The sequence below is a fragment of the Trujillonella humicola genome, assembly GCF_046233715.1.
GTDB lineage: Bacteria > Actinomycetota > Actinomycetes > Mycobacteriales > Geodermatophilaceae > Trujillonella > Trujillonella humicola.
Window position 1 is genome coordinate 1 of record NZ_JBJNRJ010000010.1, and the last position, 56,400, is coordinate 56,400.

A 56,400-nucleotide genomic window follows, 5' to 3' on the forward strand; every position below is an offset into this window, starting at 1 on the left:
CGGCGAAGAACTCGCTCACCCCCTCCAGCTCACCCGGGCGGCGCTGCTCGTCGTCGCCGTGGGTGTGACGCGGGTCGGGGCGGGCGGCGGCCAGGCCCAGCACCGCCCGCACCCGCAGCCCGGCCAGCATCGCCTCGGCGGCGGTGATCTGCTGCAGCAGCGCCGCGTTCGCCGCCGCCGTCCGGCGCGGCGGCAGCATCTCCGGCAGCGTCTCCGGCACCCACCCCGGATCGGTCGGCAGCGGCTCCACGTCCCGCTCCGGGCCGGCGGCCAGCGGCACCACGGTCACCCCGACCGCGAACTCCCGCACCCCCGCCATGACCAGCACGCTAGACCCGGGGTACGACAGTTTTCGGGGCGCTGGCCAGCGAGAACAGCGTCCGGTGTGCGCGCCCACGCCGCAGGACCCGGCCGGGAACGCGGCCTCAGCGCACCCGCTCGGCTCCCGGGTGCCGCGGGTCCGACCCGGTGGCGGCCGCACCGGCCCGGCGGCGGGCGGCGAGGGCCTTGACCGCCCCGTCGGCCAGCAGCACCGCGGGCACCGCCAGCAGGGCCACCAGGAGCCCGGCCAGCGGCGGCGGCCGGTGCCCGAGCACGTCGGCGACCGGCGGGACGACGAGCATGCCGACCAGCACGAGCAGCTCGATGCCCACCGCCCACACCAGCAACCGGTTGCCCGCCCAGCCGAGCCGCCAGGCGGGGCGGCTGGTGCTCCGGCACGCGAAGGCGTTGGCGAACTGGCCGAGGACCACGGCGGTGAACGCCGCGCCGGACGCACCCGCCAGGACCCCGGCCGGGACGTCTGCCCCGTACGACCAGCCCGCCGCCAGCAGCACGGTCAGGAAGGCGCCCATGGCGACGGTGGCCTCCACCGGTCCGAGCACCGCCAGCGCCCGCCGCAGCAGCCCCCTGTCCACGAGCCGGCGGCGCGGTGGCGGGCCGTCCAGGACCCGTGGTGAGGGCGGTTCGGCGCCCAGCGCCAGCGCCGGCAGCAGGTCGGTGGCGATGTCCAGGCTGAGCACCTGCAGCACCGACAGCGCCAGCGGGATCCCGCCCCCGGTCACCGTGAACACCACGAACGGGGCCAGCTCGGCCACGTTGTCGGTCAGGTGGTAGGTCAGGAAGCGGCGGATGTTGGCGAACGTCGCCCGGCCCTGGCGGACGGCGGCGACGATCGTCGCGAAGTCGTCGTCGAGCAGCACGAGGTCGGCGGCCTGGCGGGCCACGTCGGTCCCGCCCACACCCATCGCGACGCCGATGTCGGCCGCCCGCAGCGCCGGGCCGTCGTTGACGCCGTCCCCGGTCATGGCGACGACGTGGCCGCGGGCCCGCAGGGCGCTCGCGATCCGCAGCTTGTCCTCGGGCGCCACCCGGCACACCACCGTGCCGTCGGCGTCGACCAGCTCGCCGAGGGTGGTGTCGTCGGCGGGCAGGTCCGTGCCGTGCAGCACCCGGCTGGTCCCCTCGCGCCACAGCCCGGTCTGCCGCGCGATGGCCTCGGCGGTGGGGCCGGAGTCACCGGTCACCATCGCCACCGCGATGCCCGCCCGCCGGCAGTCGGCCAGTGCCGCGTGCACGCTGGGCCGCGGCGGGTCCTCCAGGCCGATCAGCCCGAGCAGCTCGAGATCGCGCTCGGCGTCCTCCGCGGTGCAGTCCGCGGCCAGGGGGCCCACCCGCCGGGCCACCGCGAGCACCCGCAGACCCCGGCTCGCCATGCGCCCGGCCTCGGCCGACGCGGCGGGGTCGGCGGTGCACAGGGGGAGCACGCTGTCCGGGGCCCCCTTGACCGAGAGGACGCCGTCGTCCCACACCGACATCCGGCGCCGCCGCGGGTCGAAGGGGAACCGCCGCTCGCCCGCGGGCGCCCCGCGGACCGTGCCGCCGACCCCCAGCCGGCGGGCGAAGGCGTCGATGGCGGCCTCCATGGGATCGCCGACCGCTCCCCAGCCGCCGTCCTCCTCCCGGATGTGCCCGGTGGAGCACAGCGCCGCCGTGCGGGCGAGCAGGCGTCCCGCGGCGACCGCCGGGGGCGTCCCGTCCACTTCGGCGACCGGGGCGTATCCCTCGCCCCGGACGGTGACGGGGCCGGCGGGGGTCCACACGTCGAGCACGGCCATCCGGTTCTGCGTGAGCGTGCCGGTCTTGTCCGTGCAGATGACCGTCGTCGACCCGAGGGTCTCCACCGACTCCAGCCGGCGCACCAGCGCGGAGCGCCCGGCCAGCTGCTGCGCGCTGCGGGCCAGCGAGAGGGTGACCGTGGGCAGCAGCCCCTCGGGGACCAGCGCGACGGTGACGCCGACGGCGAACAGGAAGCCGTCGCTCAAGGGGAGGCCGAGCAGGACGCCGGCGCCGAAGCACACGGCTCCGATGCCCAGCGCGAGGACGGTGATCGTGCGGACCAGCCGGTCCAGCTCGCGCGCCAGCGGCGTCTTCGCCCGCTCGACGCCCCGGGTCAGGGTGGCGAGGGAGGCCAGGCGGGTGTCGCCGGCGACGGCGGTGACCACCGCCGTCCCCTCGCCCTCGACCACGAAGCAGCCGGCGGCCGCCGGGTCGCCGGGAGCCTTGCCGACCGGCTCGCTCTCGCCGGTGAGCAGGGCCTCGTCCACCCGCAGCCCGTGGACGTCGAGCGCCTGCAGGTCCGCGGCCACCCGGTCGCCGGCCTGCAGCACGACGACGTCGCCCACGACGAGGTCCACGGCGTCGACCTCCTGGCGGCGCCCGTCGCGGACCACGGTGACCCGGTGCGGGACCAGGTCTCGCAGGGCCTGGGCCGCGCGGTCGGCCCGGTACTCCTGCACGAAGGCGAAGACCCCGTTGAGGACGACGACCACGACGACGGCCACCGCGAGCTGCGGCAGGCCGCCCACGAGGGCCAGCCCCGCCGCGGCCCACAGCAGCAGGGCGAAGAAGTGCACGAACTGCGCGACCAGCAGCCGCACCGGCGACGGCGGCTGCTCCACGGGCAGCCGGTTGCCGCCCGGCGGGCGCCGCGCCGCCGCCTCGGCCGACGTGAGGTCGGCCGGCGGGGGGCCGGCCAGGGCGGTGGCGGACATGTCGGCTCCCGTGCTCGGTGGCGGCCCGGTGGCCGGCCGCCCCAGCGTCGGGCCGCCCGCGGTCCGGGCGCGGCGGCCGGAGGTCACGGGCGCGGGGTCCGGCGGCCCGGGCGGCCAGGGTCCTCCGCCCCTGCCCGCCCGGGACCGCGGCCGGGCACCGTCCGGAGGACCCGTCCCGGCGATCCGGAGGTCCCGATGAGCCCGTCCCGCACGATCCGCGTCCGCCGTCCCGTCACCGTGGGCCCCGTCGCCGGCGGCCCGGTCGCGCTGCGCGCCGTCGCTGCCGGCGCCCTGGCCCTCGGCGGCTTCGCGGTCGGCACCCTCGTGGTCGGCTCGCTCGCCGTCGGCCGGCTGGCCGTGGGCCGGGCCGACCTGAAGCGGGTCCGCATCGCCCGCCTGGAGGTGGACGAGCTGGTCGTCCGCTCCGTCACCGGGTGGCCGGCAGCCGGGCAGGCCGGCTGACCGGTTCCACCGCCGGGCGGTCCACCGCGGCGCCCACGGCGGCCGGCACCCAGAACAGCAGCACGCGGGTGAGCAGCACCGCCGCGCACGCGGGGGCCGGCGGCGCACCGAGAGCCGTGAGCAGCAGCACCAGCGCGGCCTCGGCCGCGCCGGGCAGGGCGGTGAGCGGCAGGACGGTCCACACCAGGCGCAGCGCGGCGTAGCCCGCCACGACCCCCAGGACCGCCGGCCGCCCCCCGGCCGCCTGGAGCGCACAGGCGAGCACGGCGGCCTCCAGCGCGACCACCAGGGCCGCCCAGCCCAGCAGCGCGGGCCACCGCGGCGGCAGCCGGTCCGGCCGGACCCAGCCGCGGGGTGCCGCCGGGCCGGCGCGCCGGGCCAGCACCTGGGCGGCGGCCACGAGGAGGGCGGCGCCGAGGCCGACCAGCACCGGCCGCAGCACCGCGTCCGGCACCTGCCAGTCCCCGAGCCGGTCCTGGGCGAGGCCGAGGGCGACCGCGCTGACGAGCACGACCGCGGCGCCGGCCAGGCGACCGGCGACGGTGAGCCCCGCGGCCCGCGCCGCCTGCTCCGGCAGGATCCCCGCCCGCTCCAGGTAGCGCGCCGCTGCACGGCGCCTCCCGGCGGCGCCGTGCAGCAGCGAGGCGCGGTCGGAGGCGGCCGTGAGGAGCACGGCCCGGCCCACGGCGAGGCGCCGGGGGAGCGAGGTGACGACGGCGGCAGCGGCCACCCCGCGGGCCAGCGCGGCCAGCAGCACGGCGCCGCCGAGCCACCGCCACCCACCGCGCTCGAGGGTGTCGAGCACCGCGGTCCCGGCCAGCACGAGGAACCCGGCGAGGACGACGACGACACCGGCAGCGGCCGCCGCCACCGCCGGGCGCCCGGCCGGCGGCCAGGCGGGCAGGTCGGGGTCCGGCAGCCCGAGCCGCGCCCGGACCGCCGCGCGCAGCTCGGCCAGCACCTGCGGCCGGCCGGCGAGCCGGTGGCGGGTCTCGGCGGCGAGGGTCAGCGGCGCCAGCGACGGCAGGGCCGCGCCGACGGGCCGCGCCCCGAGCACCCCGACCGCGGTGTCGACGACGGGGACCGGGTCCAGCACGCAGGCCAGCGAGCTCAGCAGCTGCGCGACGTCGTCGGCCAGCGAGTCGTCGGAGGCGCCGGTCTCGGCGTTGCCGAAGTCCACCAGCCACGGCCTGCGGTCGGTGTCGACCAGCACGCTGGAGGCCACCAGGTCGCGGTGGGCGACCCGGGCGGCGTGCAGCAGGTCGACCTGCTCCCAGACCGCGCGCAGCAGCTCGGGGGTCACCTCCGCCGGGTCCAGCTCGTCCAGCGGCCGCCCGGTGACGTGCTCCTGGACGACGACGGCGTCCCGGTCGCCGCCGCGCGCGACGACGACCTCCGGGACGCGCACCCCCCGGGCGTGCGCGGTCATCGCCGCCACGGCCTCGTGCTCGGCCTGCTGACCCAGCGGCGCCATCGCGTCGGCGTCCTTGACGTCCCCGGCGGCGAGCAGCCGCCACACCCGGTACAGCCGGTCCCGCTCGCTGCGGTCGGGCTCGAGGTACTTCACGTAGAGCCGGCGGCCGGTCGCGTCGACGGCGGCGAAGGGGTGCGAGCTGCGTGCCCGGACCGGCGCCGGCCGCACCCGGCTGCCGGGCAGCCCGACCTCGGACAGGAGCGCCTCCACCCGCGCCGGGCGCACCGTCCGCCGCGGGATGCCGAAGGCCCAGTGCACGAGCGACCCGATCGCCCACCCGAGCGCCAGCCCGCCGACGACGTCGAGGGGCAGGTGCGCGCCGGCGTAGATCCGCGCCAGCCCGACGCCCCACGCCAGCGCCCAGACCACGTGCCGGCCCCGGCGGGACAGGTAGGGGGCGGCGGCGGTGGCCAGCGCGGCGGCGACCGCCGAGTGGCCCGAGACGAAGCCGAGGCCGCCGATCGGCCCCTCGTGCAGGACGGTGCCCACCGGCAGGCCGCCGGGCCGCTCGCGGCCGACCACCGACTTCACCAGGTCCGCGCCGACGTAGGCGAGGAGGCCGGAGACGAGCAGGTCGCGGGCCAGCCTCAGCCGGCGGGTCAGCGCGGCGAGCCCCGCCAGCACCGGGACGGCGACGACGTTGCCCAGCTGCATCACCACCCACACCGCGGGGAAGACGAGCGCCGGCAGGTCGTTGACCAGCCGGAAGAGGTCCCGCTCGACGGCCGACAGCTCGCCCTGCCGCGCGAGCAGGAAGCCGATGCCGAGCACGACCGACCCGAGCCCCACGCGGACCAGGTCGGTGCCGCGGCGGACGACGGGCGCCGGGCCGACCGCGGCCGCGGCCGGCGTGCCCGTGACCGGCGCACCCGGCGTGGGCCGGGTGCCCGCCGAGGCGGTCACGCCGCACCCCGCTCACGCCCGGCCGCGAGGGCACTGCCGAGGACCAGCAGCCACAGCAGCACGGGGAAGGCGATCCAGCGCTCGACACCGCCCTCGCCGAGCGCGTCGAACAGCGCACGGTCGGGGAACAGGTAGTAGCCGACCAGCATGGCCAGCGAGACGGCGCCGAGGACGGCGTGGACCGGCCGCAGCGCCCGGGGTGACAGCGGGGCGGTCAGCAGGACCGCCAGCGCACCGCTCAGGAAGGCGACGAGGGAGACGACCTCGTGGACGGCCATGACCGTGTTGCCGGGGAAGAGCCCCACGCCGACGCAGCCCAGCCCGAGCAGCCCGACCGGGACGACGGCGGACCGGCGGGCCGCCGCACGGGCCAGCAGCAGCGCCGCGGCGGCGATCAGCAGGCCGGCGACGACCATCGTGACGTTGAAGACGGCGGCCGAGGGCTGGCGCACCACGTCGTCCGGGCGCATCGCGGCGAGGTCGCTGATCGTGTTCCGCTGCGGGTCGTAGGCCGCGGGGTAGAGGACCTCGGCGGTCATGATCGCGAGGACGGTGGCCGCGCCGGCCGCGAGCAGGAGCAGGCCGGCGACGACCCGGGCACGCGCGCGGGTCGCGGGTCCGGCCGGGGACGGCCGCTGCAGGACGGACATGGGTGACCTCCGGGTCGGGGGTGCGGCCAGCCTCGGCGGGGCGGCGGGACCCGCGGCAGGGCACGAGGTCGCGAGCTGCGGGACCTCGGTGCCGCCGTGCGGCCCTGCCCGGCGGTGACCGAGGTCCCTGCCGACCGCCCGGTCCGCCCAGCACGGTCGTCGCATGACGCCCCCGGTCCGCGCCGCAGCCGAGTCGTCGCCCACCGCCGACGCCGGCCACGTGGCCCCGGCGCGCCGGACGCCGTGGCTGCTGGTCCCGGTCGCGACGCCGTCCACCGAGCCGCCCGCCGCGCTGGTCTGGGCGCTGCAGGAGGCCGCGCTGCGGGAGGCGACCGTGCTGGCCGTGGTGCTCCTGGACAGCGGCGTCCCCGACCGGCTGCGCACCACCGCCCTCGCCGCGCTCGACGCGGCGGTCCTGCGCGCGGTCGGTGCCACGGGCGTGCACGGGCGGCACCGCACCGCCCTGATGGACCCGCTCGTCTACCAGGCGCTGGTCGCCACCGCGCGCGGCGGCGACCTCGTCGTCGTCCGTCCCGAGGGCAAGACGCTGCTGCGCCCGGCCGTGCCGCGGCCGGTCGCGCACCGGGCGCTGGCGCGGACGGCCTGACGGCAGGACCTCCGGCCCGCCCGGTCGGGCCCCGCGACCCGGGCCGATGGGACGTGCCCGGCCCGACGATCGCCCGGTGACCGACGTCCGGCCGGCTGCTCCCGGCCGCCCGATCCGGCGGCCGTCCTGGCCGGCCGGCGGCGGAGCCCGCCGTCCCTCGGGCCGGGACCGGCTGCACGGCCCGGTCCCGGGCCCGGTGTGGGCGTGGGGCGCGGCCGCCGCGGCCGCCGCCGTCCTGCTGGTCGTCTGGTCGGGGCGCCCGGGCGGCCTGCCGCCGCTGGACCGCGCGGCCACCGACCTGCTCGTCCCCGGCGGCCGGCGCCCGGACCTGGCGGCCGACCTGGCCCGGCTGGGTACCGAGCTCGGGTACCGCACGCTGTGGCTGCCCACCTCCCTCGTGCTGGTCTGGACGGCGCGCTGGCGGCACCTGCTGGTCTACCTGGGGAGCATCTCCGCGGTCGCCGCGGTGGCCCAGCTCGCGGTCGGGGAGGCCGTGCTGGTGCGCGCGGTCCGCGAGGAGGTCACCGGCTCACCGGAGGCGTTCGACCTCTCCGCCTGGCCGGAGGTCGTCCTCGCCACCGTCGCCGTCGGCACCCTGTACGTGCTGACCCCGTCCGGGCGAGCACGCCGCTGGGGCTGGGCGGCCGTGGTGGCCCTGCTGGCGCTGTGCACCGCCCCGCGGATCGCGCTCGGCGCGGACGACGCCTCCACCGCGGTCGCCAGCGCGGTCCTCGGCTGCGGCATCGCCGTCATCACCTTCACCCTGCTCGCCCCGGAGCCGGCGTTCCCGGTCACCTACCGGCGGCGGGTGAAGGCCCACCTGGCCCTGGACCCGCCGCGGACCGCGCGGATCCGAGCGGCGCTGCGCGACCAGCTCGGCCTGGAGCTCGCCTCGATCGAGCCGTACCGGCTCGACGGCTCCGCGGGGTCCACGCCGTGCCGGCTGATCCTGGCCGGCGGCCCCCCGGAGGTCCTCTTCGGCAAGCTGTACTCGCTCACCCACCTGCGCTCGGACCGCTGGTACAAGCTGTTCCGGGTGCTGCGCTACGGCCGGCTGGAGGACGAGGCGCCGTTCTCCTCGGTGCGCCGCCTCGTCGAGCACGAGGACTACATGCTGCGGCTGCTGCGCGACGGCGGCGTCCGCGTGCCCGCGCCCGTGGGGGTGGTCGAGGTGGTGCCCGGCCGCGAGTACCTGCTGGTCACCGAGTTCGTCCCGGGCGCCGTCGAGGTCCTGGACTCGGGGATGGGCGAGGCGGTCCTGGACGACGCCCTGCACCAGGTGCGGCAGCTGTGGGCGGCCGGCGCGGCGCACCGCGACGTGAAGCCCTCGAACGTGCTGGCCCGGGATGACCGCGTCGTCCTCGTGGACGTGTCGTTCGGCGAGCTGCGGCCCTCGCGCTGGCGGCAGGCCGTCGACCTGGCGAACATGCTGCTGATCTGCGCGCTGGCCGCCGACCCCGACCGGGTGCGGGCCCGGGCGCGGCGGCTGTTCACCGACGAGGAGCTCGCCGAGGCGTTCGCGACCACGAACTCCCTGACGGTGCCGCGGCAGCTGCGCCGGCGGATGGAGGACGACGGCCGCGACCTCGTGGCGCTGCTGCGCCGCGGGCTCCCGGTCCACCCGAGGATCCGCGTGCAGCGCTGGAGCGCCCGTCGGATGCTGCTGGCCCTCGGGACCGTCGGCGGGGCCCTCCTGACCGCGTGGCTGGTGGCCCTCAACCTCCGCGCCGGGGGCCTGCTGTGACCGCCGGGGCGCAGGCGCCCGCGCAGGCACGGCCGGCGACACCGCCCGCCGGCCTGACCGCGGCGCAGGTGGCCGACCGGGTCGCCGCCGGGGCGGTCAACGCCACGGCGGCCCGCACCAGCCGCACGGTGGCCGAGATCCTGCGGGCCAACGTGCTCACCTTCTTCAACGGCCTGCTCGCCGCCCTGTGGGTGGTCGCCGCGCTGACCGGCCGGTGGCAGAACGCGCTGTTCGGCGGGGTGGTGGTGGCCAACGCGGCGATCGGCATCTCCCAGGAGCTGCGGGCCAAGCGGACGCTGGACCGGCTGGCCGTCCTCAGCGCCCCGCGGGCCCGTCCGGTGCGCGACGGCCGGGAGCAGGAGGTGGCGGTCGAGGACGTCGTCCTCGACGACCTGCTGGTGGTCCGGGCCGGCGACCAGGTGCCGGTGGACGGCGTCCTGCGCGACGGCAGCGGCCTGTCGGTCGACGAGTCGCTGCTCACCGGCGAGTCCGATGCCGTGGGCAAGGCGCCGGGGGACCGGCTGCTGTCGGGCTCGGTCGTCCTCGCCGGCAGCGGCGCGATGCAGGCCACCGCGGTGGGGGCGGCCGCTTACGCCGCTCGCCTGGCGGCCGAGGCGCGCGTGTTCACCACCGCCCGGTCGGAGCTGCAGGAGGGCACGACCCGGATCCTGCGCTGGATCGCCGTGGGCCTGCTGGTCGTCGGCCCGCTGGTGCTGTGGAGCCAGTTCCGGACCGAGGACAACGCCGACTGGCGCGACGCGGTCACCGGCACCGTCGGCGCGCTGGTCGGGATGGTCCCCGAGGGGCTGGTGCTGCTCACCACGCTGGCCTTCCTCGTGGCCACCCTCGGCCTGACCCGGCGGCAGGTGCTGGTCCAGGAGCTGCCGGCGGTGGAGGGGCTGGCCCGCGTCGACGTCGTGTGCCTGGACAAGACCGGCACCCTCACCTCCGGCGACGTCGCCTTCGACGAGCTCGTCCCGCTCGCCCCCGACGACGGGGTGCCGGCGGCGCTGGCCCTGCTCGCCGCCGCCGACGGTGGCAACGCGACCGCGCGGGCACTGGCCGCCGCCTTCCCCGACACCGGCGGTGGGCGGGCGGTCGGCGGCGTGCCGTTCGCGTCGTCGCGCAAGTGGTCGGCGCTGCGCACGGCCGGGGACGTCACCTGGGTGCTCGGCGCGCCGGAGATGGTGCTGCCGGCCCCCTCCGGCCCGGCCGGGCGGGACGCCCGGGGCCGGGCCGACGACCTGGCCGCCGCCGGGCGGCGGGTGCTGCTGCTGGCCCGGTCGGCGCGCCCGTGGAGCGGCACCGCGGCCGATCCTGGCCTGCCGGCCGGTCTCGAGCCGGTGGCGCTCGTGGTGCTGGCCGAGCGGATCCGCCCCGACGCCGCCGAGGTGCTGGGCTTCTTCACCGACCAGGGCGTCGCCCTGAAGATCATCTCGGGGGACAACCCCCGCACCGTGGGCGCGGTGGCCGCGGCCGTGGGCGTCCCCGGCGTCGACGGCGCCGGGGACGCCGTCGACGCCCGTGGCCTGCCGGAGGACGAGGCCGGGCTGGGGGAGGCGCTGGAGGAGGCGAGCGTCTTCGGCCGGGTCACCCCGCACCAGAAGCGGGCCATGGTGCGGGCGCTGCGCGCCCGGGGCCACGTGGTCGCGATGACCGGCGACGGCGTCAACGACGCGCTCGCGCTCAAGGACGCCGACATCGGCGTCGCCATGGGCAACGGCGCCCCGGCGACGCGGGCGGTGGCGCAGCTGGTCCTGCTCGACGGCCGGTTCGCCTCCCTGCCGCACGCCGTCGCCGAGGGACGCCGGGTCATCGCCAACATCGAGCGGGCGGCCAACCTGTTCCTGGTCAAGAACGTGTACAGCCTGGTCCTCGCCCTGGTCACGGTGGCCACGCTGGTGGCCTACCCGCTGGCCCCGGTGCAGCTGACGCTGATCTCCGTCCTCACCATCGGTGTGCCCGGCGCCTTCCTCGCGCTGGCGCCGAACCGGCGGCGCTACGTGCCGGGCTTCGTCGCGCGGGTGCTGCGGTTCTCGGTGCCCGCCGGGGCCGTCGTCGCCGCTGCGGCGTACGCGGGCTATGCCGGCACGCGGCTGCTCGACCCCGGCGGTGGGGTGCCGGCGGCCCGCACCACGGCGACGGTCGTCGTCCTCGTCGTCGCGCTGTGGATCCTCGCCGTCCTGGCCCGGCCGCTGACCGCCGGGAAGGCGGTGCTGGTGGCCGCCATGGCCGGCCTCGCCGCGCTCGCGATCGCGGCGCCGTCGTTCCGCACCGACGTCCTCCTGCTGGAACCGTCCCCGGTGGGGCTGCTGCTGGCCGCGGGCCTGGGCGCCGCCGGCGCGCTGCTGGTCGAGGTCGTCGCGCGGCTGGGGGCCTACGGCCCCGCCGGGACGGACCTCCGGCCCCGTCCGCGCGGCGGGCGGGGTCCCCAGCATCGTGCGCAGGGAGCCGACCTCGAGGAGCCGTCATGACCCGGACCCGTCCTGCGCCGAGCCCTGCCCCGGCGCCCGCCGCCGTACCGTCGCCGCCACCGCCCGGTCGCCGGGCCGGGCACGCCCTGGGCGCGCTGGTGGACGCCGTGCTGCTGGTCGCGATCCACGCCTGGCCCGGCTGGGACGTCGTGCCCCTCCTCACCGGCGAGACCCCGCGGGTGCTCGGCGTCGTCACCGCCGCGCTGGTCGCCGGCCTCGTCGTCCACCTCGTGCAGGTGCTCCGCACCCCGGCCTGGGTGGCCCCGGCCGGGCTGGTCGTGACCTCGGCGCTCGGCGCGGTGGCCACCGCCGCGGTGTACCGGGTGTTCCCGTTCGACGTCACCGGCGGGTGGGAGGTCGTGTTCCGGGTCGTCCTCGTCGTCGGTGTGGTCGGATCCTGCATCGGCGTCGTCGCGGCCCTGGCGTCGCTGCTGCGGATGTACGCGGCGGGGAGCTCCCGGTGAGCGCGCCGGTGCTGGGCGACCGCGGCACCGCACCGGTCGTGCACGTCCGCAGCGGCCGGCTGCGCGGCCTGCGGACCCGGGGTGCGTGCGCCTACCTCGGCGTTCCCTACGCCGCGCCGCCGGTCGGTCCCCGGCGGTTGCGTCCGCCCGCGCCGGTCGAGCCGTGGGAGGGCGTCCGCGACGCCACCGTGCTGGGCCCCGAGCCGCCGCAGCCGCAGTTCGGCGAGGACCCCAGCGGGATGGTCTGGGACCCGGCCGCACCGGGCGACGACTGCCTGAACCTCAACGTGTGGACACCGGACCCGGGGGAGACCGGGCTGCCGGTCCTGGTGTGGACACCCGGGGGCGCCTTCCACTACTCCTCGGGCGGCAGCTACGACGGCAGCCGCTTCGCCCGCGACGGCGTGGTGTGCGTGCCGATCAACTGGCGCACCGGTGCCGACGGGTTCCTGTACCTCGGGAACGGGGACGACGGCGCGAACCTGGGCCTGCTCGACCACGTCGCCGCGCTGGAGTGGGTGCACGAGAACATCGCCGCGTTCGGCGGCGACCCCGACCGGGTCACCGTCTGCGGGGAGTCGGCCGGGGCCATGTGCATCGGGTCGCTGCTGTCCATGCCGCGTGCGGCGGGCCTGTTCCGCCGGGCGGTGCTCCAGAGCGGCGCCGCCTCCCACGTGGTCGCGCCGGACGACGCCGCCCGCATCGGCGCCCGGCTCGCCGACCTGCTGGGGGTCCCCGCGACGAGGGAGGCCCTCGCCGCGGTGCCGGTCGACCGGCTGCTCGAGGCACAGGCCGTGGTGGACGGCGAGGTGGTCGCCGACCCCGATCCGGCCCGCTGGGGGCCGGCCGTGGTGGCGAGCACGATGCCGTTCCACCCGGTGGTCGACGGCGCGGTCCTGCCCGCCCCGCCGCTGGACCGGATCGCCGGCGGGTCGGCCGCGGACGTCGACGTCCTGCTGGGCACCAACTCCGACGACTGGCGGCTGTTCCCCGTGCTCGGCGGCTACCTGGACACGGTCACCGACGACGTGCTGACCGCGCCCGTGGAGGTGTCGGGCAGCCGGGGGCTGGCCGCCTTCGGGCTGGACCCGGCCGCGGCCCTGGCCGCCCACCGCGCCGCCGACCCGGGCCTGCCCGCCGGCGAGGTGCTGGCGGCGGTGCTCACCGACTGGTGGGTGCGCGTCCCGGCGCTGCGGCTGGCCGACGCCCACGCGCCGGGCCCGGCGGCCACGTTCGTGTACGAGTTCGCCTGGCCCTCGCCCGCCTTCGGCGGCGCGCTGGGCGCCTGCCACGGGCTGGAGATCCCCTTCGTGTTCGACACCCTCGACCTCGGCCGGCAGCAGATGCTCGGCGGCGCGCTGGGCGAGGACCCGCCCCAGGCGCTGGCCGACACCGTGCACCGGGCCTGGGTGGACTTCGCCGCGACCGGGGACCCCGGCTGGCCGCGCTACGAGCTGCCCCGGCGGGCGGTGATGCGCCTGGACGTCGAGCCACGTCTGCTGGAGGACCCCTACGCGCTCGAGCGTGACCGGTGGGCCGGCATCCGCTGACCCGCGGCCGGCGCGGAGCTCAGCAGCCCCGCACCGCGTAGTCGCGGATCGGGGGCCACGAGGCCGGCGGGGTCGTGTTCCAGTCCCAGATCGACACCCCGATCGCGCCCTGGTCGGCCGCCGCGCGCGCCATGGCCGCGTAGTCGCTCGCGGGGATGCCGGTGCCGAACCCGCCGATGACCGAGACGGCGGCGCAGGGCTCCCCGAGGTTGGCGCGCACCCGGGCGATGTTCTCGCCGGTGTACCGGTAGGCGTCCCGCCAGCCGGAGGCCGCCGTCCGGTTGCTCCAGTACGCCATGGGCAGCCAGACCTGGTAGTGCGGAGCGAGCTGCCGCCAGGGGAACCGCGGCCAGTAGGCGGTGTTGAGCACGTCGGTGACCACCGGAGGGAGGACGATGGCGCCGAGCGTGGTCGACGGCGCGTACGCGGCCAGCCGGGCCGACAGGTCGACCAGCCGGGCGTTGCGCAGGTCGACGTCGGCCACCGTGAGGTCCTCGATGTCGACCGCGACCGCGTCGAACGCCTGCCCGGACGCGCGGAAGTCGACCATGGCCCGCAGTCGCCGCAGGTCGGCCTCGACGTCGGTCAGCTCGGGGAGGTACCAGGCCACCACCTGCATGCCGCGCGCGTGCGCGCGGGTGAGGAACTGGCCGAGCAGGTCGGGGCTGATCAGGTCCGGGTAGCGCGGGTCCTTGGACGCCGCCTGCAGGTAGATCGTGTCCACCCCGGCGGCGGCCATGGCGTCGACGGCCGAGGGCGCGATCGGCGGGTTCGGCCCGCCGAACTCCCGGCTGAAGCCGAACCTCGAGACCCACGTCCCCGACCGGTCGTAGGGGTCCAGGAGTGCCGTGCGCACGTTCCCGGTCGCCTCGGTCCAGCGCAGGAACCCCCGTTGGAAGTCGCTCTGCCGACCGGCGTTCACGCTGTACTCGTCGGTGATGGGGTAGCCCAGCGGGCTGCGCTCCCAGCCCATCGCCCGCCCAGCGGGCGAGGATCGCGCCGTGCACCTCGTGCGCACCGGTCGCCGGCGTCCAGTAGATGGCGCCGCCCTGGAAGAAGCTCGCCCGCCCGACCCCGTCGGGCATGGGGAACTCGTCGGTCACCGGGTACCCCAGCACGCTGCGCTCCAGCCCCATCGAGCGCCACTTCGCGAGGATCGCGCCGTGCACCTCGTGCGCGCCCGTGGACGGCGTCCAGTAGATGGCCCCGCGCTGGAAGAAGGAACCGCGGCCGATCCCGTCGGGGGCGGTGAGCTCGTCGGTGACGGGGTAGCCGAGCAGGCTGCGTTCCCAGCCCATCGAGCCCCACTTCGCGAGGATCGCGCCGTGCACCTCCCGGGCGCCGGTCGCCGGGGTCCAGTAGATCGAGCCGCCGCGGTAGTACTGGAAGCAGCCGACCCGGTCGGGCGTGGGCAGGACCGCCGTGGTGGGCGCGCCCAGGAAGCCGGCCACCCCGCCGAGCTCGCAGTGGCGGCGCACCACCGGGTCGGCCTGGGTGCACACCGGTGCGGCGGCTGCGGGCACGGTCGCGAGCCCGGCCGTGAGGAGGGCGACCACGACGGCCGCCAGCGCCGTTCCGAACCGTCGGAGCCGCATCGCGAACCACCTCCACGCCGGCCCGGGCGCCGCAGCCGTGGTCGGCGAGGAGGACGATCCCCGGCCGCGGGGAGCCCGGGCCAGGGGCACCGGTCCCGGGCACCAGGGTCGTTCGCCGGTGGCCGTCGGTCCCGGCACCCGCGCATGGTCGCCGGGAGACCCCGGACCGCGGGGCCGGCCAGCGAGGAGCAGCCATGCACGGACCCGAGACCGGTGGTCGGCCCCGCGTGGTGGTGGGCGTGGACGGATCGCCCGGGAGCACCGCCGCCCTGGCGCACGCCATGCGGGAGGCGGCGGGCCGGGGAGCCGACCTGGAGGTGGTCGCGGCCTACCCGGTTCCGCTGCCGCTGGCCGGCGGCGTGCGGGCGCTGGTGCCCGACCCGGAGGCGCTGGCCCGGGACACCGCGGCCCGCGCCCGGGCGTCGGTCGAGGAGGTGCGCCGGGCCGTGGGGCCCCTCGGAGACGACGAGGAAACCGTCGACCTCGTCGTCTCCGAGGGCCCGGCCGGGCCGGTCCTGGTCGAGCGCTCGCGGGACGCCGAGCTGCTCGTCGTCGGCAGCCGCGGGCGGGGCGCCGTCCGCAGCGCGCTGCTGGGGTCGGTGGCCCTGCACTGCGCCACCGGCGCCACCTGCCCGGTGGTGCTCGTGCCGCCGCACCCGGCTCCGCTCGCGCCGGAGCCACGCGTGGTGGCCGGCGTGGACGGGTCGGCGGGCGCTCGCGCGGCGCTGGCCGTCGCGCTCCGGGAGGCACGGCGGGCCGGCGCCTCGCTGGAGGTGCTGGCCGCCTACGAGCCCGCGGAGCTGTCGACCGAGACCTACGGCTACGTGCCGGCGACCATGCGTGAGCTGCGCGCCGAGGTGGAGCGGGGCACGTGGCGGCTGGTCGAGGAGGTCGTGCAGGAGCTCGCCGAGGACGACGGGACCGACGTCGGCCCGCCGGTCGAGGTGGTGGTGGTCGAGGGCACCGCGGCCGAGGCCCTGGTGCGCAGCGCCGCCCGGGCCGCGCACCTGGTCGTGGGGACCCGCGGCCACGGCGGCATCCGGGGCCTGCTCCTGGGGTCGGTGGCGCTGCGCTGCCTGGTGGCCGCGCCGTGCCCCGTCATGGTGGTGCCCCTGCCGTCCCGGCCGGCGGGAGCGCCGGTGGCGAGGCCGGCCGAACCCGCCGCGGGGGTGAGCGCGCCCTGACCTCGCCGGTGCCGCCGCCAGGTCGGCCGGCCGGGCCCGTCGTCGAGCGGGCGGGGGCGGCCGACCTGGCGGTCCGCGCGATGAGCCGACGCGGCAGCGTCCCGATGCAGATGGCGGCGGTCCTCCTGCTCGGCCCCGGGCCGGGGGACCTCGCCGGCACCGTGGCGCAGTGGCTGGGCGCCGTACCCCGGCTGCGGCAGCGGCTGGTCCGCGTGCCGCCCGGTGCCGGCCGTCCGGTGTGGGCCGACGACCCGGACGACGACCCCCGAGCGCACGTGCAGGAGGTGGCCTGCCCTCCGCCGGGTGACGAGCAGGCTCTGCTGGACCTCGCCACCGGGCTGGTGAGCGATCCGCTGCCGGCCGACCGTCCGGGCTGGCGGGCGGTGGTCGTGCCCGGACTGGACGGCGGGCGGACCGGCCTGGTCGTCGTCCTGTCGCACGTGCTCGCCGACGGCATCGGCGGTCTCGCGCTGCTCGCCGGCCTGGTGGACGGCGGGTCGCCGTCGACGCCGGCACCGCCGCACCCGCGGCCCCCGTACCGCGTCCTCGCTGCCGACGCCTGGGCCGGCCGGCTGCGGGCGGTGCGGCGCTGGCGCAGCGGCGCCCGGCAGCTGGGGGCCGCCGTCCGGGCGGCGCGGGGGCTGCACGCGCCCCCCGCCCAGCCGTGCTCGTTGCTGGCCCCGACCGGACCGCGGACCCGGGCGGCCGCGGTCCACGTGGACCTCGCGCAGCTGCGGACGGCCGCGCACCGGGCCGGCGGCACCGTGAACGACGCGCTCCTGGTCGCGGTGGCCGGCGCGCTGGGCGAGCTCCTGGCGGGTCGCGGCGAGTCGGTCGACCCCCTCGTCGTCACCGTCGTCGTCTCGGCGAGGCCGGCCGCCGGTACCGACCGGATGGGCAACGCGAACGCCCCTCTGGTCGTCGCCGTCCCGACGACCGGGGACCCAGCCGGGCGGCTGCGCCGGTTCGCCGGCACGGTCCGGGGCGCGCGGGGAACCGCCACCGGGCCGCCGCTCCCCGCCCTGCTCGGGCCGGTCTTCCGGGTGCTCGCGGCGGCCGGCGGCTACCGCTGGTACCTGCGGCGCCAGCGGCGCTTCCACACGCTGGTCAGCAACGTGCCCGGCCCCGACCGGCCGTTGCAGCTGGCCGGCCGGCCGGTCGAGGCGGTCCTGCCGCTGGCCGCGGGGGAGTCGGGGAACGTCACCGTCGCCTTCGGCGCGCTGTCCTACGCCGGCACGCTCACCGTCACGGTCGTCGCCGACGCCGACCGGGTGCCCGACCTGCCCGTCCTGGTGGCCGCGCTGCGGGGTCAGGTCGACGCGCTGCTCCACCCGGCGTCGCCGGGTGCGTCCCGGTGAGCGGGGTCGGCGCCCCCGTCGCCGACCGCCCGGCCGGCTCAGGCATCGTCCCGCAGCGGCACGACCGCCACCGGGCAGGGCACGCGGTGCAGGACCCCGTGCGTGGTCGAACCCAGCCGGGCCAGCAGCCGTCGGGGCCGGTGGCCGAGGACGAGCAGCGACGCGGCGCCCGCGGCCTCGCGCAGCGCGGGCACGGCGCGCTCGCGGACGACGACCTCCCGGATCTCCAGGCCCGGCGCCCGCTCCCGCCAGGGGGCCACGACCTCCGCCAGGTGCCGGCGCCGCACGGCCTCGACCGCCGGCCAGTCCACGAGCCCGCCGAAGCGGCCCAGCGCGGCCTCCAGGCCGGCGTCGCGCCAGGCGTGCACGACGTCGAGCCGGGCGCCCCGGGCCTGCGCCTCGGCCACGGCGAAGGCCAGCACCTCCTCGTGCCCGGGCAACCCGTCGACCCCGGCGACGACCGGGGCGCCGTCGGCCGGGACCGGCTCGGCGGGCAGCACGACCACCGGGCAGCGGGCGTGCTGCACCACCGCGCCGGCGGTCGAGCCGAGGAGCAGCCCGGGGAGCCGGCCGATGCCGGTCGTGCCGATGACGAGGAGGGCCGCCTGTGCGGAGAGCGCGAGCAGCCCGTCGACCGGGTGGTCGTCGACGACCTCGGCCGTGACGCCGGCCAGGCCCGTCTCCGCGCGGACGGTCTCGGCCGCCGCCTCCACCAGCCGGGCGGCGCTCTGCCGGAACTCCGCGCGCGCCTCGGCCGACGACACCGGCAGCGCGTCGTCCCCGGTGCTCCACGGCGTCACGTGCACGAGGAGGAGGGGCAGCCCGCGCCGCCGCGCCTCGCCGGCGGCGAGGAGGGCGGCGCGGACCGCGTCCTCGGAGCCGTCGACGCCGACGACGACGCGGCCCCCCGGCGCGGCGGCGTGGTCGGGGACGGCGGGCGGGGGGACGGCGTCGTTGCTCGGCATGCCGCCATCCTGACCGGCCGCCGCCGTCCCGGGGAGCGCGGGCCGAGCGGCCCGGCCCGGGGGGACCTCCGTCACCTGGGACCGGAGCCGCACCGGGGGTGGACTGGGCGTACCGACGACCGAGGGGAGACCGCCATGCAGGCGCTCGTGTACTACGGCCCGGGCAAGCGCAGCTGGGAGGAGGTGCCCGACCCGCGGATCGAGGACCCCGAGGACGCCGTCGTCCGCGTCGACGGCTTCACCATCTGCGGCACGGACCTGCACATCCTGCGCGGTGACGTCCCCGAGGTACCGCCGGGCACCGTGCTCGGCCACGAGGCGGTCGGCACCGTGACCGAGGTCGGGCCCGGCGTGCGCACGGTCGCGGTGGGGGACCGGGTGCTGGTCTCCTGCATCACCGCGTGCGGGAGGTGCCGGTACTGCGTCGAGGGCCGGTACGGGCAGTGCCTCGGCGGCGGGGGCTGGATCCTCGGGCACACCACCCACGGGGTCCAGGCCGACGCGGTCCGGGTGCCGTTCGCCGACGGGTCGGTGCACCGGCTGCCCGAGGGGGTCGACGACGTCGCGGCGCTGATGCTGGCCGACATCCTGCCCACCTCCTACGAGGTGGGTGCCCTCAACGGCGCGGTCCGTCCCGGCGACACCGTGGTCATCGTCGGCGCCGGGCCGATCGGCCTGGCGGCGGTCATGACCGCCGGCCTCTACACGCCGCAGCAGATCGTCGTCGTCGACCCCGTGGAGGCCCGCCGCTCCGCCGCGACGTCGCTGGGTGCCGAGCTGGTCCTCTCCCCGGACGACGACGTCGTGGCGCGGGTGCGGGAGATCACCGGCGGGCTGGGCGCCGACGTCGGCATCGAGGCGGTCGGCATCCCCGGCACGTTCGACCTGGCGGTGGACGTCGTCCGTCCCGGCGGGCGCGTGGCGAACGTCGGCGTGCACGGCAAGCCGACGACGCTGCACCTGGAGGACCTCTGGATCCGCGACGTCACGATCACCACCGGGCTGGTGGACACGAACTCCACGCCGATGCTGCTGCGCATGCTGCAGGCGGGGAAGCTCGACGCCGGCCGCATCGTCACGCACCGCTTCGGCTTCGACGAGGTGCCGCAGGCCTACGACCTGTTCGGCGACCCGGTGGCCTCCGGCGCGCTCAAGGTCGCCGTCCTGCGGTGAGGTCCGGCCGGCCGGGTCACGCGGCCCGGCCGGCGGGCCCGTCAGGTGCGGACACCGAGCGCGGCGAGGTCGGCCGCCGTGGTGGCCTCCGCCCGGCGCTTGACGCCCCGCAGCATCTGGCGGGACATGACGAAGTCGGCCGGGACGACCGCCACGACGTAGCCCGCCTCGACCCAGCGGGGCCACAGCCGCAGCCGGCTCCGGAGCAGGAACCGGGTGCGCCCACCGGGCAGCGGCTCGAGGACGAAGGCCCAGCTCCAGTCGATACCCGCCGCATGGCGTTGCGCCCAGCCCGGCGGCAGGTGCTCGCGGGAGTGCAGCACCAGGCAGCGGTCGCGCTCGACGCGGCGGACGACGAACGCGCACTCCGCTTCCGGCGGCCCGTCCAGGATCCGGTCGCCGGGGGCGAGGCGCTGCCACTCCGGCACCAGCCGGTCGGCGCTGGGGCCGTTGGCGGGGAAGAGCAGCCGGTCGACCCAGCGGGCGGTGTACCACTGCCCGCGACCCCAGCCCATCTGCACCAGCCACGGCCAGACGTGCCCCGGCGGCGCGTCGATCGTGATGGCGTGGGTCGTGGTCGCCTGCGGGGAGGGGCACAGGTCGTCGCCGGGCAGCAGGCGCCGGCGCTCCGCCCGGGTCGCGCCGGCGGTCCGGCCCAGCCACTGCAGCGCCGCGTAGCCCGCCCCGAGGGCGGCCGCCGACGCCAGGCTCCACCGCATCGTGCGGCCGGCGATCAGGCCATGCCGCTGCCGGCCGAGCCCCCGCCGGCGAGAGCCCGGGCGGCGGCGGCACGGGCGGCGGAACGGAGCGGCGATCGGGTGCTGCGACGGCTCACGGGTCCTCCTCGGTCCGGTCCGGGGGGCCAGCCTCGCCGGGTGCGCCGCCGCCGGGCCAGGGCCGGGGGTCCCGGCGGGGTGGGCCGTCCGGCGCAGGCACCGGCGGCCCGCGCCGGCCGGCCCGCGCTCACCCGACCCGCTGCCGGCCGCGCCGCGGCAGCAGCGGCTCGGTGTCGGCGAGCTCGGCCTCGGTCGCCGCGCGGAACGGCGGGGCCACGGGCGCCGGGACGGCGCGGCGGCTCTGCCCGCGGGTGGCGCGCAGGCTGGCCGCGACCGCGACCCCCAGGATCGTGGCGATGACGGCCAGGCTGATCGTCGTCGGGATGTAGTAGACGTCGATCTTGAGCAGCATCTTGACGCCCACCCACATGAGCACCAGCGCCAGGCCGACCTTGAGGTAGACGAAGCGGTGGATGAGGTCGGCCAGCAGGAAGTACATCGCCCGCAGGCCCAGGATGGCGAAGGCGTTGGCGGTGAAGACGAGGAACGTCTCGTCGGTGACGGCGAAGATCGCCGGGATCGAGTCGACGGCGAAGACGACGTCGGTGACCTCCACGAGGACCAGGACGGCCAGCAGCGGGGTGGCGACGAGCCGGCCGGCGCGGCGGACCAGGAAGCGCTGGCCGTGGTAGGCGTCGGTCATGGGCACGTAGCGGCGGAACAGCCGCAGGGTGCGTGACCGGGCGGGGTCGATGTGCTCGTCGCGCTGGCGGAGCATCCGCCAGCCGGTCCACAGCAGGAACGCGGCGAACAGGTAGAGGACCGCGCCGAAGCTGGCGATCAGGGCCGACCCGCCGGCGATGAACAGCCCGCGGAGGACCAGGGCGCCGAGCACGCCCAGGAACAGGACCCGGTGCTGGTACTCACGGGGGACGGCGAAGTAGGTGAAGATGATCGCCCAGACGAACACGTTGTCGACGGCGAGCGACTTCTCGATCAGGTAGCCGGCGTAGTACTGCTGGCCGAACTCGGCGCCGTGAGCCCACCACACCCACGCGCCGAAGCCCACGCCGATCGCCACCCACACCGCCGACCACAGCGCGGCCTCGCGGACGGCGATGATGTGCGCCCGCCGGTGGGCGAACAGGTCGACGGCGAGCATGACGACGATCAGGCCCAGCACCGCGAGCCACAGCCAGGTGGGGACGTCCACGGATCTCTCCTCCGGTCGGACCGACCGGAGGTCTCTCCCGGCGCCGGCCGCGAGCCGGTGCCCGCCCCGCCGAGCCCCTCCCGCGGGGCCGTACTGACGACGGGGCGCTCTGGGGGTACTCCCCTCCGGGGACAAGTGAAGCAGGTTTCTCACGTCGCTGCCAGCGGGTGCAGCCACGGCCGTTCGGTCCGCGGAGCAGGGACCCTCGACCGCAGCCGGTGGCCGAGGGACGTCGTTGGCTGGCCCACGGACCCGCCGGAGGCGCCGGTGGGCCGGCAGGGGAGAGGACCACCATGACGACGCCAGCGACGCCACCGTCACCCGGTCGGCCGGACCCGGCTCCGCCGTTCGCGCAGGCATCCCCGGCCGGCGCCGCGGGGTACGCGCCCATGCCGGAGGTCCCCGGACTCGCTCCCTACGGGCAGCCGGCCGGACGGTCCGACGGGCCACCCGGCCGGCTGCGCCCCACGGGGATGACCATCCTGCTGGTCGTCGTGACCCTGGGGATCTGGGCGCTCGTCTACTACTTCCAGGTCCACGAGGAGATGCGCCGGCACAGCGGGCAGGGGCTGGGCGGTGTCTGGGCGCTCGTCATCGCGCTGATCTTCGGCCTGGTCAACCCGTTCCTGCTCAGCGACGAGGTGGGCCGGCTCTACGAGCGGCGCGGGCAGGACAAGCCGGTCAGTGCGCTGACCGCCCTGTGGTTCTTCCCGGGGATGCTGATCCTCGTCGGACCGTTCATCTGGTTCGTCCGGACCAACCGGGCGCTCAACGCGTACTGGCAGTCCCTCGGCGTCCGCGAGACGACGCTCGTCTGACGAGCCACCCCCGGCCATCTCGGCGGTCAGGCCAGGGAGAGGAAGAGCTTCTCCAGCCGGACGCGGTCGACGCCGCTGCCCTCGGTGCCGGCGGTGATGCACTGCTCGAGGCCCGTGGCGATGATGGCGAAGCCGGCCTTGTCCAGCGCCCGGGACACGGCGGCGAGCTGGGTGACCACGTCCTCGCAGTCGCGGCCGGCCTCGAGCATGCGGATCACGCCGGCCAGCTGCCCCTCCGCCCGGCGCAGGCGCTTGACCACGTCCCCGACGACCGAGGCGTTCTCCAGCTGCACGGGTCCTCCTCCCGGAGGGGCCGGTACCCCTCCCCGTATCCGCGCCGGTGCAGCGCGCCGCGGCCACCGGGCATTCCCGCGCCGCCGGCGAGTCGCTCAGGCCCGCCCCGCCCGCAGCGCGCCGGCGCCGCGCAGCGGGCAGCGGGGGACCAGCGACCAGCAGGCCACTCCCGCGGCGGCGACGCCGAGCAGCGCCAGCAGCGCCGGCGCCCGCAGTCCGGCGGGTGCCTGCTGGACGAGCACGACGGCGCCCATGACCAGGACGAACCAGCCGAAGCCGCGGCGGAGCACGTCGGCCGGCACCCGGTCGACCAGGCGGGCCCCGGCCAGGCTCCCGAGCACCGCGGCCGCGGTGACCGCGCCGGTCAGCGCCCAGTCGACCGGCACGGTGGTGAGGTAGCCGGCCAGCCCCGCGCCGGACTTCATCGCGATGACCACCAGGGAGGTGCCCACCGCCACGCCCATCGGCAGCCCACCGAGCAGCGCCAGCGCCGGCACCACGAGGAACCCTCCGCCCGCGCCGACCAGCCCGGTGACCAGGCCGACCACCACGCCCTCCACCAGGACCGGCCCCACCGGCAGCTCGGCGTGCGGCCGAGCGGGGACGGCGGTGCGTCGTCCCCGGATCATCGCGACCGCGGTGGCGAGCATCATCAGCGCGAACCCGGCCAGCAGCAGCGGCCCGGGCAGGTGCCCGCCGAGGAGCCCCCCGCCGAACGCACCGACCATGCCCGCGAGCCCGAACAGCAGCCCGGTCCGCCAGCGCACCCGGCCGGCGCGGGCGTGCCCGACAGCGCTCACCGCTGCCGTGACGCCGACGACCACCAGCGAGGCGGCGATCGCCTCCTTGGTCTCCATGCCGGCCACGTACACCAGCAGCGGGACCATGAGGATCGACCCGCCGCCGCCGAGCAGGCCCAGGGCCAGCCCGACGACGACGGCCAGGGCGAGGGTGAGCGCGAGGAGCACGAGGTCACCCCTGCCGGGTCAGCCGGTCCAGCGCCGAGCCCGCGGGCGTGGCGCCGCGCCGGTTCCACGGCATCCGGGCCAGCGCCGTGCCCATCGCGCAGGTGTTCGTCGCCGCCGCGACCACCAGCCCGCCGCCGACGGCGCCGGACAGCCACTTCGCCGCCGGTGCGACGGTGCTGGCGAGGATCCCGGCGAGCACGAGCGAACCGGCGGCCAGCCGGACCTGGCGCTCGAGCTCCCAGGTCCGGCGGCCCCTGTTCACCGCGCCGCCGGCGCGCTCCCAGTCCGCGATGCCGCCGCTGAGGACGGCGGGGGAGGCGAGGCCGGCGGACTGCAGGGCCTCCTGCGCCCGGCCGGCGCGGGCTCCCGAGCGGCACACCAGGACGACGTCGTGGTGGTCGTCCAGCAGCCGGCACACGTCGTCCAGCGAGCCGCGCAGCTCGTCGAGGGGGACGTTGACCGCACCGGGGATGTGCCCGGCCTCGAACTCGGCCGGGGTGCGGACGTCGATCAGGGTCGGGAGCCGGTCGCCGGTCCCGCCGAGGCGTCCGGCGAGCGTGGGGGAGTCGACGGTCCGGCTCACGCGGGCACCTCCTCGCGCTCGGTGACCAGCGGCAGCCCGGCCGGGCCGGCCGCGTCGAAGGAGTCGTCGACGGCCACGACGTCGAGCGGGTGCGCCTCGGCGCCGTGCGCGTCGAGCAGCGCGGCGACCACCCCCGCCCGGTAGCCACCGGCGCAGTGCACCCAGACCTCGCCGGCCGGCACCTCGTCGATGCGTCCCAGCACCTCGTGGATCGGGATGTGCAGCGAGCCGGCGATGTGCTGCCCGGCGCGCTCGGAGTCGCGGCGCACGTCCAGGACCACGGTGTCCGGGGACCGCCGCAGCTGCGCGGCGAGGTCGGCGAAGGTGGCGGTGCGGTAGGTGCGCAGCGGCTGCCCGCCGGACCAGTCGGCGGGCCCGCCGGTGGCCATGGCGGCCGGGCGGTCGATGCCGACCCGGACCAGCTCCCGCTGGGCCTCGGCGACGTCGCCGGCGGTCTTCCCGAGCAGGGTGACCGGTGTGCCCCACGGGATGAGCCAGGCGAGGTAGGTCACGAAGGGGCCGTCGAGGCCGAAGTTCAGCGTGCCCCGCACGTGCCCGGCCGCGAACGCGGTCCGGCTGCGCAGGTCGACCACCCACTCGCCGGCCTCGATCCGCTCCCGCAGCTGCGCGGGGTCGGCCGGCTCGGGGGGCGAGAGGTCGACGTCGGCCGGTCCGGCGGAGTTGGCCGGGGCCATGTGCGCGTAGTACGCCGGGTAGGCGTCCAGGCCGGCCAGCAGGTCGGCGACGTAGCGCTCCTCGTCGCTGGTCAGCACCGGGTTGGCCAGCTTCTCCTGCCCGATGGTGCTCGCCGTCGCGTCGGACTGGGTGGCCGAGCAGAAGCTGCCGAACCCGTGGGTGGGGTAGACGGCGGTCGCGTCGGGCAGCTCGGCGGCCAGCCGGCGCGCGGAGTGCCACTGGGCGTGGGCGAGCGTGTCGGTGTGGTCGGGGCCGAGCAGGTCCGGCCGGCCGGTGGAGCCGTACAGCAGCGAGCCCCCGGTGAACACCGCGACCGGCTCGTCCCCGTCGGACAGCGCGAACGACAGGTGGGTGTGCGTGTGACCCGGGGTGAGCAGCACCCGGACCCGCATCCGGTCGCCGACCGCCACGACGTCGCCGTCCCGCACCCCGACGCGGTCGAAGGACACCGGGTCGTCGGCGTTGAGCAGGTACCGGGCGCCGACGTCACGGGCCAGCTCGTACCCGCCGGTCACGTAGTCGTTGTGGATGTGGGACTCGAGGACGTGCGTGATGCGGACGCCGGCGGCCTCGGCCAGCGCCAGCACGCGGTCGGTGTCGCGCTGGGGGTCGACCACCAGCGCCACCTGCCCGTCGTGGGCGAGGTAGGTCCGGTCACCCAGGCCGGGGGTGTCCAGGGTCAGGACGGTGACGGTCATCGGGGTGCTCCTCTCGGGCCGGCGGGTCATGCGCCGCTGTCGCAGGGGTGGCCGGAGGCGATCCAGGCGGCGGTGCCGCCGGCCACGTTGGTGGCGTCCACGCCCGCGGTGCGCAGGAACGCCGTGGCCTCGGCGCTGCGGCGTCCGGACTGGCAGACGACGTACACGGGGACGCCCGGCCGCAGCCCGGCGACCTGGGACCGCAGCCGGCCCAGCGGGAGGTTGCGTGCACCGGGCACGTGCCCGCGGCGGTACTCGTCCGGCTCGCGGACGTCGAGGACGAGCACGGCGCCCGCACGCAGGCGGACGGCGAGCGTCGTGGGGTCGATCTCGGGGATCACGGGGGTCTCCTCTCCCGATCGGCAGCTCCGACCATATACCCCGGGGGGTATCTGCGCCAACGGTCGACCGGGCCGCGGTGTTCCCGGACGTCCGCTCCCGGGCCGGCCGCGTCGGCGACCTGGTCACGACCGGTGCGCCTCGATCCCGTCGCCGTCCGGCCGACCGTTCCCGCGCGACGGCGGGCCCGGCGCGGGCGGCGGCTCCCGGTCCGGCCGGTCGCGCAGGGCGTCGAGCGTGGTCCGCCGGCCGGCGCGCATGAACTCCGGCCAGCCCGAGGGGTCGAGGAACTGCGCGTAGAAGCCGGTGCCCCGCAGCTCCCGGTACGGCACCGGCTCCACCATCAGCACGCGCGCGGCCGCATGCAGACGCGCCAGGTTCTCGCGGGCCAGCTGGACCTGCTGGCTGGTGCGCACCTGGCCGGCCACCGCCAGCAGGCTGAGCCGGCGTCGTTCCCAGCCGGTCGCGTCCTCGCCGGCGAACCCGGGCGGGTAGAAGGCGTTGACCGCGAGCGCGGTGTCCACCGGCGGCTCGATGTCCAGCACCGGGTGCACCGGGAAGATGTCGACGATGCCGCCGTCGCACCACCAGCGCCCGCCCAGCGCCGCCGGCTGCACGAACAGCGGCAGGGAGACGGCCAGGCGGACGGCCCGCGCCACGGGCAGGTCCGGGTACGTCCGCGGCCCGAGGTACTCGACGGTGTTGGTCTCGATGTTCCAGATCGGCGCGTAGGCAGGGGTGACCAGCTCCCCGAGGGTGCGGTCACCGAGCCGGCGGCGGTAGAACTCCTCCAGGCGGTTGCCCCGCACCAGCCCGGCCCAGCCGCGGTCACCGTCGAGCAGGGCGCGGCCGAGATCGCGCCACGACACGTCGACGTGCTTCCGCGGTTCCAGCGAGCCCACGAGCCGCGCGGTCTCGGCCGCGGACAGCCCGGCCGCCAGCGGGAAGCCGAAGAGCGCGCCCCCGGAGCACAGCGACCAGACCGCCACCCGGGTGCCGGTCTCCTCGAACGCCCGGGCGACACCGATCAGCGAGGCCAGGGCTCCGCTGCCGCCGGTGCTCACCACGCCGACCCGGCCGGTCAGGGCGGGCACGCCCGCAGCCCGCTCCGTGGGGAACGGGGCGCCGTGCGGGCGGGGCCGCCGCCGGGGGAGGGGCAGCACGGCACGCCCGACCGTGCCCAGGAAGCCGAGGTCCGCCGCGACGCCGACGGCGAGATCGCGCGCGCGGGTCAGCACGTCGAAGTACTGGCGGACCCGGAAGACGTCGAGCGCTGCGTCGAGCGGGCTCGGGCCGCGGGCACTGCCCGCACTCGTCACGGCCCACCTCCGGCGTCGACCGGCGTCCTGCGGGCAGCCTCCCCGGCTCCCTCCTGGCCCCTCAGGGGCGAACGGCACCCGCCCGGGTGAGCAAGGGCCCGGACGGGCCCGACGGGCTCTGGGTCACCGGGAGGAGGGACCTTGGTCGGTGCCGCACACCGACCGGCGGGGGCCAGGATCCGCGGTACGGGACGGACCGGTGCCGTTCGGTTCCCACGGCTGAGTCGAGGCTCGGGGGTCGCGATGGTGGAGGGCAGCAGGCGGGCCGGGACGCCGGGTCCGGTCGTCCCGGCCCTCCTGGTCGTGGTGGCCGCGGCCCTGGCCGGCTGCGCCGCCGAGCCGGACCCGGGCCGGCCGGCGCCCCCGGCCGCCACCGCGGTCGACTGGCTGGACACCACCTACTCCCTGACGTGCGACGGGGTGGCCCCCGGCGAGCTGCGGGCGACCGTCGTCCGCGGCACCGCCCGGGTGCCGGCGGACGCCGCGGTGCCACCCCACTACGACCACTACGACGTGCGGGTCTCGGCCACGGCGCGCGGAGACCTGGACGGCGACGGCGCCGCCGACACCGCCGTGCTGCTGAGCTGCTCCCCGCAGCCGTCGAACGGCGAGCTCCAGGAGGTGCAGGCCTTCGCGGCCGACGGCACCCGGCTCGGCGTCCTGCCCTCCCCGCGGACGCTGCGGCGGGGGACGGAGATCCCGCCGGTCTACGACCCGGCGGGCCTGGCGGTCCGCGGGCAGGAGATCGTCGCCGGTATGCGGGCCTACGGCCCGGCCGACACCCACGCCGGCGGCCCGTCGGTCCCCCTGACCGTCCGGTGGCGCTTCGACGGGCGCGACTTCGTGCGGGTGGCGGCGTCGTGACCGGCCCGCGGGACCCGGAGGGCGTGGACCTGGGTCACCTGCTGTCCCTGGCCCGGCTCACCCCCGCCCAGGCCGTCGAGCTGGCCGCCGGCGTGCTCGACGGCGCGGACCGCGGCGGCCCGGCGGCTCCGGTCGTCACCGCCGACGGCCGCGTGCTGCCCGGGCCCGCCGGCGGGGCCGGGCGGCCGGGCGAGGCGGCGCGGCCGCAGCGGGCGGCGGCGCTCCTGGCCGACATCGCGGCGGCGGCCCACCCGGCCGGGCCGGCCGAGGAGCGGCTGCTCGCCGACGTGCGTCACGCGGGAGAGGCCCTTCCCGGAGCGGACGCGGCACGGCTCAGGGTGCGGGAGGCAGCGGCACGTGCCGACGGGCCGGCGGTCCGCGCGGAACTCGCGGCCCTGGTGCGGACCGTCCGGGCGGTGCCCGGTCCGGCGTCCCGGCCGGTACCGCGGTCCGTCGCCGGCCGGCCCGCCGCACGCGGCGGCGCAGCCCGGGCGGAGCGGCCCGCCGAGCGCGGCCCCGCGGGCCGGCCCCGGGCCACCGGACGGCGACTCGGCGCCTGGCTGGTGTCCCTCGTGGTGCTCGCCGCCGTGGTCGCGGCCGAGGTCGTGCTGCTGCGCGACGACATCGCCGCGGACATCGCTCTCCTCCTGGACGCCGGCCGGGACGGGACGGAGCGGTCGTCGACCGGGCCGTCCGCCGACCCCCCGGTCCCGGCGGCCGCGGCCCCGGCCGCCGGGCGCGTGGCCGGGGTGGACCTCCGCCTGCTGGACGCGTGCGCACCGGGCGCGCCGTGCGCCGTTCGGGTGCTCGTCCGGCTGGTCCCCGGTGCCGAGACCTCGGTCGTCACCTGGTCCTACCGCGTGCTGGACCGGTGCACCGGTGCCGCCGGCACGGTCCCGGGCGGCACGGTCACCGTCGCCCCGCAGGCCGGGTCGGCGGTCGCGGTCGGCACGATCCCGCTGCCCCCGGCCGCCGGGATCGCGGTCAGCGCGGTCACCGACGCGCCCGCGGTCGCCGCCTCGCCGCCGGTGGCGGTCGGGTCCTGCAGCTCCGGCGCCGGTCCCGGCTGACGGCCGCAGGAGGGGATCGGACGTGTCGAGGGCCCGAGCTCCCGAGGTCACCGAGCGGCGCCGCACCCGCGAGGCGCGCCGCGACCGGCGGGGCGCCGCGTTCGACCTGCTGGCCGTCGTCGCCGCGCTGGCCCTGGTGGGCCTGGGCCTGGCCAACCTGGTCCTCGTCGGCGCCGCCGACCTCGCCGCCCGGCAGGGGCTCATCGCCGCCGGTGGGCTGCTCGCGCTCGCGGCGGCCTGGCGGTTCCGTGCGCGGTCCCTGGCCGCGCTCTCCTGGGTGACCTACGTGTTCGCGGTGCTGCTGCTCGTCGGTGTCCTGGCGGTCGGCCTGTCGGCCAACGGCGCGACCCGGTGGTTCGCCATCGGCTCGCTGACCTTCCAGCCCTCGGAGCTGGCCAAGATCGGCCTGCTCCTGGTGCTGGCCGCCGTCCTGGGGTCCGGCCGGCCCGCGTGGCAGCGCTTCTGGCTGGCGCTGGTGCTGGCGGCGGTGCCGATCGGCCTGACCCTGCTGCAGCCCGACCTCAGCACCACGATGCTGCTGGTGGTCCTGACCACGGTGATGCTCGTCCTCGGACGGGTGCCGGCGCGGTTCCTGCTGCCGCTGGCCGCCACCGCAGCAGTGGCGGCGCCGCTGCTGATCGGCATGCTGCGGCCCTACCAGGTGGCCCGCCTCGGCAGCTTCCTGGTCGGCGCCCACGAGTCGCCGACCGGGTCGGGCTGGGCCGTCCGGCAGGCGCACATCGCCCTGGGCTCGGCGGGGCTGTTCGGGCGCGGCGAGGACCCGCTGCGGGAGCTGCGGGCGCAGTACCTGCCCGAGCGCGACACCGACCTGGCGCCGGCCAGCCTGGTCGGTCAGTGGGGGCTGGCGGCCGGCGCCCTGGTGGTGCTCGCCGCCCTGCTGCTGGTGTGGCGGCTGGCCCTGGCCGGGCGCGCGGCCCGCACCCCGCAGGGCGCGCTGGTGGCCGGCGGGCTGGCGATCCTGATCGGCGTGGAGACCGTGGTCTCCGTCGGCGCCAACCTGGGCCTGCTGCCCCTGGCCGGCGTCCCGTTCCCGCTGCTCAGCTACGGCGGCACCGCGCTGGTCGTGCACCTGGCCGCCATCGGCGTCGTCCTGTCCGTCCGCCGGGACGGTGCGCGGCGCCGGCTGTGGGCACCGGTGTCGCGGCGCAGCATCCGTCCGCGGCTGGTCCGGCTGGGCGCGGTCGCGCTGTCGCTGCTCATGCTGTCGTTCGGGTTCTACGGCTGGCGGCTCCAGGCGACCCGCGGGGAGGAGCTGCAGGTCGTCGGCGACGACCAGATGACGCGCTGCCTGCGCCTGCCGGCGCCGCGGGGAGCCATCACCGACCGGCACGACGCGCCGCTGGCGGTGAACGCCGCCGACGTCGGGGCGGGCGTGGACCGGGTGCTCGTGGTCCCCGCCCTGCTGCGTGCCCGGCCCGCCGACGTCGACCGCCTCGCCGACCTGGTCGGCCGCCCTCGCCCGGACCTGCAGGCCGAGCTGGACGCGACCGCGGACACCACGCTGTCGCTGCCGGTGGCCGACGTGCCCCGCGGAGTCGCCGACGCGGTCACCGCCGCGGGCCTCGCCGGCGTCCTCGTCGTCCCCGAGCCGCGCCGGACCTACCCGGAGGGGGCGCTGCTCGGGCCGGTGCTGGGCTTCGTCGGGGTGGCCACGGCCGAGGACGAGCAGCGCTGGCCGAACCTGCCGGCGGGGGAGATCGTCGGCCGGGCCGGCCTGGAGCGGCAGTACGACGCGGTCCTGCGCGGGATCAACGGACGGCAGTGCGTGTACGTGGACCCGCGGGGCGTGCCGGTCGCGCTCGGGGAGCGCCGCGAGCCGGTGCGCGGGGCGGACCTGCGGCTCTCCCTCGACCTGGGCCTGCAGCGCCGGCTCGACGCGGGGGTCGCCGCGGCCGTCCGGGCCCAGCCGCGGCCCCGGGACAAGATCGGCGCCGCCGTGGCGATGGACCCGCGGACCGGCCAGGTGCTGGCCATCGCCAGCTACCCGTCGTTCGACAACAACCTCTACGGGCCGCCGCTGGACGCCGCGGCGCTGCAGGCCGCGGCCGAGGCACCGGGCTCCCCGATGCTCGAGCACGTCACCCAGGCCGTCGTGCCGCCGGGGTCGACGTTCAAGCTGGTCGTGGCCGCGGCCAACCAGATCCACCGGGTGTGGTCGCCGGACCTCGTGGTGCCGACCGGGGCGAGCTTCACCTACGGCGGGCACACCTTCGGCAACTGGCGGCCGATGGGCCCGATGGACCTGCGGCAGGCCATCGCCGTCTCCAACGACGTGTACTTCTACAAGCTCGCGCTCGCCCTCGGCCCGGAGGCGGTCGCCGAGACGGCCACCGCGCTGGGCGTGGGGCGGCCGACCGGGATCGACCTGCCGGGGGAGTCCGCCGGCTACCTCGGCACTCCCGGGTCGGTCGAGGCCCGGGGCGGCACCTGGTACGGGGGGTCGACGGTGATCCTCGGCATCGGGCAGGGCGAGATCCAGGTGTCGCCGCTGCAGAACGCGCTGTGGACCGCCGCCCTGGCCACCGGCAGCCTCGTGACCCCGCGGCTGGGGATGACGGTCGGCACCGGGACGGCGCACACGGCGCTGCCGGCGCCGGCGGTCACGCCGCTGCCCTTCGCCGCCGATCTCGGCCCGGTGCGCGACGGGATGGTGGACGTCGTCACCGGCGGTACCGGTACCCGCGCCGGGGTGTACGGGGTGACGGTGGGGGCGAAGACCGGCACGGCCCAGGACGGCGGCCTGCGCGACGACGAGTACGACAACTGGATGTCGGCGGTCGCGCCGATGGAGGCCCCGGAGATCGCCCTCACCGTGCTGACCCAGGGCCCGGGGTCGGGTGCCAACAGCGCGTCGGGTGTGGCGGCCGACGGCCTGCGCTACTACCTCGACCACCGGGCGGAGATCCTGGCCACCGGACCGGTGGCCGGTCCCTGACCGTCCGGGCTCCGCGGCCGACCTGCCGGCCGGCGGCGGGCCCGGGGATCACCTCCGGCCGTAGGCCGCCAGCAGAGACCGGTCGCGCAGCGCGCGGGCGGCGCCCTCGGCGACGCAGGTGAGCGGTTCCTCGGCCGGCTTGACCGGCAGGCCCAGCGCCCGCTCCAGCTCCTGCGCGAGGCCGGGGACCAGGGAGGAGCCGCCGATGAGCAGCACCCCCTCGCCGAGCAGGTCGGCCACCGCCTGCGGCGGGAGCTCGTCCAGGCACCCGGTCAGCGAGCGCACCACCTCGGCCACGACCGGCCGGAGCGCCGCGGCCACCTCGGCCGCCGGCACGGTCACCAGCCCGGGGCGGCCGGTGGCGCCGTCGCGTCCCTGGGCGACGAGGGTGGCGTCCTCCGCGGCGGCGAGCACCTTGATCCGTTCGGCCTCCAGCTCGCCGACGTGCAGCTGGTGCTGCTCGCGCAGGAACCGGACGACGGCGCCGGTCATCTCCTCGCCACCCAGCGCGCAGGTGCGCGACGCCAGGACGCCGCCGTAGCAGAACGCCACCGCCTGAGCGGTGCCGCCGCCGACGTCGACGACCATGTGCACCCGCCGGTCGAGCGGGTCGAGACCGCAGCCCACGGCACCGGCGACGGTGTCGTCCAGCGCCGTCACCGGGCGGACACCGGCCTCCTCGGCCGCCTCCAGCAGTGCCCGGACCTCCAGCGCGGTGGCCCCCGCGGGGACGCCGACCACCGCGCGCAGCGGCGTCCACGCCCGCCGGCCGGCCCGCCGCAGCACCGCCCGCAAATAGGCCCGCGCGGTCTCCAGGTCGGCGATCCCCCCGTCGTGCACCGGGCGGACGGCGGTGTACCGGGCCGGGGCCCGGCCGAGCAGCTCGGCGGCCTCCGCGCCGACGGCGAGCGCGCGCAACCGCCGCGCGCCGGCCTGCAGCAGCATGGTGCTCGGGCCGTCGAAGACGACGCCGCGCCGGGGGTCGCTGACCACCGTGGTGGTGGTGCCGAGGTCGATGCCGAGATCCACGTGCGGCCTCCCGTCCCTGGGCCCCACCCGCCGGGTGCGAGCGAGCCGCCCCGGTCTCATGGTGACGCAGGGTGACCATCCGGCGGGCGGGGCGAAGGTCCCTGCCCCGGTGTCCTCGGCCCCTGCCCGGCACGCCCCTCGCCCGCGCCGATCACCCCAGCTGGAACGGGTCGCGGGTGCCGCCGGTCAGCTCGACGTACACCGCCTTGGTCTCCGTGTACTCGTGCAGCGCCTCGGTGCCGTTCTCCCGGCCGAGGCCGCTGCGGCCGAAGCCGCCGAACGGCATGTTGGGAGCGACCACCCGGTAGGCGTTGATCCAGACGGTGCCGGCGCGCAGCCGGGCGGCGACCCGGTGCGCCCGGTGCACGTCCTTGGTCCACACGGCGCCTGCCAGCCCGTAGGAGGTGTCGTTGGCCAGGGCCACGGCCTCGTCCTCGGTGGTGAACTCCAGCGCCGCGACCACCGGGCCGAACACCTCCTCACGGACGATCGACGCCGTCGGCGGCAGGCCCGTGACCACGGTCGGCTCGACGAACAGGCCGCCGAGCGCGGCGGCCGGCCCGCCGCCGCAGGCGAAGGTCGCACCCTGTTCACGGGCGCCGCGCAGGTGGCCGAGCACCTTCTCGTACTGCGGGACGTTGGCGACCGGGCCCATCTCCGTCCCGGCCTCGGTCGGGTCGCCCAGCGTGATGGTGCGGGCCCGCGCCGCGACCCGCTCGACCAGCGCGTCGTGGACGTCGGCGTGGACGACGAGCCGGGAGCCGGCCATGCAGGTCTGCCCGGTCGCGACGAAGACCCCGGCGACCACCCCGTTGGCGGCGGCATCGAGGTCGGCGTCCGGGAAGACGACCTGTGCGCTCTTGCCGCCGAGCTCGAGGGTGACCCGGTTGACGTTGGCCACGGCCGCCCGCGCGACCCGCACCCCGGTCGCCGTCGACCCGGTGAACGCGATCTTGTCCACGCCGGGGTGCCCGGCGAGGTGCTCGCCGGTCGACCGGTCCCAGCCGGGCACGACGTTGAACACCCCTGCCGGCAGTCCCGCCCCGGCCAGCACCTCGGCGAGGGCGACCGTGGAGGCGGGGGAGTGCTCCGACGGTTTCGCCACGACGGTGTTGCCGGCGGCCAGCGCCGGGGCCAGCTTCCAGGTGAGCAGGAGCAGCGGCGAGTTCCACGGCGTGATGGCGCCGACCACGCCGACCGGGACGCGCTGGGTGTACCCGAAGTAGTTCGGGTTGAGCGGCGGGATCGTCCGCCCTTCCAGCTTGTCGGCGAGGCCGGCGAAGTAGAAGAACCACTGCGGCAGGGCGCGCGCCTGCCCGCGCATCTCGCGCAGCAGCTTCCCCGAGTCCCTGACCTCGAGCAGCGCCAGCCGGTCGGCCGCCGCCTCCAGCGCCGTTGCGCAGGAGCGCAGGACCGCCGCGCGCTGGAACCCGGTCATCGCGCCCCACTCGCCGTCGAGGGCGGCGCGGGCTGCGGCGACCGCCGCGTCGACGTCCTCCGGGCCCCCGTCGGCGACGACCGCCCACGGCCGGCCGGTGTAGGGGTCCTGCGAGGCGAACGTCCGGCCCGACAGCGCATCGACCGGGTGCCCGCCGATCACGAGCCGGAACTCCTCGAGCGGGGTGGCGGCGTCGGCCATGGAGTGCTCCTCGAGGGCGGGGGTCCTCCCTACCGCTCCTCGCCCCGAGGCGCCAGGTTCCTGCCGCCGCGTCGCAGCCGCCGTCGGTCAGCCGGCGTCGCTCATCGGCCGGCCGGCGTCGCTCATCGGCCGGCCGGCGCGGATCTCCAGCCGCAGCGTGGCCAGCTCGGCGGAGCGGAGGGGGTCCGGGCCGCGCAGGGTCTCCAGCACGAGCCGCTCGGAGGAGGTGACGATCGCCACGACCTCCTCGGCCGGCACCTCGGGGAACCGGCTCGCCAGCTCCTCGGCGACGTCCCCGAGGTGCGCGCGGGGCACGGGGGCCGCGCCGCGCCAGCCGTCCGCGATCTCCGTGACGTCCTGCACGTGGTGCAGCACGCCGGTGACGCGGCCGTCCTCGTGGACCGGGCTGTTCACCGGCGCCCACACCCTGCGGGCGAAGCGCCCGGGTCGGCCCAGCACGGGCACGTCGTAGCGCTGGAAGCCCATCCAGTCACGCGCACCGGCACGCAGTACCCGCTCCACCGACTCCGACACCCGCCGGACGCCGTCGCCGGCCGGATCGGAGGGACCGGCCGGGAAGACGTCGAACGCGGGCCGGCCCAGCAGCAGCTCGGCGGGATGCGCCGTGGCCCGCACGAACGCCTCGTTCACCGCGCGGATCCGCATCCGGGTGTCGAGCAGCACGTACGGCGCCCGGTCGTCGCGGAACCACGCCGACCCCACGATCCCGGACACGAGCGAGTCAGAGACCACGCCGACCTCCCGGAGTCCGTGGGGCCCTCGCCCGGCGGCCGCGCGCACCGCCGTGGACGAGAATGGCATCCGCGCCGCTGCGTGACATCCCTCTGCGTGGCGTGCCTCGCGCGTGCCGCCTGTGGCGTCCCGGCCGCGACCGGCAGCGATGCACCTCGTGCTGGCGGAGGAGGGACGGTGGCCGCTGTCCCGGGGACTCCGGACGGCCCGTCGACCGGGGTCCAGCGGCCCTGACGGGCCGGTGCCGGCGGACGGACGATCGCCCCATGCTGCGGTTCCCGGACCGGACCGTCGCCGGCCGCGAGCTGGCTCGCCGGCTGGAGCACCTGCGCGGGGAGGACGTCGTCGTCCTGGGCCTGCCGCGCGGCGGGGTCCCGGTCGCCGCCGAGGTGGCGCGCGCCCTCGGCGCCCCGCTGGACGTGCTCGTCGTCCGCAAGCTGGGCGTCCCGTTCCAGCCGGAGGTGGCGATGGGCGCCGTGGGCGAGGGCGGCGTCCTGGTGCTCAACCAGGACGTGCTCGTGCACGCCGCCGTGGACTCCGCGGCCGTGACCGCCGCCGAGCGGCGCGAACGCGCCGAGGTGGACCGGCGTGCCCGGCTGTTGCGCCGGGGCCGGCCGCGGGTCGCCCTGGAGGGACGGACGGCGCTGCTGGTCGACGACGGCATCGCCACCGGCGCGACCGCCCGGGCCGCGGTCCGGGTCGCCCGCGCCCAGGGAGCGGCCCGGGTGGTGCTGGCCGCACCCGTCTGCTCCCCCCGGGCCGTACCGGTGCTCGACGCCGAGGTCGACGAGCTGGCGGTGCTGGCGGCGCCGACCGGCCTGGCCGCCGTCGGGCAGGTCTACGTCGACTTCCGCCCGGTCGAGGACGAGCAGGTGGTGCAGGTGCTCGACGGGGCGCCCCCGCCGCCGGGCCGGCCGCAGGCGCCGGAGGCGACGCCGGTCCCGGTGGTCGACGAGGAGGTCGTCGTCCGGTCCGGCACCGCGCGGCTGGCCGGTCGGCTCACCGTCCCGCCGGGCCCGCTCGGGGCGGTGGTCTTCGCGCACGGCAGCGGGAGCAGCCGGCACAGTCCCCGCAACCAGCGGGTCGCGGCGGTGCTCCGGGACGCCGGGCTGGCCACGCTGCTCGTCGATCTCCTCAGCCCCGGGGAGGAGCGGGACCGCCGGCGGGTGTTCGACATCGCCCTGCTCGCCGGCCGGCTCGGCGAGGCCGCGGCCCTCGCGGCGGCGCATCCGGCCTGCTACGGGCTGCCGCAGGGCTGGTTCGGTGCCAGCACGGGAGCCGGTGCGGCGCTCTGGGCCGCCGCGGAGCCCGGCGCGGACGTGGCCGCGATCGTCTCCCGCGGCGGCCGGCCCGATCTGGCCGGTCCGCGGCTGGGGCTCGTCCAGGCCCCGACGCTGCTCGTGGTCGGCGGCCGCGACGACGCGGTGCTCGAGCTGAACGAGCGGGCCGCGGCGCGGCTGCGCTGCGAGCACCGGCTGGTGGTGGTGCCGCGGGCCACGCACCTGTTCGAGGAGCCGGGCACCCTGGACGCGGCCGCCGGTCTGGCCCGGGACTGGTTCCTCGCCCACCTCGCCCGCGCGGCGCAGCCGCCGGGCTGACCGGCCCCGGCGGACGCGCGCGAGCCGCCGCCCGGCGCAGGTGCCCCGCCGGGCGGCGTCGCCGGGGACGGCCCGGGAGCGCTCAGGCCTTCGAGACCGGGATCCGCCTCGGCTCCCCCTCACCGGCCGGCGGCGCGACGGGGACGCGGATCTCCAGGACGCCGTCGCGGTAGTCGGCCCGGATGTCGTCCGGCGTCGCCCCCTGGGCGAGCGGGAGGGTGCGGGTGAAGCTCCCGTAGCGCATCTCGTGCCGGGTGAAGCCCTTCTTCTCCACGTCCTCCTCGACCCGGCGCTCGGCGTCGATGCGCAGCATGCCGTCGGTCAGCGTGATCTCGACGTCCTTGTCCGGGTCGATGCCGGGCAGCTCGGCGCGGATGACCTGGGTGCCGTCGTCGCGGTACTCGTCGACGCGGATCACGTCCTCGCCGGGCGCCTCGCCCAGGATCCGGCGTACCGGCACGGTCCGCATCCACTCGTCGAAGAGGCGGTCGAGCCGGCTCCACGGCGACTCCAGCGTGCGCCGGTCGCGTTCCTGCAGGGCGGTCATGGGGTGCTCCTCTGGCTGGGAAGGGGATGGGGCTCCTCCACCGTGGCGAGCGCCGTGCGCGGGGGTGCAGGGGCGGAGGTCCCGTTCGGGCGGTCCCTTCCACTCCGGTCCCCCGGGGGTCCCGGCGGTGCGGTCGCGACCAGCCGGAAGGCCGGGCGCCGCGGGACCTCCGGCCCCTGTCGACCGGTGGCGCCGGAGCCCGATGCTCGCCACGGCACGGTGACGACAGAGGTGGAGGACCCGGTGCGCACCGTCCACGTGGACGTGACGGAGACGACCGCCCGCCCGGCCGCGGTGGTCCGCGGGCACGCGACCCGCGACGGGCTGCCGTCCTTCCTCGGCGGCGCCTTCGACGCCGTGCTCCGGGCGCTGGCCGGGCAGGACCGCCGGCCGGCCGGGCCGCCCTTCGCGCGCTACCGGGTGGTCGAGGACGGCTTCCACCTGGAGGCGGGCTTCCCGGCCGACGGACCGGTGGGTGCGGCGGACCGGGTGGTCCCCGCCGAGCTCCCCGGCGGCACCACGGCCACCACCGTGCACCGGGGCAGCTACGAGTCCCTGGGCGACACCTACGCGGCCCTGGACGCGTGGCTGCTCGAGCACGGCTTCGAACCGGCGGGGGAGGCGTGGGAGTCCTACCTCGACGACCCCGGTGCGGTGCAGCCCCGGACGCTGGTGAGCCGGCCCTGCCGCCGCCGCTGACCGCACAGGCCCGCGGTTCGGGCTGTCCGGCCCTGCCGCGGGGACCTTGGCCCGTGCCGGGTCACCGGCCGCCGGCCGCAGGATCGGCACGGGCCCCGATGGTCGGGGGCAGGACGCAGGCCGGCCGGCAGTCGACCGGCCGGGGGAGGCGGGAGACACCATGACCGCGACCAGCACGGTTCCGCACGCCGGGATGCACCCGAGGCCGGCACCGTCGGTGGCCCGCATGTTCCGGGACCGCGTGGCGGCGAGCGGGGACGCCGAGGCGTACCGCCACCCGGTGGAGGGGGGCGGGTGGACCTCGGTCACGTGGCGGGACGCGGACGCCGCGGTGACCGAGCTCGCGGCCGGGCTGCTCGCCCTGGGGCTGCGGCCGGAGGAGCGGGTGGGCATCCTCGCCGCCACGCGGGTCGAGTGGCTGTACGCCGACCTCGCCGTCATGTGCGCCGGCGGGGCGACGACGACCGTCTACCCCTCCTGCGGAGCCGACGACGTGGCCTTCATCCTGTCCGACAGCGGCTCGCGGGTGGTCTTCGCCGAGGACGACGCCCAGATCGCCAAGCTGCGCGACCGCCGCGACCAGTTGCCCGACGTGATCCGGGTGGTCACGTTCGACGGCGCGGCGGACGGCGACTGGGTGCTGACCACGGCCGACCTGCGGGCGCTCGGCGCCGACCACCTCGCCCGGGACCCGGGAGCCGTGGACGCGGCGGTGGCCGCCGTCCGCCCCGAGCACCTGGCCACCGTCATCTACACCTCCGGCACCACCGGGCGGCCCAAGGGGGTGGAGCTGCCGCACCGCTGCTGGACCTACATCGCCGCCGCCGGCCAGGAACTGGGGCTGCTCCGCGAGGACGACCTGCAGTACCTGTGGCTGCCGCTGGCCCACTCCTTCGGGAAGATGCTCGAAGCCGTGCAACTGCAGATCGGTTTCGCCACGGCGGTGGACGGCCGGGTCGACCGCATCGTCGAGGGCCTGGCCGCCGTCCGCCCCACGTTCATGGCCGGCCCGCCGCGCGTCTTCGAGAAGACCCACGCGACGATAGTGCAGACCCTGCAGGAGCGCGGCGGAGCCGCGGCCCGGCTCGGCACCTGGGCGTTCGCCGTCGGCGCCCAGGCGGCCCGGGCCCGGGCCGAGGGCCGGGCGGTGGGTCCGCTGCTGAGGGCCCGGCACGCGCTGGCCGACCGGCTGGTGCTGTCGAAGATCCGGGCCCGGCTCGGTGGCCGGATCCGCTACCTGGTGTCGGGCAGCGCCGCGCTCTCCCCGGACATCGCCAGGTGGTTCGCCGCGGTGGGCCTGACCGTGCTCGAGGGCTACGGCCTCACCGAGACCTCCGGCGGAGCCTGCCTGGACGACCTCGACCACCCCACCCCCGGCACGGTGGGGACGCCGCTGCCGGGCACCGAGATCCGCATCGCCGAGGACGGCGAGATCCTGATCCGTGGCCCGCTGGTGATGCGCGGGTACCACGGCCGGCCCGAGGCCACCGCGGAGGTGCTGGACCCGGAGGGGTGGCTGGCGACCGGCGACGTCGGAGAGCTGGACGAGGCCGGCCGGCTGCGGGTGACCGACCGGAAGAAGGACCTGATCAAGACCTCGGGCGGCAAGTACATCGCGCCGCAGGCCATCGAGAGCCTGTTCAAGGCGGTGTGCCCGCTGGCCGGCCAGATGATCGTCCACGGGGACGGGCGCAGCCACGCGACCGCGCTGATCAGCCTCGACGGCGACGCGCTGGCGCGGTGGGGACGCGCCCACGGGCGGGCCGACGGCGACTACGCCACCCTCGTGCACGACCCCGAGGTGCACGCCGAGGTGCGCGCCCGCGTGGACGAGCTCAACGCCCGGCTCAACCGGTGGGAGACGATCAAGGACTTCCGCGTGCTCGACCACGACCTGTCGGTCGAGGCGGGGGAGCTGACACCGAGCATGAAGGTGCGGCGCAGGGCCGTCGAGACGCGGTACCGGTCGGTGCTGGACGAGATGTACGCCTCCTGACCGCGCGCGCTCCCGGCCGATCGGCCCCGTCGGGCCCGGGACCACCGGCCCGCAGGTCCGGCCCTCGGCCCCCGGACCGGGGAGCGGACGGGCGGCCAGGCTGGGAGGCCGCAGCGACCGAGGGAGTGAGCGCCGTGGACCGTCCGACGTCCGAGCCGACCGGGGCGGTGCCGCCGCGGCGCGGTCTGGTGATCGGGGCGGGGGCGGCGCTCGGTGGCGCCTGGGCGCTCGGGGTGCTGTGCGCCCTGCAGCGTGCGGAGGACGACGCCGCGCGGACCGCGGACGTCGTGGTGGGGACGTCGGCCGGGTCGGTGCTGGCCGCGCTGATCGGCTGCGGCGTCCCGCCGGAGGCGATGGTCGAGCGCCTGTCCGGCGGACGGGTGGACGTCGAGGGCACCGAACCGGTCAACGCCCTCGACGTCGACGACCACGTGCACCGCGCCCTCGGTGACGTCCCGCCGCCGATCCCGTTCCCGGGCAACCTCGCCCTCGCGGCGCGCAGCCTGGGCCGGCCGGGAAGGCACACCCTGATGACGACGGCCGCCGCGCTCGCGCCGCGTGGACGGGGGAGCCTGGCGCCGGTGGGGCAGCTCGTCGAGGAGCTGCAGGGCGGGCAGGGCTGGCCGCAGCGACCGAGGGTGTGGGTCGTCGCCATGGACTTCGACGCCGGACGGCGCGTCGTCTTCGGCCGGCCGGGGGCACCGGCCGCACCCCTTCCGCTCGCGGTCATGGCCTCGTGCGCGGCGCCGGGCTACTTCCCGCCGGTGCCCGTGGCCGGGCGGCGCTACGTCGACGGTGGTGGGGTCTCGGTGACCAACGCCGACGTCCTCGTCCGCGAGCACCTGGACGAGGTGGTGGTGATCGCGCCGATGGCCCTCGTCGGCCGCGATCCCCGCCGCGGCGCCCGAGCCCGGCTGGAGGGCCGGCTGCGCGCCTACGCCACCCGGCGACTGGAACGCGAGGTCGGCCGCTTGGAGGCCGCCGGGTGCCGGGTCCGGGCCTTCGTCCCGACCGCCGAGGACCTGACCGAAATCGGGCCCGACGTCATGGACGCCACCCGCCGGTCCGCGGTCTTCGCGACGGCGCTGCGCACCACCGCCGCGGTCCTGTCCACCGGGACCGGGGGCGGCAGCTGCGCGGCCGCGGTGGGCCCGGTCGCCTCGTGACCGCCCGGCGGGGTCAGGTCCGCAGCGAGTGCCCCGGGGGCACGCCGAACTGCTCCCGGTAGAAGCCGGCGAAGCGCGAGCCGGGGCTGAACCCCCAGCGCGCGGCGACTCCGGCGACGGTGTCGCCGTCGGTGGGGTCCGCTGCCTGCAGGTCCCGGTGCGCCGCCTCCAGCCGCACCCGCCGCAGGTAGCCGCTGGGCGTGGTGCCCAGGTGGCGGCGGAACGCGTCCTGCAGCGCCCGGACGCCGACCCCGGCGTGCGCGGCGACGTCCGCCACGCCGACCGGCTCGGCGGCGTGCGCGTCGATGTAGGCGACCGCCCTGCGCAGGGTCGCCGGTCCGGCGCTGCCCGGCCCCGGTCGGTAGGCCTGGCCCATCGTGGTGTTGGGGAACACGTCCAGGGCCGTGGCCGCCAGCAGGTCGGCCATCCGCTGCTGCGCCAGCGAGGTGGGCACGGTCTCGCGTGCGGTGAGCGACTGGTGGACGAACGCGGTCAGCGCCCGCCAGTGCGCGGCCGCCGCCGGGGACACCGGGGCGGTCGACTCGAAGCGGAGGCGGGCCGCTGCGGACCCGGCCCGGTCCCGAGCCGCCTGCTCGACGGCGGCCAGCGGTACGCGGACCAGGACGAGGTCCAGGTCGGCCCACGTCGAGGTCGACGCGGCGGTCGTCGGGTACAGGAGCACGTCGCCGCGTCCCAGCCGCCGGTCCTCCCGGCCGCTGACCCGGCGGGCCCGTCCGCCGAGGACGGTCGCCGCCATGAACGCGTCGAACGGCGGCACCACCGAGCGGGTCGCCGCCGAGTGCCGCAGCCGGCCCGAGTCCAGCGGACCGGCCCGGGCGACGCACATGGCGAACTCGATCCGCGCGGCGCTGGACAGCGTGGTGACCCGGCCGCCGGAGTAGAGGTCCGCCATCGTGGTGTGGGCCAGCTCCGGGTCCTCGGTGACCAGCTCCAGCAGTTCCACCGGCATCGGCGTCCTCTCGGCGAGCGGCCGCGTCACGGTCCGGACGCAGTCGGCTCCCGAGCACCGGGTCGGAGCCGACCCGTCGACGGTATCGGGGGACACCAGCCCGCGGATGCGCACGCACGGGTGCGGATGCGCAGTCCCCGGGGCCGTGGCGGTGCGCGGTCCCCCGGCGTGGGTCACGATCGCGACACGTGATCCGGCCGGTGCGGACCGTCCGCCCCGGCGGATCGGCGTCCGCACGAGGGCGGGAGCTCCCGCCGAGCACGAAGGGTGTGCCTTGTCCTCGCCGACGTCCCCGCGGATCCCGCCGCCCGCCGCCCCCGCCGCGTCGGGACCGCTCTCGGCGACGGCGTGGCCCGAGGCCCCGGTGCCCGTGTTCCCGCCTCCGGCCGTCCTCGGTGAGTGGCGGCCGGCGACGCCCGCGGAGGTGACGGTCACCCGGCGCGCCCTCCTCGGGCTGGTGCTGGCCGCGGACCGGGCCGCCGGGCGACCGCCGCCGGCCGAGGCGCTGGTCGAGCGGCTCCTCCTCGTCTACGAGGAGCTCACCAGCAACGCCGTGCGGCACGGTCACCCGCCCGTGCGGGCGCAGCTGGCGTGCCACGCCGGGACCTGGATCCTGCTGGTCACCGACGGGGCACCGCACCGGCCGCCGGAGCAGGTCACCGGCCGCGACCCCGCGCACGGTGGGCTGGGTGCCACCCTCGTGGCCCGCCTGGCGAGCGCGCACGGCTGGTGGGCCGTCGACGGCCACAAGGTCGTCTGGGCGACGGTGGACGGTGCCCGGCCGGCTCTCCGCTGACCGCGGTGCAGGGGCTGCTCAGCCGGCGCCCAGCGCCCAGAGCACGCCGACCAGGGACGCCAGCACGAGCACGGTGAGGAGCAGCGCCCAGGCGGCGAAGGCCGGGCTGTACTCGTCCTCGTCCGGGGCCTCCGGTGCGCCCGGAGAACGAGGGGCGGCAGCCGGGACGGTGACCTCGTCCGGCATGGCGACCTCCTCCGGCGCGGCGACCGCCTGGGCCCGGCCACCCGGTCGGCGGCCCGGGTGGGGATCGTCGTCCGGGCGGGCGGCAGCGGCCGTCATCCGCGAGGGATGAGACGGCGGCGGTGCCGGTCGGGGACGCCGGCCGGCAGCGGTGCCTCGGACGTGGTGGAGGTCGAGACCTCGACCGCCCGGGCCGCCGACGGCCACCGCCGTGTCCCGGCGGGTCAGACCGGCGACGGCTGGCTGCTGGGCGGAGCAGCGCCGGCCGGGGTCGCCGGGGCGGCGGGTGCCGGCCGGAGCCGGCCCACGGCGATGAGGGTCACGCCCTCGAGCAGCGTCTGCAGCGCGAGCAGGGTGCCGAGGAGGGTCAGCGTCGCCGTCGTCAGGTTCAGCAGGATCCACAGGCCCAGGCCGACGGAGACGAGCCCGCTGAGGGTGAGCACGACCCGGGCCCCGGGCACCGTCCACGCCCCGAACACCCGGACCAGGCCCGTGGCGAGGAACATCGACCCGGCGAGCAGGGTCAGGGTCAGTGCGCCGACGGCGGTGTTCCGGAGGATGAAGAGGCCCAGCACCGCCAGGACCACGCCGCCCAGGGCGACCGTCCACGACGCTCCGGAGCGGATCCGGAACAGGGTGCCGACGACCAGCACGACCCCGGAGATCAGCGCCGTCCAGCCGAGGAGGAGCACCGACACGACGGTCGCGAAGACCACGTTGCCCAGCAGGATGAACCCACCGATGAGGAGCAGCACGCCGACCACGACGTCCGCTGCGGTGCGCCGTCGCTCCAGCGCCGTCCGTTCCGTCTCCGTCGCCCGGCTCGTCGTCATGTCCGTGCCTCCCTCACCGGTGCCGTCGGACCGCACTCTCCGGCGGGTCCGGCAGCACTGGCTCACCCGCAGGAGGTGAACGGCGGCGCAGCACCGCGTGCTGTCCGCCGCGTGCTCGACGGGCCACGCTCCGCTGCGCAGGACCGGCGGTCCGCCCCGGTCAGACGAGCCCGAGCCGGCGCGCCTTCCGCACGGCGTCGTTGCGCCGGGACACGGCCAGCTTCCGGTAGATGTTGCGCTGGTGGGTCTTCACCGTGTTCAGCGACACGAACAGGTCGCCGGCGATGTCGTCGGACGACATCGCCTGCGCCATGCGCGCGAGGACGGTCCGCTCCCGGTCGGTGAGCGCCTCGACCGGCGCCTCCTCTCCGCCGCCGCCCCCCTCCGCCGGGTGCCCCGGGCCCCGCCCCGCCGCCGGGGCCGGCGCCAGCCAGGCGTGCGCGCGCCCGACCTCGGGGAACGTGGACAGCAGCGTGCGCCCCGGGGCGCCGGGCCGCAGGAACAGCCGGCGGCGGCGCTCCGGCTCGGCCAGGGCCAGTGCCCGGCCGAGCGCCTCGCGCGCCAGGGGCCGGCGGCCGTCGAGCAGGTGGACGTGGGCGGCCAGGAGCCAGGCCTCGACGGTGCCGGTCGGGTCCCCGGCGGGCTCGGCGGCCAGCACGGGGGAGAGGAGCGCGGTCGCACCGTCGGCGTCGCCGCCGAGCAGGGCGACGGCGGCCCGGCGCACGGCTTGCTCGGGGTCCGGCCCGACCACCCCGTCCAGCGCGGTGGTCGCCGCGGCGAGGTCCCGCCGCTCGGTGTGCACGCGGGCCGCGGTGACCGCGAGCCGGTCGGCCAGCCAGGAGGGCAGCGGCCGGCCCCCGACGACCCCCGGGACATCGGCCAGCGAGGAGAGCGCGCGCCGGAGGTCCCGGCCGTCGGCGTACCAGAGCGCCCGCAGCATCGGCACCAGCACGGCGACGAGGGGGTCGTGACGGGCGCCCACGCTGCGGCTCGCCCCGTCCAGGTGACGACGCGTCCCCGCCTGGTCGCCCTGCTCGACGGCGACCAGGGCGAGTGCCAGGTGTCCCGCCCCCGTGCGGTGGGCGACCGGCAGGCCGGCGTCGTCGGCGAGCGCGACCTCGGCGCGTCCGAGGTCCGCCGCGCGTCCCAGTCGCCCGCGCAGGTACTCGAGCAGGGCCAGCCGGCCGAGGACGTTCAGCCGTGGGTAGCGGCACCCCGGGGGGGAGCTCGCGACCAGGCCGCGCCGGAGGGTGCGCTCGGCCTCGTCGAGCTGCCCGGCCCACAACTGGGTGGTGTCCACGCTGGACAGCAGCAGGGCGCGCAGCTCCGGGTGGTCCTCGGCGTCCGGGATGCCGGACAGCTGCTCCTCGCCGGCCGCGAGCGCCGACTCCGCAGCGCCCGGGTCGCCGTGGACCCGGGCGAGGATGGCCCGGATCACGGCGGTCGAGGCCAGCAGTGGAGCCCGGTCGGGCCCGGTCGCCTCGCCGGCCTGCTCGTCGGCGAGGGCGACCTGCGCACGGCAGGTGTCCAGGTCGAACGCCGTGAGCGCACGGGCGGACCGCACCACGGCCGGCAACGGGCCTCCCGCGGTCGCCGGCAGGTCGGTCAGGACCGCGTCCAGCTGGGTGGTCCCCCCACCCACGAGCAGCGGGCCGACCCCGAGCTGCCGCACGACGACGGCCGCGGCCAGCTGCCAGTCCCGCGCCGCGCTCGCGTGGCGGACCGCCTCGACGAACTGCCCCGCGTCCTCGAGCCAGACGGCGGCGCGCCGGTGCAGCTCCGCGCGGGAAATGGGACGCTCCCGGTCGAGCTCGCCCTGCAGCACCTGGGCGAGCATCGGGTGGTAGGCGAACCAACCGGGGGCGTGCTCGACGGCGGTGGTGAGGACGTTGCCGGTCGCGAGTCGGGCCAGGACGCCCTCGCCGTCCGTGCGACCGGTGAGGGCGTCGGCCAGCGCCGGGCAGACCCGGTCGACCACGCAGGTGAGCAGCAGGAAGTCCCGGACGTCGGGTGGCTGCGCGTCGAGCACGTCCTCCACCAGGTACCCGGTCAGCGCGGGATCCGCGCCCGGCAGTCCCGCCACGAAGGCGTCGGGCTCCCGACGCTGCTGCAACGCGACGGCCGACAGCCGCAGGCCTGCCGCCCAGCCCCGGGTCTGCTCCGCGAGCGCCGACAGCGTCCCGGCGGAGATCCGCACGCCGTGCAGCCGGAGCAGGTCGCCGGCCTCCTCGCGGGTGAACGCCAGGTCGGCGTTCCGGATGCGGACCAGGTCCCCCCGGAGCGCGTAGCGGTGCAGCCAGCCGGCGCCGTCGTCGCGGCTGAGCAGCACCAGCCGCAGGGTCCCGTCGGCGTGGCGGAGGACGAAGTCGATCTCGCGGTGGACCTGCCGGCTCGTCACGGCCTCGAACTGGTCCAGGACGAGCACCACGGGGACGGCGCCCGTGGCCAGGCTGTCGGCCAGGGTCGCGAGGAGGTGGTGGGTGACGCTGCCGCCGAGGAACGGCTCGGCCACCTCGGGTGGGAGCCGGACCCCGGCACGTCGCAGCGCGGCGATGACGTAGGCCCAGAAGACGCCCGGTGCGTCGTCGTCGGGGTCGAGGGTGAGCCAGGCGACCGGACCGGGCGGGCCGGCGGTCGTGCACCAGGACGCCAGGAGGAGCGTCTTGCCGGAGCCCGCCGCACCGCTGACCACGGTCAGCAGCCCGTCCACGCCGGAGGAGACCCGCTCGGTCAGGCGCGGCCGGTCGACGATCGGCGTGCGGATGTGCGGGGCCGCCAGCTTGGCGGCGAGCAGCGGATCGTCGGCGAGGGGCTGGTCCTCGATCGGGACGGCAGTGCTCATCGGCGAGCTCTCCCAGGGTGCGCGGCCGCGACGACGGTGGTCACCGTCGTCCCCCCGCCCGGCCCAGGATGGTCGCCCGCAGCGGCCGTGGCACCGGTCCCCAGGACCCGTGGTGCCGGGACCATCGACCCCGGCGGCATCACCCGCAGCGGACGACGCGAGCGGCTCCACCGCGGTCCGCGGCCCTGCCGACGGGGGTCGGCCCGCGGCCGGGAGGGCACCGGAGCGGGGGACCGCCGGCCGGGAGGGATGCGCCCGACGCCTACCGGCGGGACCGCAGCAGCGCACCCACGGCGCCCCCCACGAGCACCGTCATGGTCAGCAGCAGCCACATCGGCGCGGTGAACGTCGCGCTGAACAGGTGGATGGACACCCGGTCCCGGTTCTGCGCGATGAACACGGCGGTGACGAGCACGAGCAGGCCGGCCACGACCCAGGCCGGCCGGACGGCACCGGTCACCCCGCGGCGGCCCGTCGTCCGGGACGCGGTCGAACCGGTCATCGTCGAACCCTCCCTTCCGGCCTGCCGGGGCCGACGCTGCCGGTGCGCGGCACGGCGCGGGTCACCCGCCAGGGACGAGGTGGGGCCGTCCGACGCCGGCGTCGGCGGCGCGCTCCGCTCCTCTCCCGGGCCGGCCGGGACCGGGGCCCCGCACCTGCGTCATGCGGGAGGGGTGATGCACCGGCCGGACGAGCGGGGGAGCGTCGGCACGGCGGAGAGCCGGAGCCCGGTCGCGGCCGGCGCACCGCTCCGTACGGACCCCACCACCGGAGGAACCCGCAGATGACCGACACCCTCTCCACCGGCGCACCCGCCGGCGGCGGGCCGGCGCCCCGTCCGGCCGCGAGCGGTACGCCGGCCGGCGCCGAGCCGGCGAGCCCGGCCGTCGCCGCCCAGCACCGGCGGCTGCTGGGTTCGCTGCCGTTCGCCGACGACCGGGCCGTCCAGGACGCGAGACGTGGCTTCGTCGCCGCGCTGGAGCCTGGGGTCGTGCACGCCGACGGCCGCGTGGTCTGGGACAACGATGCCTACGCGTTCCTGGCCGGCGACGCCCCCGAGACGGTCAACCCGAGCCTGTGGCGCCAGTCGGCGCTCACCGCGATCCAGGGGTTGTTCGAGGTGACCTCGGGGATCTACCAGGTGCGAGGCCTGGACCTGTCGAACGTGACGTTCGTCGAGGGCGACCGCGGGGTCGTCGTGCTGGACCCGCTCATCTCGGCGGAGACCGCCGCGGCCGCGCTCGGCCTCTACCGGCGGCACCGGGGGGGACCGGCCGGTGACCGGTGTGGTCTACACCCACAGCCACGCCGATCACTTCGGCGGCGTCCGCGGGATCGTGCGGCAGGAGGACGTCGATGCCGGCGAGGTGCCGGTCCTGGCTCCGGAGGGCTTCACCGGGCACGCGGTCAGCGAGAACGTCTACGCCGGCCCGGCGATGGCCCGGCGGGCCGGGTACATGTACGGCGCCGCGCTGCCCCGCGGCCCCCACGGGCAGGTGGGTGCCGGGTTGGGGCAGACCACGTCGACGGGCACCTTCGGGCTGATCCCGCCCACGCTCGAGATCAGGACCACCGGCCAGGAGGAGACCGTCGACGGCGTCCGCATGGTCTTCCAGATGGCGCCGGGCAGCGAGGCCCCGGCCGAGATGCACGTGTACTTCCCGCAACGGCACGCCCTGTGCGCGGCGGAGAACGCCACCCACGTCCTGCACAACGTCCTGACCATCCGCGGGGCGCAGGTGCGCGACCCCCACGCCTGGGCCGGCTACCTGACCGAGGCGATCGACCTCTTCGGCGCCGACCTGGACCTGGTCTTCGCCTCGCACCACTGGCCCACCTGGGGTCGAGAGCGGTCGGTGGAGTTCCTCGGCCTGCAGCGGGACCTGTACGCCTACCTGCACGACCAGACCCTGCGCATGCTGAACCGGGGCATGACCGGTGCCGAGATCGCCGAGGCGATGGTGCTGCCACCGGCGCTGGAGAACGCCTGGCACGCGCGCGGCTACTACGGCTCGGTCAGCCACAACGTGAAGGCGATCTACCAGCGCTACATGGGCTGGTACGACGGCAACCCCGCCCACCTCTGGCCGCACCCGCCGCAGGCGGCCGCCCGCCGCTACGTCGCCTTCATGGGCGGCGCGGACGCCGTCGTCGCGCAGGCACGGGAGTACTTCGACGCCGGCGACTTCCGCTGGGCGGCCGAGGTCCTCGACCACGTCGTGTTCGCCGAGCCCGACCACGCCGCCGCCCGCGACCTGCTGGCCGACACCTACGAGCAGCTCGGCTACGGCGCGGAGAACGGCACCTGGCGCTGCGCGTACCTCTCGGGTGCGCACGAGCTCCGGCACGGCGGCTTCGGGACACCCGTGACCCCGGTGTCCCCGGACGTCGTCGCCCGGCTCACCCCCGAGCAGCTCTTCGACGCCCTCGCCGTCCGCGTCGACGGCCCGCGCTGCTGGGACGAGCACGTCACGCTCGACGTGGACCTCACCGACGTCGGCGCCCGGTACCGGCTGACCCTGCGCAACGGGGTGCTGACCTACACCACGGCCCGGCAGACGACGGTGGCCGATGCGGTCCTCCACGTCCCCACCGCGGGACTGCCGGCGATCGCGCTCGGAGGCGGGGACCCGGCCGACGCGGACCTGGAGGGGGACCCCGCGGCGCTGGGCCGGCTGAGGGCGGCCCTGGACGCCCCCGACCCCGACTTCGCCATCGTCACCCCCTGACCCGTCCCGGGACCCGGACGCCCCAGGGCCGGCGGATGCCCGGCGGACGACGACCGCTCACCGGCGCGCAGCTGCGCACGCCGCGCGCCGCGGCGGTCGCCGGCATCGTCTTCTCGCTGCTGCTGGGCGCCGCCCTCACCCTCGTCGCGCTGGCCTCACCCGACGAGCCGGCCACGGTCGGGTCGTGGCTCACCGAGTCACCGCGGCGCACCGCGCTCGTCGTGGCGCTGGCCCTGGTGCCGTTCGCCGGCATCGCCTTCCTGTGGTTCATCGGCGTGGTGCGCGACCGGCTCGGGGAGCGGGAGGACCGGTTCTTCGCCTCGGTCTTCCTCGGCAGCGGGCTGCTGTTCGTCGCGATGCTGTTCGCGGCGGCCGCCGTGGCCGGCGCGCTGGTCGCCGACGAGACGCTGCGATCAGGGGAGCCCCCCGGGCCGACCGTCCTCGCCCTCGGCCGGCGGGTCGTCGGCCTCCTGCTGCAGGAGTACGCGATGCGCATGGCCGCGGTGTTCACCCTGAGCACCGCGACGATCGCGTTGCGGACGCGGGTCGCCGCGCGGTGGGTGGGCCTGCTGGGCGTCGTCGTCGCCCTGGTCCTGCTGCTCGCCGTCGGCCGGACGCCGTGGGTCGAGCTCCTGTTCCCGGGGTGGGTGCTGCTGCTCAGCGTCGACATCCTGCGCCGGGGGCCGACGACGGCGTCGGGACCGGGGCGCGCGACCTCGTCCGGTCCTGCTGCCGGGGGCCCGCCGTCCCGCCCGCCCCGGGTGGACCCGACGTCCGGGTCCCGGCTCAGGACGGGGCGACGACGTCGCGGAACGTCGCCCGCGCCTCGTCGGAGCCGTCCAGGGTCCGGTTGACCCGCTCGACCACGCGCCAGCGCCCGCCGACGCGCCCCAGCCGCCACTCGTTGGCCGAGAGCCGGCCGACCCAGAAGCGGTCGGCGGCGGCGTCCCAGCGCAGGTTCATCGCGTGGTTCCAGGCACGGGCGGTGTCGCCGTCGACCTCGATCCGCGGCGGGGTGAGCACGTGCCCCATGCCGGCGCGGACGCCGCGCTGGTGCCCGCCGTCGATCATCCCGGCGATCGCCTCGCGACCCTCCCACCGGCCGTGCGGCGCGGCGTCGTAGACCCCGTCCTCGGTCCACAACCCGGTGACGGCCGCGGAGTCGCCGAAGTCGGCGGCCGGGCCGTAGGAGGCCACGAGCTGGCCGATCTCGACCCGGTCCTCGAGGTGCCGCAGCCGCGCGGCGAGCGCTGCCACGTCCGCGCTCGCCGATCCGCCGTCCCGTGGGTCCATGTCGTCTCTCCTCCGCGGGTGATGTCGCCCTGCGGTGCAGCCTGCACCCGGACGCGCCGCGGGCCGGACGACGACCCGGGGCGGGGCCCGCCGGCCGGGGCTGCAGCGGGCTCCCGGTGGTACGACATGCACACCCCCGGGCCGGGCCGGGCGGGAGCGGGTGCGCGACCGGTCAGGCCCCGGCGGTGGCGCCGCAGATCCCGCAGACCTCCAGGTCCCGGCGGCCCCACCGCGCGACCGGGACGAAGAACACGGTGACCTGCCGGGCCTCGCGCACCCGCGCCCACCGGGTGGTGTTGCCGCAGCGCGGGCAGGTGCGGACCCGGCCGGGTCCGAGGTCCCGCCGCCTGGTGCCGAAGCCGAACAGGAAGAACACGTCGCCACGCTAGGCAACGCCGCGGACGGCCGCTCCCCGGCGCACCGGTCAGACCGGGTCCCGCCCGGCGTCGCCGCCGTCGGGGGTGGGCTCCGCCGGCGCGGACGCGGCACCCTCCGCGTCCCGGCGCTCGAGGCGCTGGCGGATGGCCGCCACGTTGAGGGCGAGGTCCTCCAGCGCCTCGACCGCCCGGGTGGCCAGCGCGAACGTGAGGTTCTCGCGCCGCTCCTCGGGGCTGGGCCCGCGGCGGGCGCGCTCGCCCGTGGCGGCCGACCACGGCGACCCGCCCTCGCCCCCGGGGTCGCCGAACAGCTCCCGGAGCATCTTCTGCGCCCGGTCGAGGAACTCGCCGGGGTCGGGCCGGTCGCCTGCCATCAGGTCTCCTCGTCGTCCGTCGTCGCGACAGGGGCACCCGTCGCTCCCACTAGGGTGCCCGCCGGCGAGCGGCGCCACACGGGGTCCGGCCCGCGGGGACCGCCCGCCCGGGACGGATCGGCGACGGCAGCGAGGAGGACGGCGCGGTGGGCGAGCTGGACGGGCGCAGGGCGGTGGTCACCGGTGCGGGGCAGAACGTCGGGGCGGAGATCGCCCGGGTGCTCGCCGCCCGCGGCGCCACCGTCGGCGTCAACGACCTCTTCGCCGACCGGGCCGAGCGGGTGGTCGGGGAGATCCGCGCGGCCGGGGGCGAGGCCGAGCCGGTCGTGGCCGACGTGACGGACCTGGCGGCGGTGCGCGAGGCCTTCGCGCGGTTCGGCCCGATCGACGTCCTGGTCAACAACGCCGGCATCCCGGTCACCGGCATCGGCATGCAGCGGTTCGTGGACGAGGATCCGCGGTCCTGGCGGGCCTTCGTCGACCTCAACGTGTACGGGCCGCTGAACTGCACCCACACCGCGCTGCCGGGCATGCTCGAGCGCGGGTGGGGGAGGGTCGTCACCATCAGCTCGGAGTCCGCCCGGGTCGGGGACAAGCTCATCGCCACCTACGCCGCCTCCAAGGGCGCCGGCCCGGCGCTGATGCGCTCGCTGGCCAAGGAGGTCGGCCGCGCCGGGGTCACCTGCAACAGCCTCTCGCTGGCCACCCAGCACAACGCCGCCGTCGACGAGGGATCGGAGATGGCGCTCAAGCAGCTGCGGGCCTACGCCGTCCCACGGCTGGGACGGGCGGGCGACGTCGCCGCGGCCGTGGCCTGGCTGGTCGGCGACGACGCGGCCTGGGTCACCGGGCAGACGATCCCGGTCAACGGCGGCTACGCGACCAGCTGAGGGGCCAGGTGCCCAGGTCCCGGGGGACGCGGGGCCGGGTCGGTTCCGTGGTGCGGTCCTCGGGCGGACGGACGACGAGCTCCGCCCCGTCGGCGGCCATCGTCCGCTCGACGTCGCGCAGCACGCGCAGGCCGGCGTCGGTCGAGCGCACCTGCCGCAGGTCCACCACCACCCGGCGGGAGCCGCCGCGCACGAGGTTCTCGACGGTGCCACGCACCAGGTCGGCGCCCTGCACGGTGAGCTCGCCGGACACGCGGAGGGCGTCCCGGCGGACGTGGACGACCTCGGTCACCGCGCAGCTGTCCATGGCTGCACCCTGGCAGCCCCGGCCGCCGGCCACCGGCCGCTGGGACGGGTCGTCACGCAACCGCAAAGTCCACGCCCCCGACCGGCGTCGCGCGGGGAACAGCGGAGTCCGCCGGCCCGTTGGCCCGTGCGCGAGCGGAGGACCCCGCCGCCCACCGCGTCGAAGAGAGCCATGAGCCCCTATCACAGTCCCCAGGCCACCCGTTCCCGGCTCGAGCCGGGGGTGCGTGGCCGATGACCGAGGTGCTCACCCTGCTGCTGGGCGTGCTCGTGGTGCTGGCGATCACGGTCGTCACCGGCTACTTCGTGGCCCAGGAGTTCGCCTACATGGCGGTCGACCGGTCGACCCTGGCCGCGCGGGCCGAGGACGGTGACGCCGCAGCCGCCCGCGCGCTGACCGTCACCCGCCGCACCTCCTTCATGCTGTCGGGCGCGCAGCTCGGGATCACCGTCACGGGGTTGCTCGTGGGCTACGTCGCCGAGCCGCTGATCGGCCGGTCGCTGGGGTCGCTGCTGGGCGGGGTCGGCGTCCCCGCCGCGGTCGGGGTGGGCATCGGCGCCGTCCTGGCCCTGCTGTTCTCCACGCTGGTGCAGATGCTGTTCGGCGAGCTCTTCCCGAAGAACCTCGCCATCGCCCGGCCCGAGCCGGTCGCCCGCTGGCTGGCCGCCTCCACCGTCGTCTACCTCACGGTGCTCGGCTGGCTGATCCGGGTCTTCGACCACGCGTCGAACCTGCTGCTGCGGGCGCTCAAGATCGAGCCGGTGCACGACGTCGAGCACGCCGCGACCGTCCGCGACCTCGAGCACATCGTCGAGGACTCGCGCGAGAGCGGCGACCTGCCCGCGGAGTTGTCGATGCTGGTCGACCGCATCCTCGACTTCCCCGAGCGTGACGTCGAGCACGCGATGATCCCGCGCCCGCGGGTGGACACCGTCGCCGCCACCGAGACCCTGGGCCGGCTGCGCGCACGGATGGCCTCGGGGCACTCGCGCTACCCGGTCCTGGACACCGGTACCGGCGACGTGGTCGGCCTGGTCCAGCTGGCCGACGTCCTGGTGACCACCGAGCCCGACACCGCGCCGGTGACCGCCATCGCCCGGGAGTGCCCGGTCGTGTCGACGTTCACCCCGCTGCCCGAGGCGCTGCGCCGGCTGACCGGCGGTGGCGACCGGCTGGCCTGCGTGATCGACGAGTACGGCGGCTTCGCGGGGGTCGTCACGCTGGAGGACCTCGCGGAGGAGCTGGTCGGGGAGATCACCGACGAGCACGACGCCGACGTCGCTCCCGCGTACGTGCCGGTCGGGAGCGACGGCGTGTGGGAGATGGCCGGGGACGTGCACGTCGACGAGGTGGAGCGGGCGCTGCAGGTGGACCTGCCCCGCGGGCCCTACGAGACGGTCGCCGGCCTGGTCATCGCCGCGGCCGGGACCCTGCCCGAACCCGGCGCCTCGCTGACCGTCGAGCTGCCCCCCGACCCCGGCGACCTGGTCCGCGAGGACACGCCCACGCCTCGGTTGCTGCACGTCGAGGTGCTGGCCGTCGAGCGGCACGTGCCCTCCCGCGTGCGACTGGAGCTGCCCCGGGCCGACCGCGGGCAGGCCCCCCGATGAGCGGGAACCCCTGGGCGGTCGTCGCCGCGACGGTCCTCATCGTGGCGCTGTCGGCCTTCTTCGTGGCGGTCGAGTTCGCCGCGCTGGCGGCCAAGCGGCACCGGCTGGAGGAAGCGGCACCGGGCAGCCGATCGGCCCGCGCGGCCCTGCGCAACTCCTCGGAGCTGACCCTGCTGCTGGCCGGGTCCCAGCTGGGCATCACCGCGGCCACGCTGGCGCTGGGCGCCATCAGCAAGCCGGCCGTGCACCACTGGCTCACCCCGCTGCTCGGGACCTGGGGGCTGCCTCCGGTCGCTGCCGACGTCGCCGGGTTCGTCCTGGCCCTGCTGGTCATCACCTTCATCCACCTCGTGGTCGGTGAGATGGCGCCCAAGTCGTGGGCCATCGCGCACCCGGAGCGGTCGGCCACCCTGCTCGCCGGACCGATGCGTGCCTTCATGGCGGTGTTCCGGCCGCTGCTGCGGGTCCTGAACTCGGCGGCCAACGCCCTGGTCCGCAGGGTCGGCGTCGAGCCGGCCGACGGGGTGGCGGTCGGCCACAGCCCTGACGCGCTGCGCCACCTGGTCGAGCACTCGGCCAACGTCGGTGCCCTGGACGCGAGCTTCTCCGCCCAGATCTCCGGCGCGCTGGCCCTCGAGCGCATGACCGTCCGGGAACTGGTCGACCCCGAGGCGCCGCTGGCTGCGGTCCCCACCGACGCCCCCGTCTCCGCGGTGCGCGAGGCGACCCGGCGCACCGGTCACCTGCGCATCCTCATGGGCACGCGAGCGCGGCTGTCCGGCGTGGTGCACGTCCGGGACACGCTCACCGCGCCCGCGCAGGCGCCGGCGTCCGGCTTCGCCCGGCCGGTCGTCACGATGGACGCCGGGACCCGGGTGCACGCGGCGCTGGCCCAGATGCGGGAGAGCCGCAACCACCTCGCGGTGGTCACCGACGGCGGCGCGGTCCTGGGCGTGGTCACGCTGGCCGACGTGCTCCGCCGGCTGTTCCCCGAGCCGGCCGGTGGCTCCTGACCGGGCCGGTCCGGAAGCGTGTCGCCCGCGGGCACCCGACCGGGGAGGCTGGCGGCGAGCGGCTGGACCCCGCGGCGCTGCCCGCCCCGCGGCGTGCTCCGCGTCACAGACCGGGTGTTACTGGTCGGTAGGGTCCCGCTACGCTCCGCCCATGTTCCGCCGCCTGTTGCCCCCTGTCGTCGCGCTGTTCACCCTCACCGGGCTCGCGGCCTGCTCCGACGACGCCGCTCCGAGCGACGCCGCCGCCGACGACGCCGCCGGCGCCACGTCCTCGCCGGCGCCGCCGACCGGTGCCGCCGAGGAGGAGATCACCTGGGAGCAGGTCGCCGCCCCTGCCGACTGCCAGTGCAGCGACGCCTCGGAGTTCCACTACTGGATCCACCGCGGGGACACCGACCGCGTCGTCTTCTTCCTCGAGGGCGGTGGCGCCTGCTTCAGCGCCGAGACCTGCGCTCCGGGCGAGTCGGCCACCTTCAAGGCGAACCTGGCCGGGGACTCCCCGGACG

51 protein-coding genes and 1 pseudogene (1 of these 52 only partly in view) are annotated in these 56,400 nt (G+C 77.2%); 24 read left to right on the plus strand and 28 right to left on the minus strand.

The features are described 5' to 3' along the window. Positions 1–319: hypothetical protein (locus tag ACK586_RS07540; RefSeq protein WP_409329843.1), on the minus strand; the 319-nt coding region annotated here is incomplete at its 3' end. A gap of 106 nt (positions 320–425) precedes the next feature. Further along, a complete protein-coding gene (locus ACK586_RS07545) occupies positions 426–3,053 on the minus strand; it encodes a cation-translocating P-type ATPase (RefSeq protein ID WP_409329844.1) in 2,628 nt (875 codons plus the stop codon). Positions 3,054–3,248: 195 nt separating this feature from the next. On the opposite strand from ACK586_RS07545, the gene ACK586_RS07550 reads away from it, so the two are divergent. Beyond that, positions 3,249–3,515, plus strand: coding sequence for a hypothetical protein (locus ACK586_RS07550; RefSeq protein ID WP_409329845.1), 267 nt, complete (start codon positions 3,249–3,251; stop codon positions 3,513–3,515). On the opposite strand, the gene ACK586_RS07555 is transcribed toward ACK586_RS07550, so the two are convergent. Continuing rightward, on the minus strand, positions 3,481–5,892 hold the full coding sequence (locus ACK586_RS07555) for a phosphatase PAP2 family protein (protein WP_409329846.1): 2,412 nt from the start codon (positions 5,890–5,892) through the stop codon (positions 3,481–3,483). The two genes, ACK586_RS07550 and ACK586_RS07555, sit on opposite strands and share 35 nt — an antisense overlap. Further along, complete coding sequence (locus ACK586_RS07560; protein WP_409329847.1) at positions 5,889–6,542, minus strand: DUF998 domain-containing protein; 654 nt, start codon at positions 6,540–6,542, stop codon at positions 5,889–5,891. The genes ACK586_RS07555 and ACK586_RS07560 overlap by 4 nt, the downstream gene beginning before the upstream one ends. Before the next feature lie 163 nt (positions 6,543–6,705). Here ACK586_RS07560 and ACK586_RS07565 point away from each other — a divergent pair, with 163 nt between their 5' ends. The 5 genes from ACK586_RS07565 (at position 6,706) to ACK586_RS07585 (ending at position 13,381) form a co-directional block, all read left to right on the plus strand. Further along, positions 6,706–7,149, plus strand: a complete 444-nt coding sequence (locus tag ACK586_RS07565) for a hypothetical protein (RefSeq protein ID WP_409329848.1) — start codon at positions 6,706–6,708, stop codon at positions 7,147–7,149. Between the two features lie 76 nt (positions 7,150–7,225). Then, a complete protein-coding gene (locus tag ACK586_RS07570; RefSeq protein ID WP_409329849.1) occupies positions 7,226–8,893 on the plus strand; it encodes an RIO1 family regulatory kinase/ATPase domain-containing protein in 1,668 nt (555 codons plus the stop codon). Further along, the gene (locus ACK586_RS07575) at positions 8,890–11,367 is read left to right on the plus strand and encodes an HAD-IC family P-type ATPase (RefSeq protein WP_409329850.1); all 2,478 of its coding nucleotides are present in this window, start codon (positions 8,890–8,892) and stop codon (positions 11,365–11,367) included. The genes ACK586_RS07570 and ACK586_RS07575 overlap by 4 nt, the downstream gene beginning before the upstream one ends. After that, positions 11,364–11,831: a hypothetical protein gene (locus ACK586_RS07580; protein ID WP_409329851.1), complete on the plus strand. Its 468-nt coding sequence runs from the start codon at positions 11,364–11,366 to the stop codon at positions 11,829–11,831. Before ACK586_RS07575 ends, ACK586_RS07580 begins: the two co-directional genes overlap by 4 nt. After that, positions 11,828–13,381: a carboxylesterase/lipase family protein gene (locus ACK586_RS07585; protein WP_409329852.1), complete on the plus strand. Its 1,554-nt coding sequence runs from the start codon at positions 11,828–11,830 to the stop codon at positions 13,379–13,381. The genes ACK586_RS07580 and ACK586_RS07585 overlap by 4 nt, the downstream gene beginning before the upstream one ends. Positions 13,382–13,400: 19 nt before the next feature. On the opposite strand, the gene ACK586_RS07590 is transcribed toward ACK586_RS07585, so the two are convergent. Continuing rightward, positions 13,401–14,354, minus strand: a complete 954-nt coding sequence (locus tag ACK586_RS07590) for an LGFP repeat-containing protein (protein WP_409329853.1) — start codon at positions 14,352–14,354, stop codon at positions 13,401–13,403. Between the two features lie 55 nt (positions 14,355–14,409). Beyond that, positions 14,410–14,976, minus strand: a pseudogene (locus ACK586_RS07595) (LGFP repeat-containing protein); the annotation flags it as partial. A gap of 194 nt (positions 14,977–15,170) precedes the next feature. On the opposite strand from ACK586_RS07595, the gene ACK586_RS07600 reads away from it, so the two are divergent. Then, positions 15,171–16,160, plus strand: coding sequence for a universal stress protein (locus tag ACK586_RS07600; protein WP_409329854.1), 990 nt, complete (start codon positions 15,171–15,173; stop codon positions 16,158–16,160). Between the two features lie 80 nt (positions 16,161–16,240). Beyond that, a complete protein-coding gene (locus ACK586_RS07605) occupies positions 16,241–17,518 on the plus strand; it encodes a wax ester/triacylglycerol synthase domain-containing protein (protein ID WP_409329855.1) in 1,278 nt (425 codons plus the stop codon). A gap of 38 nt (positions 17,519–17,556) precedes the next feature. On the opposite strand, the gene ACK586_RS07610 is transcribed toward ACK586_RS07605, so the two are convergent. After that, positions 17,557–18,483 carry a universal stress protein gene (locus ACK586_RS07610; protein ID WP_409329856.1) on the minus strand — a complete coding sequence of 309 codons (927 nt, stop codon included), beginning with the start codon at positions 18,481–18,483 and terminating at the stop codon, positions 17,557–17,559. A 135-nt stretch (positions 18,484–18,618) separates the two neighbouring features. Here ACK586_RS07610 and ACK586_RS07615 point away from each other — a divergent pair, with 135 nt between their 5' ends. After that, positions 18,619–19,656: an alcohol dehydrogenase catalytic domain-containing protein gene (locus tag ACK586_RS07615; RefSeq protein WP_409329857.1), complete on the plus strand. Its 1,038-nt coding sequence runs from the start codon at positions 18,619–18,621 to the stop codon at positions 19,654–19,656. 41 nt (positions 19,657–19,697) lie between these two features. On the opposite strand, the gene ACK586_RS07620 is transcribed toward ACK586_RS07615, so the two are convergent. Then, entirely contained in the window at positions 19,698–20,375 is a 678-nt protein-coding gene (locus ACK586_RS07620) for a hypothetical protein (protein ID WP_409329858.1), read from the minus strand. Between the two features lie 244 nt (positions 20,376–20,619). Continuing rightward, positions 20,620–21,645 carry a TerC family protein gene (locus tag ACK586_RS07625; protein ID WP_409329859.1) on the minus strand — a complete coding sequence of 342 codons (1,026 nt, stop codon included), beginning with the start codon at positions 21,643–21,645 and terminating at the stop codon, positions 20,620–20,622. A 293-nt stretch (positions 21,646–21,938) separates the two neighbouring features. Here ACK586_RS07625 and ACK586_RS07630 point away from each other — a divergent pair, with 293 nt between their 5' ends. Next, positions 21,939–22,463 carry a DUF4234 domain-containing protein gene (locus tag ACK586_RS07630; protein WP_409329860.1) on the plus strand — a complete coding sequence of 175 codons (525 nt, stop codon included), beginning with the start codon at positions 21,939–21,941 and terminating at the stop codon, positions 22,461–22,463. 26 nt (positions 22,464–22,489) lie between these two features. On the opposite strand, the gene ACK586_RS07635 is transcribed toward ACK586_RS07630, so the two are convergent. The 6 genes from ACK586_RS07635 to ACK586_RS07660 all read right to left on the minus strand — a co-directional run bounded on the left by ACK586_RS07635 (position 22,490) and on the right by ACK586_RS07660 (position 27,360). Next, complete coding sequence (locus ACK586_RS07635; RefSeq protein WP_425330373.1) at positions 22,490–22,756, minus strand: metal-sensitive transcriptional regulator; 267 nt, start codon at positions 22,754–22,756, stop codon at positions 22,490–22,492. 96 nt (positions 22,757–22,852) lie between these two features. Continuing rightward, entirely contained in the window at positions 22,853–23,725 is an 873-nt protein-coding gene (locus ACK586_RS07640; RefSeq protein ID WP_409329861.1) for a sulfite exporter TauE/SafE family protein, read from the minus strand. Between the two features lie 4 nt (positions 23,726–23,729). Beyond that, positions 23,730–24,308 carry a rhodanese-like domain-containing protein gene (locus ACK586_RS07645; protein WP_409329862.1) on the minus strand — a complete coding sequence of 193 codons (579 nt, stop codon included), beginning with the start codon at positions 24,306–24,308 and terminating at the stop codon, positions 23,730–23,732. Then, on the minus strand, positions 24,305–25,702 hold the full coding sequence (locus ACK586_RS07650) for an MBL fold metallo-hydrolase (protein WP_409329863.1): 1,398 nt from the start codon (positions 25,700–25,702) through the stop codon (positions 24,305–24,307). The genes ACK586_RS07645 and ACK586_RS07650 overlap by 4 nt, the downstream gene beginning before the upstream one ends. 26 nt (positions 25,703–25,728) lie before the next feature. Then, positions 25,729–26,043, minus strand: coding sequence for a rhodanese-like domain-containing protein (locus tag ACK586_RS07655; protein WP_409329864.1), 315 nt, complete (start codon positions 26,041–26,043; stop codon positions 25,729–25,731). Between the two features lie 123 nt (positions 26,044–26,166). Then, on the minus strand, positions 26,167–27,360 hold the full coding sequence (locus tag ACK586_RS07660; protein WP_409329865.1) for a patatin-like phospholipase family protein: 1,194 nt from the start codon (positions 27,358–27,360) through the stop codon (positions 26,167–26,169). 243 nt (positions 27,361–27,603) lie between these two features. On the opposite strand from ACK586_RS07660, the gene ACK586_RS07665 reads away from it, so the two are divergent. Genes ACK586_RS07665 through ACK586_RS07675 form a run of 3 tightly spaced genes read left to right on the plus strand, consistent with a single transcriptional unit; the run spans position 27,604 to position 32,250 of the window. Continuing rightward, positions 27,604–28,224 carry a hypothetical protein gene (locus ACK586_RS07665; RefSeq protein ID WP_409329866.1) on the plus strand — a complete coding sequence of 207 codons (621 nt, stop codon included), beginning with the start codon at positions 27,604–27,606 and terminating at the stop codon, positions 28,222–28,224. Continuing rightward, positions 28,221–29,294 (plus strand): hypothetical protein, encoded by a 1,074-nt coding sequence (locus ACK586_RS07670; protein ID WP_409329867.1) that lies wholly within the window; start codon positions 28,221–28,223, stop codon positions 29,292–29,294. The genes ACK586_RS07665 and ACK586_RS07670 overlap by 4 nt, the downstream gene beginning before the upstream one ends. A gap of 22 nt (positions 29,295–29,316) precedes the next feature. Then, a complete protein-coding gene (locus ACK586_RS07675; protein ID WP_409329868.1) occupies positions 29,317–32,250 on the plus strand; it encodes an FtsW/RodA/SpoVE family cell cycle protein in 2,934 nt (977 codons plus the stop codon). A gap of 48 nt (positions 32,251–32,298) precedes the next feature. Here the strand turns inward: ACK586_RS07675 and ACK586_RS07680 are convergent, their stop codons facing one another. From ACK586_RS07680 to ACK586_RS07690, 3 genes are all read right to left on the minus strand, one after another. Beyond that, entirely contained in the window at positions 32,299–33,279 is a 981-nt protein-coding gene (locus ACK586_RS07680; RefSeq protein WP_409329869.1) for a rod shape-determining protein, read from the minus strand. Positions 33,280–33,430: 151 nt separating this feature from the next. Beyond that, positions 33,431–34,918: an aldehyde dehydrogenase gene (locus ACK586_RS07685; protein ID WP_409329870.1), complete on the minus strand. Its 1,488-nt coding sequence runs from the start codon at positions 34,916–34,918 to the stop codon at positions 33,431–33,433. Positions 34,919–35,005: 87 nt separating this feature from the next. Next, positions 35,006–35,671 (minus strand): PAS domain-containing protein, encoded by a 666-nt coding sequence (locus tag ACK586_RS07690; RefSeq protein WP_409329871.1) that lies wholly within the window; start codon positions 35,669–35,671, stop codon positions 35,006–35,008. 266 nt (positions 35,672–35,937) lie between these two features. Between ACK586_RS07690 and ACK586_RS07695 the strand changes: the two genes are divergently transcribed. Next, entirely contained in the window at positions 35,938–37,269 is a 1,332-nt protein-coding gene (locus tag ACK586_RS07695) for a phosphoribosyltransferase family protein (RefSeq protein WP_409329872.1), read from the plus strand. An 82-nt stretch (positions 37,270–37,351) separates the two neighbouring features. Here the strand turns inward: ACK586_RS07695 and ACK586_RS07700 are convergent, their stop codons facing one another. Beyond that, the gene (locus ACK586_RS07700; RefSeq protein ID WP_409329873.1) at positions 37,352–37,816 is read right to left on the minus strand and encodes an Hsp20/alpha crystallin family protein; all 465 of its coding nucleotides are present in this window, start codon (positions 37,814–37,816) and stop codon (positions 37,352–37,354) included. Between the two features lie 243 nt (positions 37,817–38,059). Here ACK586_RS07700 and ACK586_RS07705 point away from each other — a divergent pair, with 243 nt between their 5' ends. The 3 genes from ACK586_RS07705 (at position 38,060) to ACK586_RS07715 (ending at position 41,677) form a co-directional block, all read left to right on the plus strand. Continuing rightward, on the plus strand, positions 38,060–38,515 hold the full coding sequence (locus ACK586_RS07705) for a GyrI-like domain-containing protein (RefSeq protein WP_409329874.1): 456 nt from the start codon (positions 38,060–38,062) through the stop codon (positions 38,513–38,515). Between the two features lie 160 nt (positions 38,516–38,675). Next, entirely contained in the window at positions 38,676–40,511 is a 1,836-nt protein-coding gene (locus ACK586_RS07710) for an AMP-dependent synthetase/ligase (RefSeq protein WP_409329875.1), read from the plus strand. 134 nt (positions 40,512–40,645) lie between these two features. Further along, entirely contained in the window at positions 40,646–41,677 is a 1,032-nt protein-coding gene (locus ACK586_RS07715; protein ID WP_409329876.1) for a patatin-like phospholipase family protein, read from the plus strand. A gap of 13 nt (positions 41,678–41,690) precedes the next feature. Here ACK586_RS07715 and ACK586_RS07720 read toward each other — a convergent pair whose 3' ends face one another. Further along, the gene (locus tag ACK586_RS07720; RefSeq protein ID WP_409329877.1) at positions 41,691–42,647 is read right to left on the minus strand and encodes an AraC family transcriptional regulator; all 957 of its coding nucleotides are present in this window, start codon (positions 42,645–42,647) and stop codon (positions 41,691–41,693) included. Between the two features lie 274 nt (positions 42,648–42,921). Here ACK586_RS07720 and ACK586_RS07725 point away from each other — a divergent pair, with 274 nt between their 5' ends. Beyond that, the gene (locus ACK586_RS07725) at positions 42,922–43,443 is read left to right on the plus strand and encodes an ATP-binding protein (RefSeq protein WP_409329878.1); all 522 of its coding nucleotides are present in this window, start codon (positions 42,922–42,924) and stop codon (positions 43,441–43,443) included. Between the two features lie 18 nt (positions 43,444–43,461). Here the strand turns inward: ACK586_RS07725 and ACK586_RS07730 are convergent, their stop codons facing one another. The 4 genes from ACK586_RS07730 to ACK586_RS07745 all read right to left on the minus strand — a co-directional run bounded on the left by ACK586_RS07730 (position 43,462) and on the right by ACK586_RS07745 (position 47,803). Next, on the minus strand, positions 43,462–43,725 hold the full coding sequence (locus ACK586_RS07730) for a hypothetical protein (protein ID WP_409329879.1): 264 nt from the start codon (positions 43,723–43,725) through the stop codon (positions 43,462–43,464). Positions 43,726–43,850: 125 nt separating this feature from the next. Next, positions 43,851–44,459 (minus strand): HdeD family acid-resistance protein, encoded by a 609-nt coding sequence (locus ACK586_RS07735; RefSeq protein ID WP_409329880.1) that lies wholly within the window; start codon positions 44,457–44,459, stop codon positions 43,851–43,853. Positions 44,460–44,619: 160 nt separating this feature from the next. Further along, the gene (locus ACK586_RS07740; protein WP_409329881.1) at positions 44,620–47,301 is read right to left on the minus strand and encodes a winged helix-turn-helix domain-containing protein; all 2,682 of its coding nucleotides are present in this window, start codon (positions 47,299–47,301) and stop codon (positions 44,620–44,622) included. A gap of 262 nt (positions 47,302–47,563) precedes the next feature. Next, positions 47,564–47,803, minus strand: coding sequence for a LapA family protein (locus ACK586_RS07745; protein WP_409329882.1), 240 nt, complete (start codon positions 47,801–47,803; stop codon positions 47,564–47,566). A gap of 775 nt (positions 47,804–48,578) precedes the next feature. Between ACK586_RS07745 and ACK586_RS07750 the strand changes: the two genes are divergently transcribed. Both ACK586_RS07750 and ACK586_RS07755 read left to right on the plus strand, forming a co-directional pair. Continuing rightward, positions 48,579–50,030: an alkyl/aryl-sulfatase gene (locus ACK586_RS07750; RefSeq protein WP_409329883.1), complete on the plus strand. Its 1,452-nt coding sequence runs from the start codon at positions 48,579–48,581 to the stop codon at positions 50,028–50,030. Positions 50,031–50,065: 35 nt separating this feature from the next. After that, a complete protein-coding gene (locus ACK586_RS07755; RefSeq protein ID WP_409329884.1) occupies positions 50,066–50,884 on the plus strand; it encodes a hypothetical protein in 819 nt (272 codons plus the stop codon). On the opposite strand, the gene ACK586_RS07760 is transcribed toward ACK586_RS07755, so the two are convergent. The 3 genes from ACK586_RS07760 to ACK586_RS07770 all read right to left on the minus strand — a co-directional run bounded on the left by ACK586_RS07760 (position 50,817) and on the right by ACK586_RS07770 (position 52,074). Beyond that, on the minus strand, positions 50,817–51,323 hold the full coding sequence (locus tag ACK586_RS07760) for a nuclear transport factor 2 family protein (protein WP_409329885.1): 507 nt from the start codon (positions 51,321–51,323) through the stop codon (positions 50,817–50,819). The two genes, ACK586_RS07755 and ACK586_RS07760, sit on opposite strands and share 68 nt — an antisense overlap. A gap of 172 nt (positions 51,324–51,495) precedes the next feature. After that, the gene (locus ACK586_RS07765) at positions 51,496–51,699 is read right to left on the minus strand and encodes a zinc-ribbon domain-containing protein (RefSeq protein ID WP_409329886.1); all 204 of its coding nucleotides are present in this window, start codon (positions 51,697–51,699) and stop codon (positions 51,496–51,498) included. 48 nt (positions 51,700–51,747) lie between these two features. After that, entirely contained in the window at positions 51,748–52,074 is a 327-nt protein-coding gene (locus ACK586_RS07770) for a hypothetical protein (RefSeq protein ID WP_409329887.1), read from the minus strand. Positions 52,075–52,220: 146 nt separating this feature from the next. On the opposite strand from ACK586_RS07770, the gene ACK586_RS07775 reads away from it, so the two are divergent. Beyond that, entirely contained in the window at positions 52,221–52,964 is a 744-nt protein-coding gene (locus ACK586_RS07775; protein ID WP_409329888.1) for an SDR family NAD(P)-dependent oxidoreductase, read from the plus strand. Here ACK586_RS07775 and ACK586_RS07780 read toward each other — a convergent pair. After that, positions 52,939–53,271, minus strand: a complete 333-nt coding sequence (locus ACK586_RS07780; RefSeq protein ID WP_409329889.1) for an STAS domain-containing protein — start codon at positions 53,269–53,271, stop codon at positions 52,939–52,941. The two genes, ACK586_RS07775 and ACK586_RS07780, sit on opposite strands and share 26 nt — an antisense overlap. A 233-nt stretch (positions 53,272–53,504) precedes the next feature. On the opposite strand from ACK586_RS07780, the gene ACK586_RS07785 reads away from it, so the two are divergent. The 3 genes from ACK586_RS07785 to ACK586_RS07795 form a co-directional block, all read left to right on the plus strand. Then, a complete protein-coding gene (locus ACK586_RS07785) occupies positions 53,505–54,881 on the plus strand; it encodes a hemolysin family protein (RefSeq protein ID WP_409329890.1) in 1,377 nt (458 codons plus the stop codon). After that, a complete protein-coding gene (locus ACK586_RS07790) occupies positions 54,878–55,894 on the plus strand; it encodes a hemolysin family protein (protein WP_409329891.1) in 1,017 nt (338 codons plus the stop codon). Before ACK586_RS07785 ends, ACK586_RS07790 begins: the two co-directional genes overlap by 4 nt. A 151-nt stretch (positions 55,895–56,045) precedes the next feature. Beyond that, positions 56,046–56,400, plus strand: partial view of an aldehyde dehydrogenase family protein gene (locus tag ACK586_RS07795; RefSeq protein WP_409329892.1) — the 5' end (the start) only. 2,513 nt of this gene lie beyond the right edge of the window; only the first 355 of its 2,868 coding nucleotides appear in the window; it begins with the start codon at positions 56,046–56,048; its stop codon lies off the right edge, out of view.

Bases quoted from the DNA above. Each gene is read 5' to 3' on its own strand.
- ACK586_RS07545 (WP_409329844.1), bottom strand. From the start codon at position 3,053: ATGTCCGCCACCGCCCTGGCCGGCCCCCCGCCGGCCGACCTCACGTCG.
- ACK586_RS07550 (WP_409329845.1), top strand. From the start codon at position 3,249: ATGAGCCCGTCCCGCACGATCCGCGTCCGCCGTCCCGTCACCGTGGGC.
- ACK586_RS07560 (WP_409329847.1), bottom strand. From the start codon at position 6,542: ATGTCCGTCCTGCAGCGGCCGTCCCCGGCCGGACCCGCGACCCGCGCG.
- ACK586_RS07565 (WP_409329848.1), top strand. From the start codon at position 6,706: ATGACGCCCCCGGTCCGCGCCGCAGCCGAGTCGTCGCCCACCGCCGAC.
- ACK586_RS07580 (WP_409329851.1), top strand. From the start codon at position 11,364: ATGACCCGGACCCGTCCTGCGCCGAGCCCTGCCCCGGCGCCCGCCGCC.
- ACK586_RS07590 (WP_409329853.1), bottom strand. From the start codon at position 14,354: ATGGGCTGGGAGCGCAGCCCGCTGGGCTACCCCATCACCGACGAGTAC.
- ACK586_RS07600 (WP_409329854.1), top strand. From the start codon at position 15,171: ATGCACGGACCCGAGACCGGTGGTCGGCCCCGCGTGGTGGTGGGCGTG.
- ACK586_RS07605 (WP_409329855.1), top strand. From the start codon at position 16,241: ATGAGCCGACGCGGCAGCGTCCCGATGCAGATGGCGGCGGTCCTCCTG.
- ACK586_RS07610 (WP_409329856.1), bottom strand. From the start codon at position 18,483: ATGCCGAGCAACGACGCCGTCCCCCCGCCCGCCGTCCCCGACCACGCC.
- ACK586_RS07615 (WP_409329857.1), top strand. From the start codon at position 18,619: ATGCAGGCGCTCGTGTACTACGGCCCGGGCAAGCGCAGCTGGGAGGAG.
- ACK586_RS07620 (WP_409329858.1), bottom strand. From the start codon at position 20,375: ATGCGGTGGAGCCTGGCGTCGGCGGCCGCCCTCGGGGCGGGCTACGCG.
- ACK586_RS07630 (WP_409329860.1), top strand. From the start codon at position 21,939: ATGACGACGCCAGCGACGCCACCGTCACCCGGTCGGCCGGACCCGGCT.
- ACK586_RS07650 (WP_409329863.1), bottom strand. From the start codon at position 25,702: ATGACCGTCACCGTCCTGACCCTGGACACCCCCGGCCTGGGTGACCGG.
- ACK586_RS07665 (WP_409329866.1), top strand. From the start codon at position 27,604: ATGGTGGAGGGCAGCAGGCGGGCCGGGACGCCGGGTCCGGTCGTCCCG.
- ACK586_RS07685 (WP_409329870.1), bottom strand. From the start codon at position 34,918: ATGGCCGACGCCGCCACCCCGCTCGAGGAGTTCCGGCTCGTGATCGGC.
- ACK586_RS07695 (WP_409329872.1), top strand. From the start codon at position 35,938: ATGCTGCGGTTCCCGGACCGGACCGTCGCCGGCCGCGAGCTGGCTCGC.
- ACK586_RS07700 (WP_409329873.1), bottom strand. From the start codon at position 37,816: ATGACCGCCCTGCAGGAACGCGACCGGCGCACGCTGGAGTCGCCGTGG.
- ACK586_RS07710 (WP_409329875.1), top strand. From the start codon at position 38,676: ATGACCGCGACCAGCACGGTTCCGCACGCCGGGATGCACCCGAGGCCG.
- ACK586_RS07720 (WP_409329877.1), bottom strand. From the start codon at position 42,647: ATGCCGGTGGAACTGCTGGAGCTGGTCACCGAGGACCCGGAGCTGGCC.
- ACK586_RS07730 (WP_409329879.1), bottom strand. From the start codon at position 43,725: ATGACGGCCGCTGCCGCCCGCCCGGACGACGATCCCCACCCGGGCCGC.
- ACK586_RS07735 (WP_409329880.1), bottom strand. From the start codon at position 44,459: ATGACGACGAGCCGGGCGACGGAGACGGAACGGACGGCGCTGGAGCGA.
- ACK586_RS07740 (WP_409329881.1), bottom strand. From the start codon at position 47,301: ATGAGCACTGCCGTCCCGATCGAGGACCAGCCCCTCGCCGACGATCCG.
- ACK586_RS07745 (WP_409329882.1), bottom strand. From the start codon at position 47,803: ATGACCGGTTCGACCGCGTCCCGGACGACGGGCCGCCGCGGGGTGACC.
- ACK586_RS07755 (WP_409329884.1), top strand. From the start codon at position 50,066: ATGCCCGGCGGACGACGACCGCTCACCGGCGCGCAGCTGCGCACGCCG.
- ACK586_RS07760 (WP_409329885.1), bottom strand. From the start codon at position 51,323: ATGGACCCACGGGACGGCGGATCGGCGAGCGCGGACGTGGCAGCGCTC.
- ACK586_RS07770 (WP_409329887.1), bottom strand. From the start codon at position 52,074: ATGGCAGGCGACCGGCCCGACCCCGGCGAGTTCCTCGACCGGGCGCAG.
- ACK586_RS07780 (WP_409329889.1), bottom strand. From the start codon at position 53,271: ATGGACAGCTGCGCGGTGACCGAGGTCGTCCACGTCCGCCGGGACGCC.
- ACK586_RS07785 (WP_409329890.1), top strand. From the start codon at position 53,505: ATGACCGAGGTGCTCACCCTGCTGCTGGGCGTGCTCGTGGTGCTGGCG.
- ACK586_RS07790 (WP_409329891.1), top strand. From the start codon at position 54,878: ATGAGCGGGAACCCCTGGGCGGTCGTCGCCGCGACGGTCCTCATCGTG.